The 55,673-nt window shown below is 62.8% G+C and carries 57 protein-coding genes and 1 other RNA gene (2 of these 58 only partly in view); 28 read left to right on the top strand and 30 right to left on the bottom strand.

Annotated elements, in window-relative coordinates; all coding sequences use genetic code 11:
- A protein-coding gene (gene mtgA, locus ACRANW_RS14440) for a monofunctional biosynthetic peptidoglycan transglycosylase (RefSeq protein WP_479432446.1) crosses the window boundary here: on the bottom strand, positions 1-178 show its start. 503 nt of this gene lie to the left of the window's left edge; only the first 178 of its 681 coding nucleotides appear in the window; it begins with the start codon at positions 176-178; its stop codon lies off the left edge, out of view.
- A gap of 100 nt (positions 179-278) precedes the next feature.
- Here mtgA and ACRANW_RS14435 point away from each other — a divergent pair, with 100 nt between their 5' ends.
- A complete protein-coding gene (locus ACRANW_RS14435) occupies positions 279-1,607 on the top strand; it encodes a M20 metallopeptidase family protein (protein ID WP_479432445.1) in 1,329 nt (442 codons plus the stop codon).
- Between the two features lie 72 nt (positions 1,608-1,679).
- Here the strand turns inward: ACRANW_RS14435 and rpoH are convergent, their stop codons facing one another.
- Positions 1,680-2,585 (bottom strand): RNA polymerase sigma factor RpoH, encoded by a 906-nt coding sequence (gene rpoH, locus ACRANW_RS14430; RefSeq protein WP_479432444.1) that lies wholly within the window; start codon positions 2,583-2,585, stop codon positions 1,680-1,682.
- A gap of 114 nt (positions 2,586-2,699) precedes the next feature.
- Positions 2,700-3,665: an RluA family pseudouridine synthase gene (locus tag ACRANW_RS14425; protein ID WP_479432443.1), complete on the bottom strand. Its 966-nt coding sequence runs from the start codon at positions 3,663-3,665 to the stop codon at positions 2,700-2,702.
- Between the two features lie 28 nt (positions 3,666-3,693).
- On the opposite strand from ACRANW_RS14425, the gene ACRANW_RS14420 reads away from it, so the two are divergent.
- The 5 genes from ACRANW_RS14420 (at position 3,694) to ACRANW_RS14400 (ending at position 6,958) form a co-directional block, all read left to right on the top strand.
- A complete protein-coding gene (locus ACRANW_RS14420; protein ID WP_479432442.1) occupies positions 3,694-4,077 on the top strand; it encodes a M67 family metallopeptidase in 384 nt (127 codons plus the stop codon).
- A gap of 140 nt (positions 4,078-4,217) precedes the next feature.
- A complete protein-coding gene (locus ACRANW_RS14415; protein ID WP_479432441.1) occupies positions 4,218-4,871 on the top strand; it encodes a histidine phosphotransferase family protein in 654 nt (217 codons plus the stop codon).
- 21 nt (positions 4,872-4,892) lie between these two features.
- Complete coding sequence (locus tag ACRANW_RS14410) at positions 4,893-5,624, top strand: N-acetylmuramoyl-L-alanine amidase (protein ID WP_479432440.1); 732 nt, start codon at positions 4,893-4,895, stop codon at positions 5,622-5,624.
- A 34-nt stretch (positions 5,625-5,658) separates the two neighbouring features.
- An RNA gene (gene rnpB, locus ACRANW_RS14405) (RNase P RNA component class A) lies at positions 5,659-6,091 on the top strand.
- 36 nt (positions 6,092-6,127) lie between these two features.
- Positions 6,128-6,958 carry a hypothetical protein gene (locus ACRANW_RS14400; protein WP_479432439.1) on the top strand — a complete coding sequence of 277 codons (831 nt, stop codon included), beginning with the start codon at positions 6,128-6,130 and terminating at the stop codon, positions 6,956-6,958.
- Here the strand turns inward: ACRANW_RS14400 and ACRANW_RS14395 are convergent.
- From ACRANW_RS14395 to ACRANW_RS14385, 3 genes are all read right to left on the bottom strand, one after another.
- A complete protein-coding gene (locus tag ACRANW_RS14395; RefSeq protein WP_479432438.1) occupies positions 6,934-8,244 on the bottom strand; it encodes a UDP-glucose dehydrogenase family protein in 1,311 nt (436 codons plus the stop codon). The two genes, ACRANW_RS14400 and ACRANW_RS14395, sit on opposite strands and share 25 nt — an antisense overlap.
- Before the next feature lie 55 nt (positions 8,245-8,299).
- Positions 8,300-9,106 carry a metallophosphoesterase family protein gene (locus tag ACRANW_RS14390; protein WP_479432437.1) on the bottom strand — a complete coding sequence of 269 codons (807 nt, stop codon included), beginning with the start codon at positions 9,104-9,106 and terminating at the stop codon, positions 8,300-8,302.
- 175 nt (positions 9,107-9,281) lie between these two features.
- Complete coding sequence (locus tag ACRANW_RS14385) at positions 9,282-10,034, bottom strand: SIMPL domain-containing protein (RefSeq protein ID WP_479432436.1); 753 nt, start codon at positions 10,032-10,034, stop codon at positions 9,282-9,284.
- Positions 10,035-10,111: 77 nt separating this feature from the next.
- On the opposite strand from ACRANW_RS14385, the gene ACRANW_RS14380 reads away from it, so the two are divergent.
- The 6 genes from ACRANW_RS14380 to ACRANW_RS14355 all read left to right on the top strand — a co-directional run bounded on the left by ACRANW_RS14380 (position 10,112) and on the right by ACRANW_RS14355 (position 16,829).
- Positions 10,112-10,549 carry a VOC family protein gene (locus tag ACRANW_RS14380; RefSeq protein ID WP_479432435.1) on the top strand — a complete coding sequence of 146 codons (438 nt, stop codon included), beginning with the start codon at positions 10,112-10,114 and terminating at the stop codon, positions 10,547-10,549.
- A gap of 121 nt (positions 10,550-10,670) precedes the next feature.
- Positions 10,671-12,116, top strand: a complete 1,446-nt coding sequence (locus tag ACRANW_RS14375) for a glycosyl transferase family protein (RefSeq protein ID WP_479432434.1) — start codon at positions 10,671-10,673, stop codon at positions 12,114-12,116.
- The gene (locus ACRANW_RS14370) at positions 12,113-13,243 is read left to right on the top strand and encodes a hypothetical protein (protein WP_479432433.1); all 1,131 of its coding nucleotides are present in this window, start codon (positions 12,113-12,115) and stop codon (positions 13,241-13,243) included. Before ACRANW_RS14375 ends, ACRANW_RS14370 begins: the two co-directional genes overlap by 4 nt.
- A gap of 94 nt (positions 13,244-13,337) precedes the next feature.
- Complete coding sequence (locus tag ACRANW_RS14365; RefSeq protein ID WP_479432432.1) at positions 13,338-14,255, top strand: sulfite exporter TauE/SafE family protein; 918 nt, start codon at positions 13,338-13,340, stop codon at positions 14,253-14,255.
- Between the two features lie 10 nt (positions 14,256-14,265).
- Entirely contained in the window at positions 14,266-15,030 is a 765-nt protein-coding gene (locus ACRANW_RS14360; RefSeq protein WP_479433962.1) for a TIGR02186 family protein, read from the top strand.
- Positions 15,031-15,134: 104 nt separating this feature from the next.
- Positions 15,135-16,829 carry an ATP-binding protein gene (locus ACRANW_RS14355; RefSeq protein ID WP_479432431.1) on the top strand — a complete coding sequence of 565 codons (1,695 nt, stop codon included), beginning with the start codon at positions 15,135-15,137 and terminating at the stop codon, positions 16,827-16,829.
- A gap of 105 nt (positions 16,830-16,934) precedes the next feature.
- Here the strand turns inward: ACRANW_RS14355 and ACRANW_RS14350 are convergent, their stop codons facing one another.
- The 3 genes from ACRANW_RS14350 to ACRANW_RS14340 form a co-directional block, all read right to left on the bottom strand.
- Positions 16,935-17,669 carry a 7-carboxy-7-deazaguanine synthase QueE gene (locus tag ACRANW_RS14350; protein ID WP_479432430.1) on the bottom strand — a complete coding sequence of 245 codons (735 nt, stop codon included), beginning with the start codon at positions 17,667-17,669 and terminating at the stop codon, positions 16,935-16,937.
- A gap of 57 nt (positions 17,670-17,726) precedes the next feature.
- Positions 17,727-17,981, bottom strand: coding sequence for a hypothetical protein (locus ACRANW_RS14345; RefSeq protein WP_479432429.1), 255 nt, complete (start codon positions 17,979-17,981; stop codon positions 17,727-17,729).
- 91 nt (positions 17,982-18,072) lie between these two features.
- A complete protein-coding gene (locus ACRANW_RS14340; RefSeq protein WP_479432428.1) occupies positions 18,073-20,811 on the bottom strand; it encodes a valine--tRNA ligase in 2,739 nt (912 codons plus the stop codon).
- A 116-nt stretch (positions 20,812-20,927) separates the two neighbouring features.
- On the opposite strand from ACRANW_RS14340, the gene ACRANW_RS14335 reads away from it, so the two are divergent.
- From ACRANW_RS14335 to ACRANW_RS14320, 4 genes are all read left to right on the top strand, one after another.
- Positions 20,928-22,046: an ABC transporter permease gene (locus ACRANW_RS14335; protein ID WP_479432427.1), complete on the top strand. Its 1,119-nt coding sequence runs from the start codon at positions 20,928-20,930 to the stop codon at positions 22,044-22,046.
- A 14-nt stretch (positions 22,047-22,060) separates the two neighbouring features.
- Positions 22,061-22,861 carry an ABC transporter ATP-binding protein gene (locus ACRANW_RS14330; RefSeq protein WP_479432426.1) on the top strand — a complete coding sequence of 267 codons (801 nt, stop codon included), beginning with the start codon at positions 22,061-22,063 and terminating at the stop codon, positions 22,859-22,861.
- A 62-nt stretch (positions 22,862-22,923) separates the two neighbouring features.
- On the top strand, positions 22,924-23,874 hold the full coding sequence (locus ACRANW_RS14325; RefSeq protein WP_479432425.1) for an MlaD family protein: 951 nt from the start codon (positions 22,924-22,926) through the stop codon (positions 23,872-23,874).
- A 14-nt stretch (positions 23,875-23,888) separates the two neighbouring features.
- Positions 23,889-24,485 carry an ABC-type transport auxiliary lipoprotein family protein gene (locus ACRANW_RS14320; protein ID WP_479432424.1) on the top strand — a complete coding sequence of 199 codons (597 nt, stop codon included), beginning with the start codon at positions 23,889-23,891 and terminating at the stop codon, positions 24,483-24,485.
- Here ACRANW_RS14320 and ACRANW_RS14315 read toward each other — a convergent pair.
- The 6 genes from ACRANW_RS14315 to crcB are packed head-to-tail and all read right to left on the bottom strand — an operon-like array spanning position 24,482 to position 28,337.
- On the bottom strand, positions 24,482-25,186 hold the full coding sequence (locus ACRANW_RS14315; protein WP_479433961.1) for an ATP12 family chaperone protein: 705 nt from the start codon (positions 25,184-25,186) through the stop codon (positions 24,482-24,484). The genes ACRANW_RS14320 and ACRANW_RS14315 overlap by 4 nt on opposite strands.
- On the bottom strand, positions 25,186-25,437 hold the full coding sequence (locus ACRANW_RS14310; RefSeq protein WP_479432423.1) for a hypothetical protein: 252 nt from the start codon (positions 25,435-25,437) through the stop codon (positions 25,186-25,188). The genes ACRANW_RS14315 and ACRANW_RS14310 overlap by 1 nt, the downstream gene beginning before the upstream one ends.
- Positions 25,434-26,093, bottom strand: a complete 660-nt coding sequence (locus tag ACRANW_RS14305) for an HAD-IA family hydrolase (protein ID WP_479432422.1) — start codon at positions 26,091-26,093, stop codon at positions 25,434-25,436. Before ACRANW_RS14305 ends, ACRANW_RS14310 begins: the two co-directional genes overlap by 4 nt.
- Complete coding sequence (locus ACRANW_RS14300; RefSeq protein ID WP_479432421.1) at positions 26,090-26,689, bottom strand: FMN-binding negative transcriptional regulator; 600 nt, start codon at positions 26,687-26,689, stop codon at positions 26,090-26,092. The genes ACRANW_RS14305 and ACRANW_RS14300 overlap by 4 nt, the downstream gene beginning before the upstream one ends.
- Positions 26,689-27,951 carry an RluA family pseudouridine synthase gene (locus ACRANW_RS14295; RefSeq protein ID WP_479432420.1) on the bottom strand — a complete coding sequence of 421 codons (1,263 nt, stop codon included), beginning with the start codon at positions 27,949-27,951 and terminating at the stop codon, positions 26,689-26,691. The genes ACRANW_RS14300 and ACRANW_RS14295 overlap by 1 nt, the downstream gene beginning before the upstream one ends.
- The gene (gene crcB, locus ACRANW_RS14290; RefSeq protein ID WP_479432419.1) at positions 27,948-28,337 is read right to left on the bottom strand and encodes a fluoride efflux transporter CrcB; all 390 of its coding nucleotides are present in this window, start codon (positions 28,335-28,337) and stop codon (positions 27,948-27,950) included. The genes ACRANW_RS14295 and crcB overlap by 4 nt, the downstream gene beginning before the upstream one ends.
- Before the next feature lie 253 nt (positions 28,338-28,590).
- On the opposite strand from crcB, the gene rpsU reads away from it, so the two are divergent.
- The 7 genes from rpsU (at position 28,591) to ACRANW_RS14255 (ending at position 33,467) form a co-directional block, all read left to right on the top strand.
- Positions 28,591-28,797, top strand: coding sequence for a 30S ribosomal protein S21 (rpsU, locus tag ACRANW_RS14285; protein WP_479432418.1), 207 nt, complete (start codon positions 28,591-28,593; stop codon positions 28,795-28,797).
- A 138-nt stretch (positions 28,798-28,935) separates the two neighbouring features.
- Entirely contained in the window at positions 28,936-29,547 is a 612-nt protein-coding gene (locus ACRANW_RS14280; protein ID WP_479432417.1) for an FKBP-type peptidyl-prolyl cis-trans isomerase, read from the top strand.
- 14 nt (positions 29,548-29,561) lie between these two features.
- A complete protein-coding gene (gatC, locus tag ACRANW_RS14275; RefSeq protein WP_479432416.1) occupies positions 29,562-29,864 on the top strand; it encodes an Asp-tRNA(Asn)/Glu-tRNA(Gln) amidotransferase subunit GatC in 303 nt (100 codons plus the stop codon).
- Position 29,865: 1 nt separating this feature from the next.
- Positions 29,866-31,347, top strand: coding sequence for an Asp-tRNA(Asn)/Glu-tRNA(Gln) amidotransferase subunit GatA (gene gatA, locus ACRANW_RS14270; protein ID WP_479432415.1), 1,482 nt, complete (start codon positions 29,866-29,868; stop codon positions 31,345-31,347).
- Positions 31,344-31,502, top strand: coding sequence for a glutamyl-tRNA amidotransferase (locus ACRANW_RS14265; protein WP_479432414.1), 159 nt, complete (start codon positions 31,344-31,346; stop codon positions 31,500-31,502). Before gatA ends, ACRANW_RS14265 begins: the two co-directional genes overlap by 4 nt.
- Positions 31,499-32,995 (top strand): Asp-tRNA(Asn)/Glu-tRNA(Gln) amidotransferase subunit GatB, encoded by a 1,497-nt coding sequence (gatB, locus tag ACRANW_RS14260; RefSeq protein ID WP_479432413.1) that lies wholly within the window; start codon positions 31,499-31,501, stop codon positions 32,993-32,995. The genes ACRANW_RS14265 and gatB overlap by 4 nt, the downstream gene beginning before the upstream one ends.
- Before the next feature lie 13 nt (positions 32,996-33,008).
- Positions 33,009-33,467 (top strand): tRNA (cytidine(34)-2'-O)-methyltransferase, encoded by a 459-nt coding sequence (locus ACRANW_RS14255; RefSeq protein ID WP_479432412.1) that lies wholly within the window; start codon positions 33,009-33,011, stop codon positions 33,465-33,467.
- A gap of 1 nt (position 33,468) precedes the next feature.
- On the opposite strand, the gene ACRANW_RS14250 is transcribed toward ACRANW_RS14255, so the two are convergent.
- From ACRANW_RS14250 to ACRANW_RS14240, 3 genes are read right to left on the bottom strand one after another with little or no spacing between them, the layout of a single operon-like run.
- A complete protein-coding gene (locus ACRANW_RS14250; RefSeq protein WP_479432411.1) occupies positions 33,469-34,962 on the bottom strand; it encodes a TolC family protein in 1,494 nt (497 codons plus the stop codon).
- Positions 34,963-34,967: 5 nt separating this feature from the next.
- Entirely contained in the window at positions 34,968-36,005 is a 1,038-nt protein-coding gene (locus ACRANW_RS14245) for an HlyD family secretion protein (RefSeq protein WP_479432410.1), read from the bottom strand.
- 2 nt (positions 36,006-36,007) lie between these two features.
- Positions 36,008-37,753 carry an ABC transporter transmembrane domain-containing protein gene (locus ACRANW_RS14240; protein ID WP_479432409.1) on the bottom strand — a complete coding sequence of 582 codons (1,746 nt, stop codon included), beginning with the start codon at positions 37,751-37,753 and terminating at the stop codon, positions 36,008-36,010.
- Positions 37,754-38,020: 267 nt separating this feature from the next.
- On the opposite strand from ACRANW_RS14240, the gene ACRANW_RS14235 reads away from it, so the two are divergent.
- Genes ACRANW_RS14235 through ACRANW_RS14220 form a run of 4 tightly spaced genes read left to right on the top strand, consistent with a single transcriptional unit; the run spans position 38,021 to position 43,251 of the window.
- A complete protein-coding gene (locus ACRANW_RS14235) occupies positions 38,021-39,175 on the top strand; it encodes an FAD-dependent oxidoreductase (protein ID WP_479432408.1) in 1,155 nt (384 codons plus the stop codon).
- A gap of 42 nt (positions 39,176-39,217) precedes the next feature.
- Positions 39,218-41,356: an FAD-dependent oxidoreductase gene (locus ACRANW_RS14230; protein WP_479432407.1), complete on the top strand. Its 2,139-nt coding sequence runs from the start codon at positions 39,218-39,220 to the stop codon at positions 41,354-41,356.
- 4 nt (positions 41,357-41,360) lie between these two features.
- Positions 41,361-42,641 carry a NupC/NupG family nucleoside CNT transporter gene (locus tag ACRANW_RS14225; RefSeq protein ID WP_479432406.1) on the top strand — a complete coding sequence of 427 codons (1,281 nt, stop codon included), beginning with the start codon at positions 41,361-41,363 and terminating at the stop codon, positions 42,639-42,641.
- A 4-nt stretch (positions 42,642-42,645) separates the two neighbouring features.
- Positions 42,646-43,251 (top strand): CDP-alcohol phosphatidyltransferase family protein, encoded by a 606-nt coding sequence (locus ACRANW_RS14220; protein ID WP_479432405.1) that lies wholly within the window; start codon positions 42,646-42,648, stop codon positions 43,249-43,251.
- Positions 43,252-43,266: 15 nt separating this feature from the next.
- On the opposite strand, the gene ACRANW_RS14215 is transcribed toward ACRANW_RS14220, so the two are convergent.
- The gene (locus ACRANW_RS14215) at positions 43,267-44,073 is read right to left on the bottom strand and encodes a DUF1499 domain-containing protein (protein WP_479432404.1); all 807 of its coding nucleotides are present in this window, start codon (positions 44,071-44,073) and stop codon (positions 43,267-43,269) included.
- A 202-nt stretch (positions 44,074-44,275) separates the two neighbouring features.
- On the opposite strand from ACRANW_RS14215, the gene ACRANW_RS14210 reads away from it, so the two are divergent.
- Entirely contained in the window at positions 44,276-44,776 is a 501-nt protein-coding gene (locus ACRANW_RS14210) for a c-type cytochrome (RefSeq protein ID WP_479432403.1), read from the top strand.
- 390 nt (positions 44,777-45,166) lie between these two features.
- On the opposite strand, the gene hemA is transcribed toward ACRANW_RS14210, so the two are convergent.
- The 11 genes from hemA to ACRANW_RS14155 form a co-directional block, all read right to left on the bottom strand.
- Positions 45,167-46,387, bottom strand: a complete 1,221-nt coding sequence (gene hemA, locus ACRANW_RS14205; RefSeq protein WP_479433960.1) for a 5-aminolevulinate synthase — start codon at positions 46,385-46,387, stop codon at positions 45,167-45,169.
- 31 nt (positions 46,388-46,418) lie between these two features.
- Entirely contained in the window at positions 46,419-47,213 is a 795-nt protein-coding gene (puhE, locus tag ACRANW_RS14200; RefSeq protein ID WP_479432402.1) for a putative photosynthetic complex assembly protein PuhE, read from the bottom strand.
- Complete coding sequence (gene acsF / locus ACRANW_RS14195) at positions 47,207-48,268, bottom strand: magnesium-protoporphyrin IX monomethyl ester (oxidative) cyclase (protein WP_479432401.1); 1,062 nt, start codon at positions 48,266-48,268, stop codon at positions 47,207-47,209. The genes puhE and acsF overlap by 7 nt, the downstream gene beginning before the upstream one ends.
- Entirely contained in the window at positions 48,265-48,567 is a 303-nt protein-coding gene (locus tag ACRANW_RS14190) for a hypothetical protein (RefSeq protein WP_479432400.1), read from the bottom strand. Before ACRANW_RS14190 ends, acsF begins: the two co-directional genes overlap by 4 nt.
- Positions 48,567-49,055: a photosynthetic complex assembly protein PuhC gene (gene puhC / locus ACRANW_RS14185; protein WP_479432399.1), complete on the bottom strand. Its 489-nt coding sequence runs from the start codon at positions 49,053-49,055 to the stop codon at positions 48,567-48,569. The genes ACRANW_RS14190 and puhC overlap by 1 nt, the downstream gene beginning before the upstream one ends.
- Positions 49,052-49,813: a photosynthetic complex putative assembly protein PuhB gene (puhB, locus tag ACRANW_RS14180; RefSeq protein ID WP_479432398.1), complete on the bottom strand. Its 762-nt coding sequence runs from the start codon at positions 49,811-49,813 to the stop codon at positions 49,052-49,054. Before puhB ends, puhC begins: the two co-directional genes overlap by 4 nt.
- Complete coding sequence (puhA, locus tag ACRANW_RS14175; RefSeq protein WP_479432397.1) at positions 49,804-50,610, bottom strand: photosynthetic reaction center subunit H; 807 nt, start codon at positions 50,608-50,610, stop codon at positions 49,804-49,806. Before puhA ends, puhB begins: the two co-directional genes overlap by 10 nt.
- 73 nt (positions 50,611-50,683) lie before the next feature.
- Positions 50,684-52,123: a BCD family MFS transporter gene (locus ACRANW_RS14170; protein WP_479432396.1), complete on the bottom strand. Its 1,440-nt coding sequence runs from the start codon at positions 52,121-52,123 to the stop codon at positions 50,684-50,686.
- Positions 52,120-52,824: a magnesium protoporphyrin IX methyltransferase gene (bchM, locus tag ACRANW_RS14165; RefSeq protein ID WP_479432395.1), complete on the bottom strand. Its 705-nt coding sequence runs from the start codon at positions 52,822-52,824 to the stop codon at positions 52,120-52,122. The genes ACRANW_RS14170 and bchM overlap by 4 nt, the downstream gene beginning before the upstream one ends.
- Positions 52,824-53,720 (bottom strand): ferredoxin:protochlorophyllide reductase (ATP-dependent) iron-sulfur ATP-binding protein, encoded by an 897-nt coding sequence (gene bchL, locus ACRANW_RS14160; RefSeq protein WP_479432394.1) that lies wholly within the window; start codon positions 53,718-53,720, stop codon positions 52,824-52,826. Before bchL ends, bchM begins: the two co-directional genes overlap by 1 nt.
- Positions 53,721-53,739: 19 nt before the next feature.
- Positions 53,740-55,673 carry the 3' portion of a magnesium chelatase subunit H gene (locus tag ACRANW_RS14155; protein WP_479432393.1) on the bottom strand. 1,711 nt of this gene lie beyond the right edge of the window, so only the last 1,934 of its 3,645 coding nucleotides appear in the window; the start codon falls outside the window, past its right edge — the gene reads right to left on this strand; it ends in the stop codon at positions 53,740-53,742.

The raw sequence follows: 55,673 nt of genomic DNA, 5'->3' as shown, positions 1-55,673 counted from the left end.
TGACCAGATTGCGGTCGATGTTGCCCAGGCTTTCCCAGTCCTTGGTGATGCCGTTTTCGTCCATCAGCATGGTCGCGGTGACGGGGACGGGGAGGAACTTGTAGGCCAGCACCAGCGCCAAGGTCAGAGCGATGAAGGCGCCAAGGGCCTTGGCGATGAGGCGCAGGATCGTGAACACGTGCGCGGCTCTAGCGCAGGGTCGGGGGTGTGGGAAGTATCGGCGCTTGCCGAGGCGGCGCTTGCGTGGCTACCTTGGGCAAAACCCAGGGGAGATTTCCATGCGTCTGTTCCACACTGCCGTCAGCGCCCTCGCGCTTGTGATCGCAGCGCCGCCCGCGTGGGCCGAAGCGCCTGCGACCAAGGCCGCGATCGAGGCGGAGTATGACACTTACCTCGCCCCGCTGTTCCTTGATTTCCACCAGAACCCCGAACTTTCCTTCCTGGAAAACCGCACTGCGGCCAAAATGGCGACCGAACTGAAGGCGGCCGGGCTTGAGGTGACAACGGGCGTTGGCAAGACCGGCGTGGTCGGCATCCTGAAGAACGGTGATGGCCCGCTGATCCTGCTGCGCGCCGACATGGACGGGCTGCCGGTCGAGGAAAAGTCGGGCCTCGCTTATGCCTCCACGGCAATGCAGGTGGGCGAGGATGGCAAGGACTATCCGGTGATGCACGCCTGCGGGCATGATGTGCACATCACCTCCATGGTAGGCGCCGCGCGCCGGCTGGCGGCGATGAAGGATCAGTGGCGCGGCACGCTGATGTTCATTGTTCAGCCGGCCGAAGAAGGCGTGCGCGGGGCCAAGGCGATGATGGCGGACGGGCTGTATGACCGGTTCGGCAAGCCTGATTACGCGCTGGCGTTCCATGTGGCGGCGGAACTGGAGACGGGCAAGGTCTCGGCGTCCGAAGGCATCCAGTATTCCTCATCAGACTCGCTTGACATCATCGTGCCGGGCATCGGCACCCACGGCGCGGCGCCGCATCTGGGGCGTGACCCGGTCTATATCGCGGCGCAGATCGTCACCGCGCTGCAATCCATTGATTCCCGCGAAATCGGTCCGCTGACGCCGGTGGTGGTGACGGTCGGCTCGTTCCATGCAGGCTCCAAGCACAACATCATCTCCGATGAAGCGAAGTTGCAGGTGACCGTGCGCGCCAATGACGAGACGACCCGCGAACAGGTAATCGCCACCATCGAGCGGATGGCGGTCAACATCGGCAAGGCCCACGGCCTGCCGGAAAACCTACCGGTGAAGGTCACGCGGCTGTCGGGCACGCCGGTGACCAATAACAACCCGGAACTCGCCCGCCGCCTCAACGCGGTGATGCAGCGCGAACTGGGCACAGCCGCGTTCCAGCCGTTCGAACAGCGCAACATGGGAGCCGAGGATTTCACCTATTTCGTGTCGGAAGAAACAGGCGTCCCGGGCTATTACTTTGCGGTCGGCGGCACCACGCCGGAACGGATCGCCGCGGCCAAGGCGGGCGGCGCGCCGGTGGCCGGGCATCACTCCCCGCTGTTCCAGATCGCGCCGCGCGAAAGCGTGGTGCTGGGCACGCGGGCGATGGTGGCAGCAGTGCTGGATCTGGCGCCGGCCAAATGACCATACGACAAGGGGCGCCGCAATCGCTTGCGGCGCCCCTTGATAAATCAGGATACGTTGGAATGAGGCGGCTTACGCCATACCCGGCAGCAACCGCTCGCCCGCGATCCGCTGCATTGCCTTTTGCAGCTTTTCAAAGGCGCGCACTTCGATCTGGCGGATGCGTTCGCGGCTGACGTCGTAGGCCTGGCTCAGCTCTTCGAGCGTCTGCGGCTTTTCGGTCAGGCGCCGTTCGGTCAGGATGTGGCGTTCACGCTCGTTCAGGCTCTCCATCGCTTCGCCCAGCATTGCCATGCGCATCTGCGATTCTTCGGCATCGGCCACGGTTTCGTCCTGGAGCGGGCGATCATCGGTCAGCCAATCCTGCCATTCGCCGCCACCTTCCTCGTCCCCGCGCAAGCCGACGTTGAGCGACGCATCGCCCCCCATCATCATGCGGCGGTTCATGTTGATGACTTCCTGCTCCGGCACGCCCAGATCGGTGGCGATCTTGGTCACGTCTTCGGGCGACAGGTCGCTGTCTTCGTAAGCTTCAAGCTGCTTCTTCATCCGGCGAAGGTTGAAAAACAGCTTCTTCTGCGCAGCCGTGGTGCCCATTTTCACGAGGCTCCACGAACGCAGGATAAACTCCTGCATCGACGCCTTGATCCACCACATCGCGTAGGTCGCGAGGCGGAAACCGCGATCGGGTTCGAATTTCTTGACGCCCTGCATCAGGCCCACATTGCCTTCGGAAATCAGATCGGACACGGGCAGGCCATAGCCGCGATACCCCATCGCGATCTTTGCGACGAGGCGCAGGTGGCTGGAGACAAGCTGCGCCGCTGCTTCGGGGTCTTCGTGTTCCTGATACCGCTTGGCGAGCATATATTCCTGCTCGGCGGTCAGCAGGGGATACTTGCGGATTTCCGACAGATACCGGTTGAGGCTCTGCTCACCGCTCAGTGCCGGGACTGACGAACTCTTGGACTTGGTCACGTTTTACCTAACCTTTCTGGTGTCAGCCGCTTGCACAGGACCCCTGATGGGCATCCCGTGATCTGGGCCACGGGTTTTATATATACGCGAAATCATGCGAGACGTAGGCGCGTTTCATCGATCACTACCTCGCATTTGGTCGATTAGTTCCTGCATGTCTGCTGGCAGAGCGCTGCGAAACTGGACCATTTCGCCCGTTATCGGGTGCACAAAGCCCAATTCGGCTGCGTGCAGCGCCTGCCGCGCAAAGCCGAGTCGGTCGAGCAACTCGCGCAGGGACTTGGGCGTTCGGCCATAGGCAGGGTCTCCTAATAGCGCGTGACCAATTGACGCGCAGTGAACGCGCACCTGGTGGGTGCGCCCGGTTTCCAGCCGGCATTCGATTACGGCGGCCTCATCCAGCCGCTCAGTCACGATGTAATGGGTGATCGCGCTTTTGCCGCGAGAGGAATTGCCCGGCAGCACCGTCATTTTCTTGCGGTCGCTGTCCGATCGGCCGACGCGGGCGTTGATCGTGCCTTGCGCGGGCGAGGGGTGCCCGGCGCACACCGCAATATAGCGGCGGTGGACGGTATGCGCGGCAAACTGCACTGCCAACCCTTCATGCGCCGCATCGGATTTGGCCACGACCAGCAGGCCCGATGTGTCCTTATCGATCCGGTGGACGATTCCGGGCCGCGCCACCCCGTTGATGCCGGACAGCTTCCCTCCGCCATTCTTGGCGCAATGGTGCAGCAGCGCATTGACCAGCGTGCCGGTGATGTTGCCGACCGCCGGGTGCACAACCATGCCCGCAGGCTTGTCGACCACAATCAGATGTGCATCTTCGTAAGCGATGGTCAGCGCGATGGCTTCGGGCTGCGCCTGGGCCGGCATGGCCGCGGCAATAATGATCCGGAACGGCGTGCCTTGCGCAACCTTCATCGACGCCGCCGTGGCGGTCTTCCCTGCCACATCCACCCGGCCTTCATCAATCAATCCCTGCACCCGTGCCCGGCTGAGGATGGTGGCCTCGGCCAGCGCCTTGTCGAGGCGGGCGGGGGCAAGGATGGTTCCGGTGATGATTTCGTGTTCGGACATGGTAAGGCCATGCGCGATGCCGGTTCACGTGACAAGCCAAGCCCTGGGCCAGATGCGCGCAGCTGCGCTTGCCGCACACCCGCACGAGGCGTGCGGAATCCTGCTGGGCGAGGGCGATCGCATCACGCAGGCCAGCGCGACCCGCAACGTCCACCCCTTGCGCGCCACCCATTTCGAAATCGACCCGCAGGCTCTGATCGACGCCCACCGGGCGGCCCGCAGCGGTGGGCAACAGATCGTGGGCTATTTCCATTCGCACCCCGCCGGGCCTGCTGCCCCCTCTGCCACTGACCGCGCCTGTGCAGCCGGCGACGGGCGTGTTTGGGCGATCATCGCAGGCGGGGAGGTGCGCTTGTGGCGCGATGACCCGCAAGGCTTCGCTGCCCTTTCCTACACCTCGTACGATCCGTAAAATAATCGGATGTCGCCCGCTTTTGCCGCCTTTTTGCATCCATTTGGCCGGACAAGCGCGTGTGCCGGTTGGCAAGGCGGGTTTTTTACTCTTAGACGGTGTCTCATGTGTCTCCAACACGCCGGAAACTGAACAAATCCATGATCTCTCAGACTGATCTTGCCGCGATGCTGTGCTCGCGCTTGTGCCATGACATGCTCTCCCCGGTAGGCGCGCTCGCCAACGGGCTGGAACTGCTCGCGGATGAGCAGGATCCACAGATGCGCGCACGCTGCATGGAATTGCTCGAGCAATCCGCGAAGATCAGCACCGACAAGCTGAAGTTCTTCCGGTTAGCCTTCGGAGCCGCAGGCGGTTTTGGCGAGGCGATCCCGATTGACGAGGCGAAGACGGTGATCGATGCGCTGGCGTCCGATGCCAAGCGGGTTGAAGTGCATTGGGCGATTGCTGAACCCAGCCTGCCCAAGCCGGCGGTCAAGGTGCTGCTCAACCTTGCGCAGATTGCCTTGGATGCGCTGGTGCGCGGGGGCACGTTGGATATTGGCGCGGAGCGGCGTGACGGTGCGGTGGAAATCGTGGCGCGCGCGCGCGCTGATCGGATCGCCTTTGACGAAACCATTGGCCGTGCACTCCAGGGCGACCTTGCCGAAAGCGAGATCACCAGCCGTACGGCTGCTGCGCACATGATCGCAGTGCTGGCCGAGGAGATGGATGGCGGGCTCCAGTACAAGCTGGGCGATGGCGCGCTGGTGCTGGGCGCAGTGCTGCCCGAGCCTGACGGCATGATCGGCTAGGCGGCGCTGATGTCGGGGGGCATGGATAAAGACGACACGGGCGACGAACTGGTCCACCGTGAGGTGCCATCGCCTAACCATGGCGAACGGACATCGCCGATCTCGATGGTGGTGATCCACTACACCGAGATGAAGCCGGTCGAAGCCGCAATCGCGCGGATGTGCGATCCGGCCGCATCGGTTAGCGCGCATTACTGCATCACCGAAGAGGGCGAGGTCATCCGGCTGGTTCCTGAAGACCGCCGCGCCTGGCACGCAGGCGCATCCTTCTGGCGCGGTGTTCCCGATGTGAACTCAGCCAGCATCGGGATCGAGCTGGATCATCCCGGGCACGCGCCTGACAATGGCGGCTATCGCGGCTTTGCCGAGGCGCAGGTTGACGCGCTGGTGCCGCTGCTGGCGCGGATCGTGAAGCGGTATGATGTTCCGCGCGCCAACGTGGTCGGCCATTCCTGCGTCGCACCGATGCGCAAAGTCGATCCGGGCGAGCTGTTTCCGTGGGACCGGCTGGCGCAATACAAGCTGTGCCTGCCGCGCCCGCAAAGCCTTGCTGCGGGCAATCCGTTTCACAATGACGGGTCGTTCTTTATGGCGCTGGAACGCTTTGGCTATGACATTACCGATCAGGTAAAGGCGGTTGAGGCGTTCGAGCGGCGCTGGCGGCCTGAATACATCACGGGTGTTCCCGATGGCGAGATCGCGGCGATCCTGTGGCAATTGCTGCTCGACCGCGATCAGGGCCGCACCCGCTAGCATTTTCGCAAGCGCGTGCGTATAGCCCGCAACGTCAGGGGGTTTGAGGCAGCCGCGTGTCGCAAGACGCGAGGAAAGTCCGGGCTCCACGAAACAAGGGTGGCGGGTAACGCCCGCCGGCGCACCTTCGGGGGCGCAAGGGAAAGTGCCACAGAGAGCAAACCGCCGATGGCCCCGGACCTGTCCGGGGGACAGGCAAGGGTGAAAGGGTGCGGTAAGAGCGCACCGGGGGGCTGGCAACAGCCACCGCATGGCAAACCCCACCCGGAGCAAGGCCGAATAGGGGCCGCGCGCCCGCCAGCAATGGCAGGGTAGGGGAGTTTCGCCCCGAGCGGCCCGGGTTGGCTGCTAGAGCGCCGGAGCAATCCGGCGACCAGATGAATGGCTGCCACCGCGTGGCCGGTCCCCACCGCTAGGGGATACCGCACGCGGATACAGAACCCGGCTTATGATGGCCCCCTGACGTTCTCTCCGCCGTCTCGGCACAGAAGGAAACACTCCCAATGCAGGTGATCGGATCGACCATCACGCCGCGCGCTCACACGGGGCGCTCGCTTATCCAGCGCGTGGCCATTATCCTCGCAGTTGTGGTGCAGATCGGCGCAGGCTTCCTGCCGCGCATCGGCATCGGCGAGTTCATCGGTGACCGATCGGACGCGGTCCGAACCCTCATCACACCTTCGGGCTGGGCCTTTGCCATCTGGGGGCCGCTGTTCCTGCTCTCGATTGCCTTTGCGCTGTGGCAGGCGCTTCCGGCGCAGCGCACCAACGCCTTGCTCGCTCGCATCGGCTGGCCCGCCGCGATTGCGCTGGCGGCGCAAGGCGTGTGGTCGACCTATACCCAGTTGGCCAATCTCACCGCGATTTCGGTGGTGATCATTCTGGTGTCGCTGGCCGGACTTTTGATCGTGTTGCGGGCGCTGGTCGCTGCGCCTTCGCTGTCGCTGGGTGAGCGCCTGTTTGCCGCGCCCGCGATCAGCGCGCTGGCGGCATGGCTGACGGCGGCGAGCATTGTGAACATTTCGGCAAGCCTCAAGTATCACGGGCTGGCCGGAGCAGAGCCTGCACCTGTGGTAACGGCGGTGATGATCGCGATCGGTTCAGCCATCGCGGCCGTTTCTGTGGCCCGCGTGCGCGGCGCGCCGCTTTACGGTCTGGTGTCCACATGGGCGCTGGTGGCGATCAATGCTGCGGGTGGTCAGCGATTCCCCATCGTCGGCTGGGCCGCGCTGGGCGGCATCGTGCTGGTGCTGGCAGTGACGGTGTGGCAGCTGTCACGGCCGGATAACCGGCACCACTGGTTTGGCGGTCAGGGGCGCCCGACACTGACATAGGTGAAGCCAGCGGCGGCCATGTCGTCCGGATTGTAAATGTTGCGCAGGTCTATCAGAACCGGCGCCTTGGCGAGGTCTTTGACGCGGGCGAAGTCGAGCGCGCGGAACGCGTCCCACTCGGTCACGATTACCACTACGTCCGCGCCTTCGATTGCGGCATAGGGGCTATCGCACATGGTCACGCCGGGCAGCAGCGGGCGGGCCTGCTCCATGCCTTCGGGATCATAGGCGGCGACCGCAACCCCGGCGTCCATCAGCGTCTGCGCCACAGCGATTGCGGGGCTGTCGCGCATATCATCGGTGTTGGGCTTGAACGTCAGACCCAGCAGCGCCGCCTTCTTGCCGCGGGCATCGTCAAACCCGCCCAGCGCGTCGACGACCTTGCGGCCCATCGCGCGCTTGCGGCTGTCATTGACCTTGACCACGGCCTCCACGATCCGGACCGGGCTGTCGTAATCCTCGGCGGTCTTGAGCAGCGCCAGCGTGTCCTTGGGAAAGCACGATCCGCCATAGCCGGGGCCTGCGTGCAAGAACTTCGATCCGATGCGGCCATCCATCCCGATCCCGCGGCTGACATCCTGCACATCGGCGCCCACCTTCTCGCACAGATCGGCCATTTCGTTGATGAAGGTGATCTTGGTCGCCAAAAAGGCGTTGGCGGCATATTTGATCAGCTCGCTGGTGCGGCGCGACACGAACAAGATCGGCGATTCATTGAGAAACAGCGGGCGATAGACCTCGCGCATCACCTCGCGGCCAAATTCATCCTCGGCGCCGATGACGATGCGGTCAGGGCGCTTGAAGTCGCCGATGGCGGCGCCTTCGCGCAGGAATTCGGGGTTGGAGACCACGGCGAACCGCTGCGCGGCGCCGGTCTCGCGGATAATCCGCTCAACCTCGTCACCCGTGCCGACAGGAACTGTCGACTTGGTGACGATCACGGCGTCATTGCTGAGTTTTTCGCCGACTTCGCGGGCGACGTCGTAAACAAAGCTAAGATCGGCATGGCCATCGCCCCGGCGGCTGGGGGTGCCGACTGCGATGAAAATCGCTGCTGCGCCCGCGATCCCTTCGCCCAGATCGGTGGTGAAGCTGAGGCGCCCAGATTTAACATTGCTGTCCACCAGCGCATCCAGACCGGGCTCGTAAATCGGCATGATTCCGGCATGGAGCCGATCAATCTTGCTTTGATCCTTGTCGATGCAAACCACGTCATGTCCGAAATCGGCGAAGCAGGCCCCCGAAACGAGCCCGACATAGCCCGAACCGACCATCGCAATTTTCATGAACCCAAGCCCTTACGCGAAATTGGAAAGCCGCCCACGCCGCGATCCCGCGCGGCTAACGAGACCGATCGCCGTGGACAACCTCAACCGGGCCGCCATTGGCCGACCGGGTTTGAAGGACCCGTCTTTGGTCGCCCTCCAGCACCAGCGCTGTAAGCACACCCGAACGAAAAGCGCCAGTGTCAATCCCAATGCGGTTGCCGCAATCCATGACCTGTTCAAAGATGGTGTGGCCATGCACGACCACTTTTTCGAGCGGGCCTTCATGATTCAAAAAACGCTCCCGAATCCAGAGCAGATCGCTGCGCTTTTGGTCGGCCAGCGGGCGGGACGGATCGATCCCGGCGTGAACGAACACATAATCGCCCGCGCTGATCATCGTTTCGAACCCGGCAATGTAATCGCGCGTCGCCTGTGGCACGATCTGCGGCAGGCGTTCAAAAATGTCCTCAAGATCAAGTGTGGCAAGCTGCCTTTTGGACAGGCCATAGCTGAGCACGGTCTGGGTGCCGCCGTGCTTCAAGAAGTGACGAAGGGCCTCGGGCTTGGCGAAAGCGGCGAGGAACATTTCCTCGTGATTGCCCGCCAGCACTCTGACATTGCCAGTTTGCTGCCAGGCACGGGTCCGCTCCACCACGCCGGCGCTGTCGGGGCCCCGATCAACCAGATCGCCGAGGACGATGACGTGATGATCGCGATCAGGCGAAGCAGCGATCTCAGCTTGAATGGCCCCGATCATCGCTTCGTAAAGATCCAGCCGCCCATGGATGTCGCCGATGGCATAATAGCACGTGCCGTTCGGCACCGCCGGCAGTTTGGGCGGCGGCGGGGGAGCAAAAAAGTCGCGCAATCTCTGAAACATAGCAGATGAATGATCCGGTGGAGCGACCCTGAGGAAAGGGATTATGACAGCCACACGACCGTGTCACCGCACATTAGGAGCGGGCGCTTACGCCTCCCAACGTGGCTGCGCAATAAAGCCTCCATGCTGAACGGCAGATGGTGCAAAATTATCGCTCAATCGCTGCGAGGCGCGGTTAATTGAGGGTGAAGCTGACCGTAGTGACCACGCGGACCTTTTTGTAAGGGCTGTCTGCCATGCCCCAACCACCTGTCTCTCCGTCGCGCGCTTCGATCTCGAAATAGCCCTGCGTTGCGTCCTTGATCTTGCCGACGCCCGAGTTTGAATCCTGGGCAAATTGCTGGGCGGAAGCGCGCGCATCCTTGGTTGCTTCGGCCACCATCTGCGGCTTGATGTCGTTAAGCTTGGTGAAGGTGTAGGCCATCCCTGATCCTTCTTCCAGAAACACCCCGCGCCCGACCAGATCGAATTGCTGAGCCACCGCCTTTTGTGCACGAGCGATGTCTTCTGTCCGCAGGGCAAGGCGCTGTCGCACCGTGAAGGTGGTGATACCCTCGTTGGTGAAGCTGGTGACGTTCGCGCCGGTCGGCTGGAGCGCATCGGCAGGGAAGCCCAGTTCCTTGAAGAACGCCTCGATCGCTTGCGTATCGCGCCGGACCTTGTCCTGCGCTTCGGCAAGGCTGCCTGAACTGGCGGAATAGGAGATGGTCCAGGTGGCAAGGTCTGCGGTGACATTGCGTTCCGCCAAACCGCGCACGGTGACGGCGCGTTCGGCATCCTTGGCGCGCAGCAACCCGTCACCCAGCAAGTATCCGCCTGCGATCATGCCAACCGCAAGGATTGCCGCGGTGCCGAACCAGCGCAGGGTTGCAGGCTGCGCGAAAACGCGCGTGTTTCCAGTCTCTGGTTGCATATCATTGTCACGCATAGCATGGTCCCCCGATCAGAATTGATGCGGTGAATAGTGCATTATCGTCGATGAACCGTTTTTGAATGGAACTGCCCATGGTGAAATATCTCCACGCGATGATCCGCGTCAGCGATCCCGAAGCGACGGTCGCCTTCTTCAAATTGATCGGGCTGGAAGAGGTCCGTCGGTTTGAGGTGGCGGCGGGGCGCTTTACCCTGATCTTCCTTGCGGCGCCGGGGCAGGCGGGGCTGGCCGAGGTCGAGCTGACCTATAATTGGCCCGCCGAGGATGGCACACCGTCCGAGGTCTATGAATGCGGGCGCAATTTTGGACACCTCGCCTACCGTGTGGAGAACATCTACGAAACGTGCCAGCGGCTCGCCGACGCCGATCACATCATTCACCGCCCGCCGTGCGATGGCCACATGGCATTCGTGAAGTCGCCCGATGGTATCTCAATTGAACTGCTCCAGGATGGCCAGCTGGAACCGGCCGAACCGTGGGTGAGCATGGATAATATCGGGACCTGGTAAGCAATCGGTTCTGACCTGCGGGGTAACTGAAACCTCATGTAAACCAACAAAATAATCAGGCTGGTTGCATGGCTGGCCTGGTCAAGGTAACTTACTGTCTTCCTTGGGGGAGGGGGTCGCCTTGTCCATACCTGAACTTGGCCTGTGGCAGTGGCTGACCCTGCTACAGCATGAATTGCTGCTGTTCGCGGGCGTGTTTTTCCTGATCGGTTCGCTTGATGATCTTGCGGTCGATGGGTTGTGGGTCTGGCTGCGGCTGACCGGCCGGGGTGTAACTGAACAGCACAATCGCGCCGCGCTGCAGAACCGCTCGCTCAACGGCCCAATGGCCGTGCTGATCCCGGCCTGGCAGGAAGCCGCCGTGATCGGCCAGACCATCCGCCATTTGCTTGATACCTGGCCGCAGCCGGACTTGCGTCTTTACGTCGGATGCTACCGCAATGATCCCGCCACGCTCGGCGCGGTGATTGCGGCTGCACGGGATGATCGGCGGCTGCGGCTGGTCATTCTCGATCGTGCTGGTCCCACCACCAAGGCCGATTGTCTCAACCGGCTCTACGCTGCGCTCGTGCTCGATGAGGAACGCAGCGGGCAGCGTTACACCGCGGCGGTGTTCCATGATGCCGAAGACATGGTCGATCCGGGCGCGCTTGGGTTGTTAGACGCTTGCATCGCAGATGGTGCGGATTTCGTGCAATTGCCGGTCGAGCCGCTGGTGCCGCATCATCGCATTTGGATGGCGCGGCATATCGCCAGCCATTATTGCGAGGAATTCGCCGAGGCGCATGGCAAGGCGCTGGTGGTGCGCGATGCCTTGACGGTTGGCGTGCCGGGCGCAGGCGTCGGCTGCGCGGTTTCGCGCCGCGCGCTGGACCGGCTGGTGGCGCGTCAGGGCGCTGAGACCGGCACCGGCACTGGAGGGGACCTGCCGTTCGCCAGCGATTCGCTAACCGAGGATTACGAACTGGGCCTCGCCATTGCTGCCGCGGGCGGCCGCTGCCGCTTTGTCCGCGCAAGGGGCGATGATGGGCGCTTGATTGCTACACGCGCTTTTTTTCCGCATCGCTTCGATACGGTGATCCGTCAGAAAAGCCGCTGGGTGCTTGGCATTGCCTTGCAAGGGTGGGACCGGGTGGGCTGGGCCGGCGGGGCGGGCGAGATGTGGATGCGTGCGCGCGACCGCCGTGGGCCGCTGACGGCGCTGGTGCTGCTGGCAGGCTACGCGCTGGTGGTGCTGACAGGGGTGCTGGGCGTGTTGGTGGCGACCGGATTGGCTGAGCCTGCACCGCTCAGCCCGCTCCTCAAGACGGTGCTGGTCGCCAATGCGGGCGCGTTTATGTGGCGGATTGCGATGCGCTTTGCCTTCACCATGCGCGAATATGGGGCGCGCGAAGGGCTGTGGGCGGTGGCCCGCCTGCCGCTCGCCAATGTCATCGCGATTATCGCTGGTCGGCGGGCGGTCTTCGCTTACGTCCGGACATTGCGCGGCCGGGTGGCGGTGTGGGACAAGACCGAGCATGATGCACATCCTGCGCAGCCCGGTCTGATCCGTGCGGGCCTGATATGACGATGTCGCCCGCCAGCACCGGCTTCCGGGGCGGCCCGCTGGTGATGCTTGTGCTGTTGCTCGGAGGATGGAGCGCGGCGCGGGCTGTGTGGTGGGAAAACCCTTTCATCCCGCAGGCCGAGGCGCATGATCGGGCTGTGGTGACTGCCGCCTCGCCGCGACGTGTGGCTCGGTTCGAGATGGTCGCGCCCGTCGTACCGGAACCAGCCAGCACAGGCACGTTGCCGATGGGCTTCGCGGCGCTCGGCTGGAATCAGGATTATCCCCGCCGGAGTGAGCGCGATCAGGCTCGGTCGGCCTTTCAGGATAGGCAGCAAGACTCTCGAGGGCTTGTGTCGGCTACCCGCGAGCCTTTGGCAGACGCAGCACAGCCTGGTACCAAGACCGCCGCAACAGCTGTGCCCGCCCAAGCACCATTTTTACCAACGCCCATGGCAGCGCAGGCGTCGGGTAGCACACGGCGCTGGTCGGTGGACGCTTGGGCGTTCTGGCGACAAGGCTCGGACGCGGCGCCGGTTTCGCAGGGGCGCGTGCCGATCTATGGCGCCAGTCAGGCGGGCGCGGTGCTGCAATATCGCCTCGCGCCCGCTTCGCCGCGTGACCCCCGGCTCTACACCCGCGCCTATCGCGCATTGGTGCGCGGCGGAGAGAGCGAGCTGGCGCTGGGCGGATCACTGCGCCCGCTCCCCCGCCTCCCGCTGCGCGTGGCGGGCGAGGCGCGTTACACCGATGGCGCGTTTGGTAACACCGTCCGCCCCGCGGCCTATATGGTCAGCGAGCTTGCGCCGCTACGGCTGCCTTATGGCGCGCGGTTCGAAGCCTATGGGCAGGCGGGCTGGGTCGGCGGGCCGGACCCGACCGCCTTCGCCGACGGGCAAGCAAGCGTGACGCGCGAATGGGATCGGATCGCGCGCTTGACCGACAATGCCCTGCGCCTCAGCCTGGGCGCAGCGGCGTGGGGCGGAGCGCAAAAGGATGCGCAGCGGATCGACATCGGCCCGACCTTGCGGCTCGACATGAGAATAGGCCAGGTGCCTGCGCGCCTCTCGGTCGATTGGCGTGCGCGAGTGGGCGGGGATGCCAGCCCCGATTCCGGCGTGGCGGCGACGATCTCGACCGGGTTCTGACTCCGGGAGCCAGCGCAAGCGACGGCAGCGCATGAGAAAATATCCCGGCCTGCGTGGCTTTCATCGCCTTGCGCGCTGGTCTAGTCCTCCTTGCATGGACGTGTATCTGCCCATCGCGAATCTCTCGGTCAACGGCCTCGTCATTGTGCTGCTGGGTGCGGTGACAGGTGTGCTGTCCGGCCTGTTCGGCGTGGGCGGCGGGTTTTTGACGACGCCGCTGCTGATTTTCTACGGCATCCCGCCCACGGTTGCGGCCGCTTCGGCGGCGACGCAGGTGACCGGCGCCAGCGTTTCAGGCGTGCTGGCTCATTCGCGCCGCAAGGGTGTGGATTATCGCATGGGCGCCGTAATGGTGGGGGGCGGCATTATCGGTGCCCTGTTCGGGGCGGTGCTTTTCCGGGTGCTGCAATCGCTTGGCCAGATCGATGTCGTGATCTCGGTTCTCTATGTGCTGATGCTCGGCTCGATCGGATTGCTGATGCTGCGCGAGGCCGTAAGTTCGCTGCGCCCCGGCCTGCTGGGCAAGGCGGGCGTTCGGGCGAAAAAGCGCCGCCACCATCCGCTGGTGGCCAGCCTGCCTTATCGGTGGCGGTTCTATGCCTCGGGCCTCTACATCTCGCCGCTCGCCCCGGCGATCCTGGGGATGCTGGTGGGCATCCTGACCATGCTGATGGGCGTGGGCGGCGGGTTTCTGCTGGTGCCGGCCATGCTGTATATCCTGGGGATGAGTGGCAATGTGGTGGTGGGCACATCGCTGTTCCAGATCCTGTTCGTGACGATGGTGACCACCATGACCCACGCCTTGACGACCAAGGCGGTGGATCTGGTGCTGGCGGCGCTGCTGTTGCTGGGATCGGTACTGGGCGCGCAGTTCGGCACCCAGATCGCGCTGAAGGCCAAGCCGGAATATCTGCGCCTCGCGCTGGCCACGCTGGTGCTGCTGATCGCGCTGCGGATGCTGTACGGGCTTGGCGTGCAGCCTGATGAAATCTACACCGTGGTCCCCCTGTGAGCGTGACCTCATGACCGTCGCGGGGCGACTGCTTCTGCTGCTGGTCGCATGGACTGCACTGTCTGCGCAGCGCGAGCCGGTGCTGGTGCCCGCCGTCAGCCAGTCGCGGATCGAAGTGCGGCAGGGTTTTACCGGCGCGCGGCTGCTGCTGTATGGGGCCGTGATCGACCCGGCAGGCGCCGGGCGGGCCGGGGAGTATGACATCGTCGTGGTGCTCAAGGGCCCGACCGAACCGGTCCGCATCCGCGAAAAAGAGCGTCTTGTCGGGATGTGGATGAACGCCGGATCGAGTGATTTCCGCTCGGCTCCGGCGTTTTTTGCAGTCGCCTCCTCACGCCCCATCAGCGAGATCGTCGATGAACGCACCGCCGCAATCTACGAGCTGGGCACGGACTTCATCCAGCTATCGCCTTCTGGCCAGATTGAGCCAGAAGAACAGACACGGTTTGCGCAAGGCCTGGTCGATTTGCGGCGGCGGCAGGGGCTGTTTCAGGAAGACCCCCGCGGGGTCAGCATTTCGGAAAAGGTGTTGTATCAGGTGCGGATTGATCTGCCCTCCAACGTCACCACCGGCGCCTATACCGCTGAAACCTTTGCCATCGCGCAAGGCCGGGTGCTGACCAGCGCGACGGCGAAGATCGAAGTGGTCAAGGCCGGCCTTGAAGGACGTGTGGTCACTGCGGCGCAGCGCTGGTCCTTCCTGTACGGACTTGGTGCGATTGCGCTGTCGTTGGCAATGGGCTGGCTCGCTGGACGGATATTCGCCCGCGCCTGAGCTTGCGGATTGCCTTGGCTTGCGGCGCATGTTGACCCGATCTTAACTCCGACCGCCTTATTTCCCGCGAAGCGCCAGGAGGCGAGCTAGGGGAAAATGCGCAGATGACCGATTTCGGCAGGCAGGATTTCGAGCGCTTTACCGGTCCCAATCCGGCGGGCGCGGAAGAAGTGGCTTCGGCCCATGCCAGTGGTCAGGATAATGCGCGCCTACCGATCGGCGTCGTGCTGGAAATTTCGGGTTCCGGTTCTCAGATCGCGCTCGATCTGCAGCGCATCAATGATTGCATGAAGGACGCCGATCCTTCGGTTGCGCTGGCCGGACAGGTCGGCAGCCAGGTCAAGATCCGCGTCGGCGATGCCTGGCTGCTCGCGAACGTGCGCGACCAGCGCAAAGACCGTCGCACCGAAAATGGCATTATCGCGAATATCGACTTCCTGGGTGAAGGCGGTGAGGAAAAGCTGACCGGCCGAATCCACGGCTTCAAGCGCGGGGTCACCCGCTATCCTGTTCCCGGCGCGATGCTTTATCCCGCCACCACCCGCGATCTGGAACAGATCTACGCCAGTGATGGGCGCGCCAGCATCACCATTGGCAAGGTGTTCCCGACCAAGGATATCCGCGCCGGGCTGTATATCGACGCGATGCTGGGCAAGCACTTTGCGCTGCTCGGCTCGACCGGGACCGGCAAATCGACCAGTGCGGCGCTGATCCTGCACCGCATTTGCGAAGCCGCGCCCAAGGGTCACATTGTGATGATCGATCCACACGGCGAATATTCAGCCGCGTTTCGCACCACCGGCCAGATCCTCGACGTGTCGAACCTGCAGATGCCCTACTGGCTGATGAACTTCGAAGAGCATTGCGAAGTGCTGTTGTCGAGCGGCGGCAACGAACGCCAGGTCGATGCCGACATTCTGGCCAAGTGCCTGCTCGCCGCCCGCTCCCGCAATCGGCTGGCGCAGACGATGGGCAAGATCACGGTGGATTCGCCAATCCCCTATCTGCTGTCCGATTTCAGCAATATCTTGCAAGACGAAATGGGACGCCTTGACAAGGCGACGTCGACCGCACCGTTCATGCGGATCAAGGGCAAGTTGGACGAGCTGAAAGCCGATCCGCGTTACCAGTTCATGTTCTCCGGCATGTTGGTGGGCGACACGATGGTGGAGTTCATCAGCAAGATTTTCCGGATGCCTGGCGGTGGCAAGCCGATCTCGATCATCGACGTTTCGGGCGTGCCGTCGGACATCACCTCGACCGTGGTGGCGGTGCTGAGCCGGCTAGTATTCGATTTTGCAATCTGGGGCCGCGAGGAAAAGACCCGCCCCGTGCTGCTGGTGTGCGAGGAGGCGCACCGCTACGTCCCCAATGAAAAAAACGCCGATGGATCGTCGGTCGGCAAGATCCTCAGCCGGATCGCCAAGGAAGGGCGCAAATATGGCATCAGTCTGGGCCTCATCACCCAGCGTCCCTCCGACCTGGCTGAAGGCGTGCTGTCGCAGTGCGGCACGATCATTTCGATGCGTCTCAACAATGATCGCGACCAGGCGTTCGTGCGCGCTGCCATGCCCGAAGGCGCACGCGGGTTTCTCGATTCAATCCCGGCGCTGCGCAACCGCGAATGCATCATCTGCGGCGAAGGTGTGGCGATCCCGATCCGCGTTACCTTCGACAATCTTGAAGAACACAAGCGTCCGGCCTCCGAAGACCCAAGCTTTGCCGAATTGTGGAGCACCGATGGCGGCGAGGAAGAGCTGGTCGAGCGCGTGGTGATGCGCTGGCGATCGCAGGGTTGAAGAGGCGAAGCTAACCATCCCGCCCGCGACCTCTCGCGCAGGCGGGAGGGGGTATCAGCGCCAAACGTTCCTCCTCCCGCTTGCGGGAGAGGTCGCGGGCGGGATTTAGGTGCCGCGTGTATCGCCATAGAGGTGGATATGCAGGCGGTCGCTCATGCGGAACCCGTGTTCGAGACATAGCGGCGCCAGCCAGGCTTGCCGTTCGCGCTGGACGGCGGTGCTGGTGCCTTCGGCCATCAGGAACACCTGACCTGGCCTGAACCGGTACCGGCGTTGCAGTTCCAGCACCTCTGCCACGTCGTCCGGGCTGGCGATCACGAACTTCAGAAACGCGCGCGGGTCCGCCGCCCATGCGTCGAGCCGTTCCGGCAACAGCGCCAGATCGGCCGGATTGCCGCTATGCGCCAGCTTGGGGCTGACATTGTACTGATCGACTCGCACATCCAGCCGCACCGGCGGAGCGACCGTGCCATTGGTTTCGATCTCGACGCTGATATCGGGCAGAAAGCCGAGCATCTCGGCCAAAGCGCCCGCCTGCAACAGCGGTTCGCCCCCCGTGATGACGAGGCGCTTCTGGCTCAGAGCGGCGATCTGCGCCGCCGTGTCCGCCGGCGAAAGCGTGACCTGATTGGCGCGGCGGTCGAAGGCGATGCCATCGCGGTGGGGCCGGTTGTCGCCTTCGAAGCGCCAAGTGTAGGCCGTGTCACACCACGTGCAGGCCAGATTGCAGCGGCTCAGCCGCATGAAAGCGACCGGCAACCCCATGCTCGGCCCTTCGCCCTGCAACGAGGCGAAGATTTCCGGCCCGCCGGTGTCGTCCGTAGCAAGAACGAGGTTCATCGCCGCAGCTCCCGCTGTGCACCGGTCTCAGCGCGGCAGAATACCCCGTCGAGGCGATTAGTCGTTCTCAGGGGCGAGAGCCTTGTCGTAATCAGGGTGGCCTGGGGCGACACACTCGCCCTGCACCGTCGCACTGGAGAACAGTGGGTTGTCCGATCTGCGCACTTCGCCCGGCAGGAACCGCATCCCTTCACCCGTTGCAGCACACTGCTTGACCAGGTCAGCGCGGCCCTTGTTGGCAAGTGCGGTCGAGCAGCCGCTGATGGCAAGAGCGGCGAACATCAAGACAATGGCGGACATCTTCTGTTTCATCGGGGGTACTCTTTGTCGTGATGGGTGAATGATCCCAAGGATTTCGTGCGCTTAGGGGCAAGCTTCTATCGAAACAAGCATTGACGCAGAGTTAGCCTAGCCGCGCCAGCGCCGCTGTCAGCCGCGTGACCTCGCCTTGATGGTGGGCGAGATCGGTGCGGGCTTTTTCGACCGCTTGAGCAGCTGCCTTCTCGGCGAAGGCGGGGTTGCCTAACCTGCCTTCGAGCGATTTGGCTTCCTTGGTGCTGGCCACCAGCGCCTTTTCCAACCGCGTCTTTTCGCCCGCGATATCGATGATGCCTTCGAGCGGGATGATGAACACGTCACTGCCTGCCGTCACCTGCATCGCGGGGCCTGCGGGGGCTTCCCCGACGGTGACAGGCGTAAGCCGTGCGAGACGTTCAATCGCGGCGCTGCTGCGCTCGATGGTGCGGGTCGCCACGTCGGACGGTGCGGCCAGATAGGCCGCCAGCTTGGCTCCGGGCGGAATGCCAAGTTCGTTCTTGGCGCTGCGGGTGCTGGTGGTCAGGTCGATCACCCAGTCGATCGCGTCGGTCGCGTCTGTGCTGATTTCCGCTTCGGGCGCGGGCCATTGGGCGAGAATCAGTTCGTAGGGCCGCTCACCCAGCTTGTGCCACAGCTCTTCAGTGATGAAGGGCATGAAGGGGTGCAGCATGACAAGGATCTGATCGAGCGCCCAGCCGGCAACGGCGCGGGTTTCCACCGCCGGTGGGCTATCCGCGTCGCCTGCAAACACCGGCTTGATGAGTTCGAGATACCAGTCGCAAAACTTGCTCCAGGTGAACTGATAGATCGCATTGGCCGCCGCGTCGAAGCGCAGATCGGCCATGGCGCGCTCGATCTCGTTGACGCAAGCCGCGACTTCGCCGATGATCCACTGATTGGCGGCAAGGCGGGCTTGCGGTGCCTTCACGGTGGCTGAGGCACCGATGCCGTTCGACTGGCAGAAGCGCGCCGCGTTCCACAGCTTGGTGGCGAAGTTGCGGTATCCTTCGACCCGCTTTTCATCCATCTTGATGTCGCGGCCCTGGCTTTCCATCGCCGCCATGAAAAACCGCAGCGCGTCCGCGCCATATTGGTCGATCAGGCCGAGCGGATCGACGACGTTGCCTTTGGACTTCGACATCTTCGCGCCGTCGGATGCGCGCACGAGGCCATGGAGATAAAGTGTGTCCCAGGGCTTTTGGCCCATGAGGTGATAGCCCATCATCATCATGCGGGCGTCCCAGAAGAACAGGATGTCGAAGCCCGAGATGAGCAGGCTGTTGGGGAAGTGCTTGGCGACTAGGGGCGCGCCGTCTTCGGGCCAGCCGAGCGTGGCGAAGGGCCACAGCGCGGAGGAGAACCACGTGTCGAGCACGTCCTGATCCTGCGTCAGCGCAACGCCGTCCCCGGCAAGCGCCTGCGCCTCGTCCGCCGTGGCGGCGACGAAACAGCGGCCATCGTCGGCAAACCACGCCGGGATGCGATGCCCCCACCACAATTGGCGGCTGACGCACCACGGCTGGATGTTCTCCATCCAGTTGAAGAAGGTCTTTTCCCACGTCTTGGGCACAATGCCGATTTCGCCGGACTTCACCGCCTCGATCGGCTTCTTGGCGAGTTCCGCCGCATTCACATACCACTGATCGGTCAACCACGGTTCAATCACCACGCCGCCGCGGTCGCCGAAGGGGGTCTGGATCACGCGTGGTTCGGCGTCGTGTTCGGTGCGCTCGCCATCCTTTTCCGTGACGTGAGGCACCAGAAAGCCATCGGCCTTCATCCGTTCGACGACTGCCTTGCGCGCGTCGAACCGGTCGAGGCCCACGAACTCAGCCGGAATCAACCCGTCTGCCACCTGCGCGACCGCGGCATCACCATCGAGCATGTTGAGCATATCGCCCGCCGCAATCCCGGCGCGGCGGCCCACTTCGAAATCGTTAAAATCATGCCCCGGCGTAATCTTGACGCAGCCGGATCCCAGCGCCGGATCGGCGTGTTCATCGGCAATAATCGGGATGCGGCGCCCGGTGATCGGCAGTAGGATATGCTTGCCCACCACGCTGGCATAGCGATCGTCCGCCGGGTTCACGGCCACGGCCATGTCCGCCAGCAGGGTTTCGGGCCGCGTGGTGGCGACAATCAGGTGATCCGCGCCATCGGCCGTGCGCACGCCATCGGCCAGCGGATAACGGAACCGCCAGAAATGGCCTTTGATCTCGCGGGTCTCGACCTCAAGATCGCTGATTGCGGTCTTGAGCTTGGGGTCCCAGTTCACCAGCCGCTTGTCACGGTAGATCAGTCCGTCATTGTAGAGATCCACGAAGGTCTTGATCACCGCCTTGGTGAAGTGCGGATCCATGGTGAACTGCTCGCGACTCCAGTCCATCGAACAGCCCAGCCGGCGCAGCTGGTTGGTAATGGTGCCGCCGGATTCGGCCTTCCATTCCCATACCTTTGCGATGAAATCCTCGCGGGTGTAGTTGGTACGCTTGTCCTGCTTCGCCTCGAGCTGGCGTTCAACCACCATCTGGGTCGCAATCCCGGCGTGGTCGGTGCCGACCACCCACAGCGCATCCTTGCCGCGTAGCCGTTCATAACGGACCACCACGTCCTGCAGCGTGTTGTCGAGCGCATGGCCGATGTGCAGCGATCCGGTGACGTTCGGCGGCGGGTTGACGATGGTGAAGGCCTCAGCGTCGGGGCGCGAAGGCCGGAAGCAGTCGTTCGTTTCCCAATGGCGATACCAGCGCGCCTCGATTGCGGCGGGGTCGAAGGTGGTGGCCAAAGGAGGGTTTGTGGTGTCCGGCATAATGGTTCGCGCCATGCCAGCACCTATGTTGCGATGCAATGATAGACCGGCAAACGGAGGGGTGCGGGACGGCGCGCGCTTCACCGCGAGAGCCTTGCTTGAGGCTGAAATTCCCCCCATAGCCGGCGCAGATGCAGACGGCGGCGCAATATACCCTTGAGAATGTGGGCGAGGATGCAGGCACTGCGCGACTGGCGTTGTCGGGGCAACTGACGCTGGCGCATATCGGTCCGCTGGAACACGATCTGAAGCAGATTGCCGGCCCGATTGGCGTGATTGATCTGAGCGAGGTCGAGGAGATCGACACCGTCGGCGCTTATGTGGTGTGCCGCATCGCGCATGAGCATAGCAGCGACATCACCGGCGCCAGCCCGGCGGCCGAACGGTTGCTTACTGCCGTGCGCGGACTGGACCAGGGCGGCGATATTCGCGCGCCCCGTCCGCCGGTTTGGGAACGCGTGCCGGCAGCGGTGGGTGAGAGGATCTTTGGCGCGCGAAGCGGCATCATCGGTGTGGTCGGCTTTTTCGGCCAGATTCTGATTGGCGGGGCAAGCCTGCTGCGCCATCCCCGGCGCTTTCCGATGAAGGCGCTGGTGCACCAGATGGAGCTGGTCGGCGTATCGGCCTTGCCGATTATTGGCTTAATGAGCTTTCTTATCGGTGTCGTGATCGCTCAGCAAGGCTCAGTGCAGTTGGAGCAGTTCGGCGCCGAATCGCTGACCGTGAACCTGGTCGGGCGCATCACCTTGCGCGAATTGGGCGTGCTGATGACCGCGATCATGGTGGCGGGCCGCTCGGGCAGCGCTTTTGCCGCGCAGATCGGCACGATGAAACTGACCGAGGAAATCGACGCGATGCGCACCATCGGCATTTCGCCGATCGAGGTGCTGGTGATCCCGCGTATTCTGGCGGCGACCTTCATGATGCTGCTGCTAGGCTTCTACGCCTCGGTCTTGGCGATCATCGGCGGCGCGGTCGTAGGCGATTTGACGTTGGGTATCCCCTTCATCACCTTCCTACTGCGCATTCAGGAAGTCGTGCCGAACTATGACCTGTGGGTGGGCTTGATCAAGGCACCCGTTTTCGGACTGATCGTGGCGCTCGCGGGCTGTTATCACGGGATGCAGGTAAAGGGGAATTCCGAGGAAATCGGGCGCCGCACCACGATGGCGGTGGTATCAGCGATCTTCGCGGTGATCGTGATTGACGCGTTTTTTGCGGTGTTCTTCACCAAAATCGGGTGGGGTTAGGCTGACTGATGCGGATGAACGAACATCCCGACCACGCCGGTCCGGCGATCGAGGTTCAAGGACTGGTCAACAGCTTTGGCGATTTCGCCGTGCACGACGGGCTGGATTTGACCGTCAAGCGCGGCGAGATCTTGGGCGTGGTGGGGGGCTCTGGCACCGGCAAATCGGTGCTGATGCGCTCGATCATCGGCCTGCAGATGCCGCAGGAAGGCCGGATCGAGGTGCTGGGCGCGGATCTCAGCGATCAGGATCCCAGCGGTGAAACCGGCGTGCGCAGCCGCTGGGGCGTGCTGTTTCAGGGCGGCGCGCTGTTTTCCACGCTGACCGTGGGCGAAAATGTCGAAGTGCCGATCAAGCAGTTCTATCCGGACCTTGATCCTGCGCTGCGCGCCGAGATTGCGCGGTACAAGGTGATCCTGTCCGGCTTGCCAGAAAGTGCGGTGGCGAAATACCCGTCCGAGCTGTCGGGCGGCATGAAGAAGCGCGCAGGCCTGGCCCGCGCGCTGGCTCTTGATCCGGAATTGCTGTTCCTCGACGAGCCGACTGCAGGCCTCGATCCGATCGGTGCGGCCAAGTTTGACCGGCTGACCCGTGAACTGAAGGAAACATTGGGTCTAACCGTGTTTCTCATAACCCATGATCTCGATACGCTTTACGAAATCTGCGACCGGGTGGCGGTGATTGCAGAGAAAAAGATCATCGCCGTAGGCACCATTCCCGAACTGATCGCCACCGGCCATCCGTGGATCGAGGAATATTTCGGCGGCCCGCGTGGCCGCAGCGCCCATGATGCGCATCTGCGGGGCGAGACATGATCGGGGTCAGGGACAAGAGAATGTTGGACATCTGCGCCCGGCGGGCGGCATAGGGAACGCGCATGGAAACCAGAGCCAATCATTTGTGGGTCGGTGCGGTGACGCTGGTGCTGCTGGCGGCACTGGCCGCGTTCATTGTCTGGATCGCCCGGCTGGGCGAGGGCAAGCAGGATGAATTTGACATCTTCTACGGCCAGTCGGTCTCCGGCCTCGCCAAGGGCAGTCAGGTGAGCTTTGCCGGGGTGCCGGTGGGTCAGGTGACCGAAATCGCACTCGCCAAGGACAACCCCGAATTTGTGCGCGTGCGGATCAAGGTGGGCGAGGATGTGCCGATTTTGGTGGGCACTCAGGCGACCATCCAGGCCAGCTTCACCGGCGTGTCGACCATCCTTCTGGACGGCGCCCGCAAGGACAATCCGGCGATTACGTGCGAGACCACCGCCTGCCCCGAAGGCCGCCCGGTAATCCCGCCGGGACGAGGCGGATTTGGCGAAATCGTTGCGAATGCTCCGCTGCTGCTGGAACGGCTCGCGACGCTGACGGAACAGCTCAACACCATCCTTGGCCCGGATAACCAGCAGGAACTGGCCGGGATCTTTCGCAATACCAACCGCCTGACGGGCGGATTGGCGGATGCCGCGCCTGAACTGACCGCCAATCTCAAGGAGTTCCGCGCCACTATGCAGGAATTCAACCAGACGCTGGATGCCGCCGAGAAGCTGGTCTTGACCACGGATTCGCTGCTCAATGATGAAGGCAAGCCTTTGACACGTGATCTGCGGGCGACGCTGAAATCGGCGAACACCGCGCTAGCCTCGCTGTCTGCGACGCTTGAAGACACCCGCCCGGCCGTGCGACAGTTGCGTACCAGCACTCTGCCCAATGCCGAAGTGACCCTGCAGGATCTGCGCGCCACCAGCCGCGCCTTGCGCGCGATCACTGAAAAGCTCGAAAGCGAAGGCGCGGGCGCGTTGGTAGGCGGACAGTCGCTGCCTGATTACAAGCCGAAATGAGGATGACCGTTTCCATGACCTTCCTGACCCGGCCGATCCTGCTTGCTCCGCTATTGTTTGCGCTAACTGGTTGCATCAGCCTGGGTGGCGATCCGCCGGAAAGCCTGCTGACGCTCAGCCCAGTGTCTGCCGCGCCGGCTGGACCCGGTGTCGCCCCTGGCGAAGCGCGGCCCGTGATTGCGGTCCTGTATTTCGATACGCCGGCCAAACTTGACGTGCTGCGTGTGCCGGTCGCGGTGAGCGATACAGAGCTGGCCTACTTGCAAGAGGCGTTCTGGGTGGAAAAGCCCGCGCGCCTCTTCCGGCGGCTGGTGGGCGAAACGATCCGTGCGCGTGGCGCGGCGCTTGTGGTTGATGGTGATGATACCGCCACATTGGCGACCGTGACGTTACGCGGCACGCTGATCGACATGGGTTACGATGCGCAAAGCTCGGCCGCCGTGGTGCGGTTTGATGCGGTGCGGATCGGTGAGGATGGCACCGTTACCACGCGCCGGTTCGAAGCCCGCGAAACCGGCGTAGCGGTAGAGACCCGCGCGGTGGGCGCTGCGCTGAACGCGGCGGCCAACACCGTGGCGGCGGATATCGCCACTTGGGTCGCGGCGGGCTAGGCAGCCTTGGACATCAGCGCAAACGCGCAGGCGCGCAGGAAATCGGCTTCACGCCGGGCGCGGCGTTCCTCGGCCTCCCAGTCCCGGCCCCATAGGTCGGCCTGCCATTCCTCTTCCAGACACACCGCCTGCCACAGCGCACGCCGATCGTCCTGCGTAACGGCATCGAGCGCCGCCAGCGCGGTGACAAGCGAGGCGGCGAGCGTTGTCATGGTCTCCACGGCGGCCAGCACAAACGGATCGAGCGTCAACAGCCGTGCCTGCAGCACCGCCAGGGCAGCATCGGGCTGCGGGCGGTGGAGGACGCCGCTGACCCGCACCAGCGTGATCCCGTGCGCCGCCTCGAAAGCGGTCAGCAGCGGCTCCCATATCTTTTGCTGACGCGTATATAAGGGCTCGTCGGGATCGGCGCGGTAACACAACGTGTCGGTTTCTGCGTAGGCGATGAGGCTGCGCGCGGTCGCCGCAGGATCGGGCGCGACCACGTCGATTGCATAATCGGTCATGTCGCGAAAGGGCAGGCTGGCGGGGTCGATCTTGTCGCCCTGCCGCCGCCATTCCGCTGCCAGCGCCTCGCCCAGCGCCTCGGTAGGGGCGATCTGGGCAGCGCCTCCCACGGTCTTCACGCCGCGCCCGTCCAGCAGCACCTGCCACCCGCCCGGTTGTTCGCCGAGCGTGACATCTTTGTAGAACCGGCGAATCATTTATGCGCCCTGTCTCCGGCGTTCCAACGGCGCACGATAAAGCGCGGGAGGAAAAAGACTTCCAGAAAGCCCGCGACCACGATGATTGCTCCGACCGCGTAGGGGAGGTTGATTACCCCGCGGACGATCGCAAAGCCCAGCATGACCATCGCGACACCGCCAAAGCGCACCACGTTGATGAGGATGAAGCCATTGCGCGCCCGCGCTTCGGCCCGCGCCTCAGCGACATCGCGTTCGGACCGGCTCATGGCAGCACCTCTTCCAGCGTAGATCGCAGCGCGGCAGCGGTGTCGACCACGCGGGACGCACCGCTGGCGAGCAGTTCGTTGGTGCCGTGATAGCCCCAGCCAACGCCGATCGCGGCGACGCCGATGCTGCGCGCCATCAGCATATCGAAGCTGGTATCGCCAATCATCACTGCTTGCCCTGGCAGCGCGCCGGCTTCAGACAGGGCGGCCTCCAGCATCGCGGGGTGCGGCTTTGACGGGTGGCGGTCTGCGGTCTGGAGCGAGACGAACAGATCGGCGATGCCGTGGGTGGCGAGGCAGGCGGCGAGCCCGCGGTCGGATTTGCCGGTCGCCACCGCAAGGCTCCAGCCCGCGGTGTGCAGATCGCGAAGCATGGCGGCGATGCCATCATACAGGGGTTCGTCAAGCAGGCCTTCTTCACGCCGCGCGCGGAAGCTGGAGCGATAATACTCGGTCACGGCGCGGTTTTGATCGTCGCTGAGTTCGGGCGCGAGGCTGCGCACCGCGGCGGGTAGGCTCAGGCCGACGATACGCCGCACCGCCGCCACGCTGGGCGCAGACAGGCCGGCGCGGTTGAAGGCGCGCTCCATGGCCCAGCAGACATCCGCCTGCCCATCGACCAGCGTGCCGTCGCAATCAAAGACTGCCAGCCTCATGCCGCCACGCCCCGGACCAGATCGCCAAGCGCGTCGGTTCCTGCGTCGGTCAGCCCATCGGCAATCCGGGCGCGGGTTTCGGGCGATTTGTTCTGCGACAGCTTGATGGTCGGCCGCCGCGCTGTGACGGTCATTTCAAATCCAACGATCCCTCGAAAAAGCCCCGTCCACATCGCTTTGGATGCTTCTTCGGCCTGCCACGGATCGCCGCCCAGACGCGTTTCATGCTTGTTGATCGCGGCGTGGAGGAAGGCTTCCAGCCCCGCATCATCCATGCGCCGTACAACGCCTTCCAGCTCCAGCGCGACGTAATTCCATGTCGGCACGGTATTGCGATCATCATACCAGCGCGGCGAGACGTAGGCGTCCGGGCCATTGACCACGATCAGCACAGGCGCGCCTTCAAGGTGACGGGTGAGGGCATTGCTGCGCGCAAGGTGAAATTGCACGGTTCCGTCTCGCCCCATCAGTAGCGGCGTGTGTGCCACGCGCGGGCCAGCGGGGGTGGGGGCAAAGACCATGCCGAAGCCGATCCGATCCACTAGCGCCGCGTCGGAGGCCAGATCATCACTGTGGTAAAGCGGATCCGGGTGCATCAGCGCGCTGGTTTCCGGCCCGGCCCCTTGGGGGCAGGCTTGCTCTTGGCGATCACAGGCCGCCCGGAAGGTTTGCCAACAGGCTTAACGCCCTTGCCCTTCGGCTTTGGCTTGGCCGAGGCATCGCCGCGGGCACGGCGGGTCAAGCGGACTTCCTTGCGCGCCTGCTTGAAATGACGGCGGGCGGCCTGCTTCTTTTCCTCGCCGGTTTTCTCGGGCGTTTCTTCGCGCAGCGGCTCGGCATCGGACAGGCCCTGATCGAAGCCCAGCACCTCCATGCTCATGGCAAAGTGCGGCGGCAGTTCGGCGGTAACGTCCAGCTTGTTCGACGATTCCTTGCCTGCGCCTTCGCCCGATTTGGGCTCGGAGATAATCAGGCGGCGTGCGTGCAGATGCATCTTGCGGCTGACCGCGCCGGTCAGGAAGCTGTCCGGCCCACCATATTTGCCATCGCCCACGATCGGGTGGCCGATGGCCGCCATGTGGACGCGCAACTGGTGGGTACGCCCGGTGAGCGGCTCAAGCTCCACCCATGAGGCGCGCTGGCCCGCATGGTCGACCACGCGGTAGCGTGTCTTGGCCGCCGCGCCGTTTTCTTCGTCGATGTGCATTTTCTCGCCGCCGGTGCCCGGCTGCTTGGCTAGCGGCGCGTCAATCACGCCTTCGTTCAGTTGCGGCACGCCGACCACCAGCGCCCAATAGACTTTCCGCGCAGAACGGCTGGCGAACCGCTTGGAGAAGCTTGCCGCCGCGCCCGGCGTGCGTGCGATCAGCAGCACGCCCGAGGTGTCCTTGTCGAGCCGGTGGACCAGCCGCGGGCGCGGGGTCTTCTCGGTTTCCACAAAGGCATCGAGCAGCCCGTCAACATGCTTGGTTGTCTTGCTTCCGCCCTGCGTGGCAAGGCCGGGGGGCTTGTTCAACACGATCGCTGAGCGGGTCTCGTGGATCACCATGGCCTTGGCCTCTGCGATCTGATCGGGACTGAGGGTGCGGGTGCGCGGCGCGGCTTTCTTCGCGGTAGGAGCGTCCTCGCCGCCAGGCGGCACGCGCAGCACCTGGCCCTGTTCGAGCCGGTCTTCCGGCTTGGCGCGCTTGCCATCGACGCGGATCTGGCCGGTGCGCGCCCAGCGGGACACTGTGGCAAAGCCGATCAGCGGCAGGTTGCGTTTGAACCAGCGGTCAAGCCGGATGCCGTCGTCATCTTCACTGACAGTGAACTGGCGGACGTTTTCAGCCGGCGTATCAGTATGGGTATCGGTCATGGTGCACTCTGCGCGGCAACGAGGCCGAGGATGATCGCTGCCATGCCAGCCGCCAGTGACGCGGCGGCATAGCCAATGGCCAGCATCGCCTGTCCGCGGTGCAGCATGGTGACCAGTTCGGCGCTGAAGGCGCTGAAGGTAGTGAAGCCGCCCAGCAGACCGACCCCGATCAGTAAGCGGATGCTTTCGGCGCTCTGTTCCGCCGCAGTGCCACGGGCCAGCCAGCCGACCAGCGCGCCCATCAGCAGACTGCCAAAGATGTTGACGCCCAGCGTCCCCCAAGGAAAGGCGTTTTCGGGCCCGGCGAGGTGCGTGATGTAGCGGCCGGCGTGATAGCGCAGCACAGAGCCCACCGCGCCACCAAGGGCGACGTTGAGGCTTGCCATGAGAGGGGACATTTCATTGGCCATGGCCCGGCCATAGCGAGGGCGGGGCGCTCTGCCTAGCGCAGGCGCGCTGGCAATGTGCGAAGCTTTGCACGGACACGGCTTGCCATTTTGCGCCTGTTGGCCTAATGCAACACGGTTTGAAGGGCGGATCCCGATGGGAATCGCCTCCGTTCCATTGGAAATTCATCGCGTATCCCCGCGTGATTCGGGCGGGCTCTGGCGTTTTTGATACATGAGGTAGTCTTCGTTTATGCAAATCATGGTTCGCGATAACAATGTCGATCAGGCCCTGCGCGCGCTCAAGAAGAAGCTGCAGCGCGAAGGCGTTTATCGCGAGATGAAGCTGCGCCGCCATTTCGAAAAGCCCAGCGAAAAGCGCGCCCGTGAAAAGGCTGCTGCTGTGCGCCGCGCTCGCAAGATGGACCGCAAGCGCCTGGAGCGTGACGGGGCCAAGTAATCCCGGCGACAAGCGGCACTGCGCTTGCGCAAGCCGCTTGAATCCCCCTTTGTGATCAGTCATCAGGGCGCGGCTTATTCCCGCGCCCTTTTGCCGTAGCCAGCCGGCACAACAGCGCCGCCTATCAGGACCGTATTCATGACCGAGATTACCCGCGTTCCGATCAAGCCCGTCGCCAAGGGGTCGCTTACCAAGCTGTGGATCGGCGTGATCCTGGCCGTGCTGGTGGGCGCAGGGCTGGCCTGGGCCGCCATTCCGCGCGGTCTTAACGTAGAGACGCAAGTGGCCGGCAGTGGCCCTAATCCGCAGATCGGCGAGGTCGTGTGGGTCAAGTACAAGGGCAAGCTCGCCGCCGATGGCACGGTATTTGACGAATCGCAGGACATTCCTTTGCCGGTGCAGGGCCTCTTCCCCGAAGGTACCCCGTTCCCACTTGAGGAAGGCGCGACCGTGCCGGGCTTTTTCCAGGGCCTTCAGCAGGTGCAGAAGGGCGGCAAGTACATCTTCTTCATTCCCGCCGATCTTGCCTATGGCGCGACCCCGCCTCCGGGCAGTCCGCTTCCGGCGAACGCCGATCTGGAGTTCGAGATCGAAGTCACGGATATCATGAGCCGCGCAACGTTTGACCGCAATTTGCAGATCTTGCAGCAGACCATGCAGTCGCAGATGGGTGGGGCGCCGGGCGGTACGCCGGGTGCCGCGCCGCAGCCCCAACCTCAGCCGCAACCCCAAGTGCAACCGGGCCAGTAAGGGGCGAACGCGCTATGTCCGTTGACAAGGCAACCGTTGCCAAGATCGCCAGCCTGGCGCGCATCCAGATGGATGACGCCGCGCTTGAACAGATGGTGCCGGAACTGAATGGCATTCTCCAGTGGGTCGAGCAGCTGGGTGAAGTGGACGTGACCGGGGTCGCGCCAATGGCGGCCGTGATCCCCAACACGCTGCGCCTGCGCGATGACCTGATCGACGCCGATCCGCTGACAGGTGGAGGGCGGCAGGGCGATGTTCTCGCCAATGCCCCCGCCGCCGAGCACGGCTTCTTCGGTGTTCCGAAAGTGATCGAATAACATGACTGACCTGACCAATCTCGGCGTGAAAGACATCCGCGACGGCGTGCGCGCCGGGGACTTCACCGCGCGCGAAGTGGCCGAAAGTTTCAACGCTGCCGTGGCGGGGGCCGCCGCGCTCAATGCTTTCATCGTCACCACCCCTGACCATGCGCTCGCTGCTGCCGATGCGGTGGACGCGGCGCGTGCGGCTGGTGAAACCTTGGGCGCAATGGCGGGCGTGCCGATCGGGATGAAGGATCTGTTCGCCACCAACGGCGTGCAGACCACCGCCGCCAGCCACATCCTCGAAGGCTTCACCCCCCGTTACGAATCGACCGTCTCGCAGAAATTGTGGGATGCGGGCGCGGGGATGCTGGGCAAGCTGAACCTTGACCAGTTCGCGATGGGATCTTCGAACGAGACGTCCTATTTCGGCAATGTCACCTCGCCGTGGAAGAAGGCGGGCAGCAACGCCGCGATGTCGCCCGGCGGATCGTCGGGCGGGTCGTCCTCGGCGGTGGCGGCGCGCATTGCGCCCGCTGCCACTGGCACCGACACCGGCGGATCAATCCGGCAACCCGCCGCCTTCACCGGCATCTGCGGGATCAAGCCAACCTATGGCCGCTGCTCGCGTTGGGGCATCGTTGCCTTCGCATCGTCGCTCGATCAGGCCGGGCCGATGGCGCGCTCGGTTGAGGATTGCGCGATCATGCTCGGCGCGATGGCCGGGTTCGATCCCAAGGATTCGACCAGCCTCCAGATGGATGTGCCGGACTGGGAAGCGGCCCTCAACGCCGACCTTCGCGGCAAGCGCGTCGGCATCCCGCGCGAATACCGGATGGAGGGCACCGATCAGGCGATCCTCGATTCGTGGGAGCAGGGCAAGGCATGGCTGAAGGATGCGGGCGCCGAGATCGTCGACGTCTCGCTGCCGCACACCAAATATGCGCTGCCCGCCTATTACATTGTCGCACCCGCCGAAGCCTCGTCCAACCTCGCCCGCTATGACGGGGTGCGTTACGGGTTGCGCGATCTGCCCGATGGTTCAGGCCTGCAGGACATGTACGCCACCACCCGCGCCGCGGGCTTCGGGGACGAGGTCAAGCGCCGCATCCTGATCGGCACCTATGTGCTGTCAGCCGGCTTCTACGACGCCTATTACACGCAGGCGCAGAAGGTTCGCGCATTGGTCGCCCGTGATTTCGAACGCGCTTTCCAGGAATGCGACGTGATCCTCGCGCCCACCACGCCGACCGCCTCGTTCCCGCTGGGTTCGATGAACGAAGACCCGCTGACAATGTATCTCAACGACGTCTTCGCGGTACCCGCATCGCTCGCTGGCCTGCCCGCAATGAGCGTGCCCGCCACGATCAATGCGGATGGTTTGCCGCTGGGCCTGCAACTGGTGGGCCGCCCGTTTGACGAGCAGGGCGTGCTAAACGCGGGGTTGGCGATCCAGAGCCGCGCTGGGTTCACAGCTGTGCCGGAGAAGTGGTGGTGAACGCCGATCCCGCGCTGTGGCTTGCCGGCATCGGCGTTGCTCTCGCGGTGCCGCTGACCTTCATGGTCGCTAATTGGGTCAGGAAGAACGTCGATCACGGCGAGGCGCGGTTTGGGCCGGACGGGAAGATGATCGATGATGAGGACAGGACATGAGCAACTACCGTATTCAGGGTGCAACGGGTGAGTGGGAGGTCGTGATCGGCCTTGAAGTCCATGCGCAGGTCACGAGCGCGTCCAAGCTGTTTTCGGGCTCGGCTACGGCTTTTGGTGCGGAGCCGAACTCGCAGGTCTCTCTGGTGGATGCCGCGATGCCGGGGATGCTGCCTGTGCCCAACGCTGAATGCATCCGTCAGGCGGTGCGCACCGGCATGGCGATCGAGGCTGAGATCAACGCGTGGAGCCGGTTTGACCGCAAGAATTACTTCTATGCCGATCTGCCGCAGGGCTACCAGATCAGCCAGCTGTATCACCCGATCGTGGGCGAAGGACAGCTGCTGATCGAGGCGGATGAAAAGGCCGGGATCGACGCCGACAAGGTCATCGGGATCGAGCGTATCCACGTCGAACAGGACGCCGGCAAGCTGATGCACGATCAGCACCCGACCATGTCCTATGTCGACCTCAACCGCTCGGGCGTTGCGCTGATGGAAATCGTCAGCCACCCCGATATGGCTTCGCCCGCTGAAGCGGGGGCTTACCTGCGCAAGCTGCGGGCCATCCTTCGCTATGTCGGCTCGTGCGATGGCAATATGGAAGAAGGCTCAATGCGCGCCGACGTGAATGTCAGCGTGCGCAAGGTTGGCGACGATCTGGGCACGCGTACCGAGACCAAAAACGTCAATTCGGTGCGCTTCGTGATGCAGGCGATCGAGCATGAGGCGATGCGCCAGGTCGATGTGCTCGAAAGCGGCGGGAAAATTGTGCAGGAAACGCGTCTGTTCGATCCCGGCACTGGCACCACGCGGACGATGCGCAGCAAGGAAGACGCGCATGATTACCGTTACTTCCCCGATCCCGATCTGCTCCCGCTGGTGCTGGAAGACGATTTTCTTGCGGAATGCCGCGCCAGCTTGCCCGAACTGCCGGATGCCAAGCGCAAGCGCTATGTCGAGGAACTGGGCCTCACCCCCTACAATGCCCGCGAATTGACCGCCGAGGTCGAGACCTTTGCACGGTTCGAGACGCTGCTGGCCGAAACCGCCAAGGCCATCGGCAAGGACGAAGCACAGGTTGCGACGCAAGTCGCCAACTGGTCGCTGTCGGTGGCGCCAGGTGTGATGAAGGCGCTGGGCGAAGATGCCGACCCTGCCAACGCCACGGCGGCTGCGCAGGCGAGCATCCTCGCGATGGCCGACAAGGGCGAGATCAGCGGCGGGCAGTCGAAGGAAATCTTCGAGATCGTCCTCAAGACCGGCCGCGATCCTGCGGAAATCGCCGAAGCCGAAGGGCTCAAGCAGGTCAGCGACACCGGTGCGATCGAAGCGGCTGTGGACACCATCATCGCCGCCAACGCTGACAAGGTCGAACAATATCGCGGCGGCAAGGACGCGCTGTTCGGCTTCTTTGTGGGTCAGACGATGAAAGCGATGCAGGGCAAGGCCAATCCGGCCGTGGTCAACCAGTTGCTGAAGGCAAAGATGGGGTAATGGGGGTGGCCTGATGGGCCTCTCCATCATCCTGATTCAGCCCGAAATCCCCGGCAACACGGGCGCCATCGGGCGCACCTGCGTGGCGCTGGGGTTGGAGCTGATCCTGATCCACCCGCTTGGCTTCGATATTTCGGATGCGCGCGTGAAACGTGCCGGACTCGATTACTGGCCCCACGTGAAGCTGACGGAATATGCCAGCTGGGAGGCGTTCGTCGGCAAACGCGCCCCGCGCCAGGACCAATTGTTTCTGTTCGAGGAATTCGGCGCGCGCAGCTTTTACGAGCCGGATTACCCTGATGATTCGATGCTGGTGTTCGGTCAGGAAACCAAGGGCATCCCCCGCCCCATCATTGATGCGCATCCTGAACGCCTGTTCAAGCTACCGATGCGCTCGGACGTGATCCGGTCCTTGAACCTCGCCAATACCGTCTCGGCGGCAGCCTATCAGGCGCTCAGGGGCAAGATTTAGGCTATTCCAGCCCCAGCGCGCCAAGGTTCATCGTCGCCGCGTTGTAGCTCGCTTCTGCCAGCCGCCCGGCAAGTTCGGCGCGGATGGCGCTGACCTGGGCGTTGGCGGCGGTTTCCTCCCGCGCGTTGACGAGGAAGAACTCGCCCGCGCCCAGCCGGAAGCGGGTGCGTTCGGCCTGTACCATCTGGTTGGCCTGCTTCACTTCGGCATCGGCCAGATCGGCCAGCCTCAGCGCAGCAGTGAGGTTGGCGAGGATATTGCTCACCTCGGTCGAAATCTGGTCGGCGATGCGGCGTTGCCGTAGCTCCGTTTCGCGCAATTCGGCCTCGGCCCGCTGTACGGCGCCGCGCGCAGTGCGTCGTTGCAAGGGCACCGCGAAAGTCAGTCCCACCACGGTGTCGGTCGAATCGAACCCTTCGCCGCCGGGGCCAATCTGGCCAAAATCCCGCGACAATTCGACGCTGGCGTTAAGCGAGGGTTCGAGATCATTACGGCGCAGCGCGACCTTGTTGTTGGCTCGTTCAAGCGCAACCTTGAACGTTTGCAGTTCGGGTCGGGACTGGATCACCTCGCTCATCGGGGTGGCGACCAGCTGCTGAACCGGCGCAATCGCCGCCATGCGTGACAGATCGGGCAGCATCTCGCGGGTGGGGATCACCAATTGCCCATCCGTCCCGCGCAGATAAAAGCCCAGCGAGTTGGCCGCCGTCTGGAAATTGCGCCGGGCTTCCTCCAACAGCGAACGACGGCGCAGCAGGTTCTGTTCGTTCTCGGTCAGCGCGATCCGTGCGCGGGCGCCTTCGTTCACCTCGCGGGTGAGGCCGATCTGACGGGCTTCGGCGATTTCGAGCAGTTCCTCGAAAACGCGGATTTCCTCGCCCGCACCAACCCAGCGCCAATAGGCGCGCAGGGCTTCGTGCTGAACGTTCAATTGCGCCAGCAGCACATCGAGCCGCGCCTGACTGGCGGCGAGGCGCGTGTCCTCGATTGCGAAACGGCGGGCGTCAATGTCGCGATTGCGCAAGAGCGAGAACATCGCGCCCACTTTCGCTTCGCCCAGAGCATTGGTGTAATTATAGTTTTCATATGTCGGGAAAGTGCCGTCGGACACGCGGTAGGAACCGAATACCTCCGCGCCGTAAGGCCGCAAAGGCTGACGTGCTTCGACCTTGCCGAACCCGCCTGAATAAAAGCCCGTCAGCCGGTCGTAATACTCGCCCTTCAGCATCAGATCGAAAGCCCCATCGGCACTGAGCTGATCCGAACGCGCAGCGGCCTCGCGCTCGAAAGCTTCAAGGATCGCAGGAAAGGTCAGGGCCGAGGATCGCAGCACTTCGGATGGCAGCAGCGGTCCGGTGGTCAGCGCCACGTCAAGCGGATCGCCGACAGGTGCGACATCTTGTGCGCCCGCCGCCACTGGGGCGAGCGCCAGCAGCGCGGCGGCGGCGATGGCGCTGGGGCCGAGCAAGAGGCTCAGCCGATCAAGGGCCGGCATTCGCGTCATTGTGCGGTCGTCGTTCCAGTGGTGGCCGATGCGGGCAGTTCAGGCGGGAAGCTGTTCAGCTGACGCCAGATTTCGTAACCCACCGGAACGGTTTCCAGCAGCACCCAGGCCTGCACCGCCGCGCCGAAGCGCACGTAGCGTTCTTCGGGCCAGCGGTTGAGTTCAGTCTTGTCCTCGGCAATCAGAACGCGGAAACGTCCATTGACCTGCGCCGACTGGTCAACTGCGATGACCTTGCCACCAAAGGTGCCGACCGCGACTGACGGCCAGCCGGAAAACTGCACGGCAGGCCAGCCTTCGAACTGAATGCGGGTCTTGTCGCCAGGGCGCACCAGCGCGACATCCCGCCCGTCGATGAAGATTTCGATCACGCGCTCGGCGCCTTCAGGCACGAAGGTCGCAAGCACATCGCCGGCGTTGATGAAGGTCGCAGCGTCACCTGCGTTGAGGCTTTGGATAAAGCCGTCACGCGGTGCGCGCACAATCTGTTCGGATTGGCGCGCAATGTTGGTGTCAGCGCGATTGAGATCGGCCTGCGCGGTGGCCACGCGGCCCTGCATGTCGGCGACCTTGATCTGCGCCAATTCGTAATCGCGGCGTGCGGCAAGCCCGGCTTCGAACAGTTCTTGGCTGCGGCGTTCATCAATCTGTGCAGTGGCTAACGCCGATTGCGCGGCCTGCAATTGCAGCACCATCTGTCCACGTTCTGCCTGCAGGCGATCGAGCAACTGCGGGTCGATATCGGCGATCCGCACGATCGGATCGTTTTTCTTCACCGAACTGCCATCGCGCACATACCATTCCTCGATCCGGCCGGGGACCAGCGCGTTAATGTCCTGTTTGCGTTCGTTCGGGCTTAGCGTTGTCACTACCCCTCGGCCCGAGGTGGTCTGCACCCATGGCACGTAAATCAGGAAAGCAAGCGTGACGATAATTGACGTCAGCAGCATGAAGAAGACCGCGCGCATGACCTGTGGTGTCTTGATCGCCGCCAGCGTGGTGAAATGCGCCATGTCCTCCTTGATGGTCGCCATGATTACGCGCCTCCCTTACTCGGTGATTTAACGATGTAGGGGCCGGGACGATTTACCGCGGTCGAGAACTCTTCAAAGGTGTCGAAATAACGCTGTTGACGCGCTTCGAGATAGAGAAAGCGGTCAAAGCCTACATCGATACGGCGGTTCGAAAAGTAGATCACAGTGGAAAAGGCTTGGGCGCGCAATTCGGTGACGGCACGCTCAATCGGTTCAGGATCAATTAAGTCGAACAATCGACTGAGCACAAGGATACGGGGCCGTTCAAGCAGCGCGTTAGCGAGTTTCAACTGTTGCAATTCCACAGACGAAAGCGGGTAGCCGGTCGAGGCCAGCGGCGTATCGAGGCCCTTCTCCAACGTCGAAATCAATTCCGACAGCCCGGCGGTTTCCAGCGCACCCATCATCCGCTGCGGCGCGGTGTCAGGGCATGATAGGGCGAGATACTCACGAATGGTCATTTCGACGATGCTGGGCCGGTCGAGCACCTGGATGTTGCTGCGCAGATGGTGCGGTTCGATTGCTTTTATGTCGATGTCACCAAGCGTCGCAAAACCCGACTGCGGCAGGGTGTGCATCTTGAGCAGATCGGTAAACAATCGCTGCACGCCGTGCTGGCTTGCTGCGGCCATAATGATGGCGCCCGACGGGATCTCCAGATCGAACTGCGCTTCTTCATGCCGCGCCTTGCCGCGCACGCCCTTGAACACGATCGTGTGGTCCGGGCCTTCGATCGGGTCGACATCTTTGGGCTGTTCCTGCTCGACGTCGTAAAATTGGGAGATTTCTTCAACCGCCGCGAAGAGATCGTAAAAATATCCCAGATAGCTGCCAAGCTGCGCCACGCCCAGAAACGCCGCTGATAGCACCAGTTCGGCTGCGACCAACTGGCCAAGGGTGAGCTGGTTCTGGATCACCAGCCAACCGCCAAGACCCAGCAACACGGCGCTGGCGGCGGCATACATCACCAGGAAGGCGATCGTCTGCGAAAACAGATGGCGGAAGTGGCGTTTGCGTTGGCGGATGTAGGTGCCGGTGAAATCATCCGTCTTTTCGAGCGCATAGTCGATCCGGCGCTGCGACTTGAAGAAGCCGTTTGATCCGCCAATCGTTTCCAGCCACGCCGCTGTGGCGTGTTTGGCATGGCTGACATCAACGCCGGTGCGCAGCGCGCGGCTCCCCCAGACGAGCCATATAATCCAAATTGCCGCAATCATCACCAGCGTGAAGCCGAGGAAATAGGGGTGATAGAGCGACACCAGCACAAACCCGACCGCAATTTGCAGCAGCGTGGTGAAACCGCCGATGAACAAGATAGGGATGGCGGTCTGCACGTAAACCACGTCGAAATAGCGATTGAACAACGAGCCTTTCTGATTGTCGCTAAAAAACGGATTTTGCGCATAGACCGAAATCAAAGAAATTTCGGCCACCATGCGGGCATAGAAGCGGCGCGCAAAAATCTCCATTAAGTGGACGCGCAGAGCATAGAGCAGGCTTGAAATCAGCAGCAGGCCGAATAGCGTGAGCGAAAGCATCACCAATGGCGCGGTCAGCGCGGTGTTGGCGATGGTGTTGATGAGCATCTGCACCGAGATCGGGGTCGCCAGGCTCAGTAAGCTGATACCCACCCCGTACACGACGGCCAGCCAGTAGAAATTCGCTTCAGGCTTTAGGATATCGAAGAAAATCCTGAAAAACTTTACCAGCGATATCTGTGACCCGTAATTTTGGCCTTCACCTGCCATGGCAGCCTTTCCGTTGCGAAACCTGTGTTCAGGCAATCCCTTGCCCGGCCGGCTATTGCCAGCCCGATCGTTCGTGCATCTATTGCAACATTTTCGCGCCGCAAGCGATCAATCATTCAGGACAGTTGCGGTTCCGATGCCGGATAATACTGCAACTTCCTGTAGATATGAAGCAAAGGCAAGCTAATGCGAGGCAATGTAGTGTTGCGGACCCGTTAGCGTTCAAAGCTTGCGGATAGCTGAACCGTGCGCGATGAGATGCGGCATATGGCAGATCAGGACGCGACGAACGGGGATACGCTTCGCCTGCTGCTGGTGGGGGGCGGCCATGCCCATGTGGAGGTGCTGGCTGACTGGATCAGAGCAGGGCTTCCTGCTGGCATCGAAGCTGTTTTGCTGACGCCCGCGCCGACCTTGCGTTACTCAGGGATGGTGCCCGGCTGGATCGCGGGCCAGCATGGCGTGGACGACGGGCTCGTTGATCTGGCCGCACTGGCGACGCGCGCGGGTGTGTCGCTTGTACTGGATCGCTGCACGGGTCTTGATCCTGAAGCGCGGGTGGTGCGCACCGCATCGGGTGGTGCCATCTTTTTCGACATCGCGTCCTTCGATACCGGCGGAGTGGGGCAGGGCGCGGCGCAAATCGGCGATGATCCGCGCGTGCTGGAAGTGCGGCCGATCGGCACGTTTGTCGATGGTCTGGCTGCGCTGCCTGCGCTGCGGCGGATCGTGGTTGCAGGTGGCGGGGCGGGGGGTGTGGAACTGGCGTTTGCGCTGCGCAACCGCGCGGGTGCGGCGGTTCGGCCCGAGGTGACGCTGGTGGCGGGGACGGGCGGTCTGCTCCCCAGCTTTGCCCCTGCCGTGCAACACCGCGTCTCCAAGGCGCTGGCGCGGCAAGGTATCGTGGTGATCCCTGACCATGCCTGCATCAAGAACGGCGCGCTGATGGCAGGCGGGCAATCGCTCGAACCTGTCGATGGTATCATCGCCGCCACTGGGAGCGCGGCACCCGGCTGGGTGCAGAAAACCGGGCTGGCGACCGATGCAGCAGGCTATATCGCGGTCGACGCTCACCAGCGCTCAGTCTCGCATCCCCACATCTTTGCAGCCGGCGACGTGGCTGCGCGCATGGATCGGGCGCTGGCCCATTCGGGTGTTCACGCGGTGTTCGCCGGGCCGGTGCTTGCCGCCAACCTGCGCGCCGCCGCCGCGGGCAAGCCGCCGCCCGCAACCTATCGCCCGCGCTGGAACAACCTTTATCTGATGAACACCGGCGACGGCGCGGCGATTGCCAGTTACGGGCGATTGGCGGCGGAGGGGCGCTGGGTGCTCGCGCTCAAGCACGCCATCGACCGGCGCTGGATTGCGAAATATGCCCACCTTGCCAGGAAAGAGACCAAAAACGCGGCCAAAAACACGTAACCCTGTGTGGCCAGCGGGCAAAAGGCGGGGCAAGGAGCACTTGTGAAGAGAATCATCATCCTTGCCGCATTGGCCGCCGTGATCGCAGCCTATTTCATCTTCGACCTTGGTCAGTATCTGACGCTGGAGGGCATCAAACAGGGTGTCGCGCAGTGGGAGGCGTTCTACGCCGAAAACCCCGTGGCGGTGCTTGCCGGATTTTTCGCTGCCTATGTCGCGGTGACGGCGGCTTCGCTTCCGGGCGCGGCGCTGATGACGCTGGCGGCAGGTGCGCTTTTCGGGCTGGTCACGGGCACGATCCTTGTCTCCTTCGCATCGACACTTGGGGCGACACTGGCGTTCCTGTCATCGCGCTATGTGCTGCGCGACAGCATCGAATCTCGCTTTGGCGAGCGGTTGAAGGCAATCAATGCCGGGGTTGATCGGGACGGGGCGTTTTATCTGTTCAGCTTGCGGATGATCCCGGCCTTCCCATTCTTTGGGGTCAATCTGGTGATGGGCCTGACCCGCATCCGCACATGGACCTATGCCTGGGTAAGCCAGCTGGGGATGCTGTTGGGCACGGCGGTCTATGTGAATGCAGGGACGCAGCTGGCCCGGATTGATAGCCTTTCAGGCATCGCCTCGCCGGGTGTGCTGGGCAGCTTCGTGCTGCTGGGTATCGCCCCGTGGCTGGCCAAGCTGGTGATCGGCGTGGTGCAGCGCCGCAAGGTTTATGCCGGGTTCAAGCGCCCGGCCAAGTTTGATCGCAATCTGGTGGTGATCGGTGCAGGCTCGGCAGGGCTGGTTTCGGCCTATATCGCCGCGCAGGTGAAGGCGAGCGTCACGCTGGTCGAGGCCAAAGATATGGGCGGAGATTGCCTCAACACCGGCTGCGTGCCCTCCAAAGCCCTTATCAAGAGCGCCAAGGTGGCAGCGGCGATGCGCGGCGCAGGCACCTATGGCATGCGACCGGTCGAGCCGGACGTGGATTTCCGCGCCGTGATCGCCCGCGTGCTGGGCGCGGTCAAGACGATCGAACCGCATGATTCGGTGGAACGCTACACCGATCTCGGCGTCGATGTGGTCAAAGGCTATGCCACGATCATCGACCCTTGGACGGTTGAGGTCGCCCGTAATGACGGCGGTACGCAGCGGCTTACCACCCGCAGCATCGTGATCGCCAGTGGCGCCGAGCCGGTGGTCCCGCCGATCTCCGGCATCGAAGGCAGCGGCTATCTCACCAGCGAGACGATGTGGGACGCTTTCGCCGCGATGGGCGCGGCGCCTGCGCGGATCGCGGTGCTGGGCGGCGGGCCGATCGGGTGCGAATTGTCGCAGGCGCTCGCGCGGCTGGGATCGCAGGTGACGCAGGTCGAAATGGCGGACGCGCTGCTCGGACGCGAGGACGCTGACGTGTCGGCGCAGGCGCAGGCTGCGCTGGAGGCCGATGGCGTGCGGGTGCTGACCGGGCACAAGGCGGTACGGATCGAAGACAAGGTGCTGCTCGCGGAAACCGGGGGGCAGGAAGTGCGCGTGCCGTTCGATGTGCTGTTGGTCGCCGTGGGGCGCAAGGCGCGGCTGACCGGCTTCGGCCTGGAGAATATCGGCGTGGACACCGTCAAGACTGTCACCACCGACGCGTTCCTAGCGACCAAATTTCCCAATATCTTTGCGGCAGGCGACGTTGCTGGCCCCTACCAATTCACCCACGTCGCCAGCCACCAGGCGTGGTACGCCAGCGTCAACGCGCTGTTCGGCACCTTTCGCAAGTTCAAGGCCGACTACCGCGTGATCCCGGCGGTCACCTTCCTCGATCCCGAATTTGCCCGCGTTGGCCTTAACGAACGCGAGGCGGCGGATCAGGGCATCGCGGTGGAGGTCACTCGTTACGATCTCGACGATCTCGACCGCGCGATTGCCGAAAGCGAGACGCGGGGCTTCGTGAAGGTGCTGACCCCGCCGGGCAAGGACACCGTGCTGGGCGTCACCATCGTCGGCGCGCACGCGGGCGAGTTACTGGCTGAATATGTGCTGGCGATGAAGCACGGGATCGGCCTCAACAAGATCCTCGGTACGATCCATGCCTACCCTACCATGGCCGAAGCTAACAAGTTTGCAGCCGGGAGCTGGAAGAAGGCGCACAAGCCCGAAGCATTGCTGAAATGGGTCGAACGTTACCACGCCTGGATGCGAGGCTAGGCAATTGGAACTATTTGACCAGCTGCGCGGGATCATCGGCCTTGCGGCGCTGATCGGGATCGCATGGGCCATTAGCGAGGATCGCCGCCAGCATCCCGGCTGGCGTTGGATCGCAGGGGCGCTGGCGTTGCAAGGCCTGCTGGCGGTGCTGATCCTGCGCGTGCCGTGGGTGTGGACCGCGATCGGCTGGGCCAATTCTGCGGTCAGCGCGGTCGAGGTGGCGACGCTCAAGGGATCGGCCTACATGTTCGGTTATCTCGGCGGGGCAGACCTGCCTTTCGCGCTGCGAGACGGCGCGCAGCCGCCGTTGGTGATCGCGTTTCAGATCCTGCCGCTGGTAATTGTGTTCTCGGCGCTGGCAGCGCTGCTCTGGCACTGGGGCGTGCTGCGATGGATCGTGAACGGCCTCGGCTTCCTGCTGCGCCGCAGTCTCGGCGTCTCTGGTGTGGTCGGCCTGTCGGGTGGGGCGAGCATCTTCCTCGGCGTGGTTGAGGCACCGCTTGTCACCCGTGCGTATTTCGGCCGCATAAGCCGCGCTGAGCTGTTCCAGATCATGACGCTAACGATGGCGACCATCAGCGGCGCGATCCTGATCCTTTATGCCACCACCTTGCGCGACACCGTGCCGGACGCGGTGGGCCACATGATTTCCGCCTCGCTGATTTCGCTACCCGCCGCGTTGTTGATTGCGCGGCTGATGGTGCCCGGCACGCGGGACGACGTGCAAACCGAAGTGGACTCGCAAGAGGAACCGGGTCTGCATTACGAATCGAGCATCGACGCTATCGTCAAAGGCACGATGGACGGGATGCAACTGTTCCTCGCGGTGATTGCCGTCATCATAACTGTCTTCGCGCTGGTTACGCTGGTGGACATGGCGCTGGCGTTGCTACCCCTGATCGACGGCGATCCGCTGACGTTAAAACGCCTGCTGGGCTGGGTGCTGTCACCCTTCATGTGGGTGCTGGGCGTGCCGTGGGCAGAAGCGCAGGCGGCGGGCGCGTTGATGGGGACCAAGGCGGTGCTCAACGAATATGTCGCCTTCCTTGAACTTGCCGCGCTGCCCGAAGGCACGCTCGGCCCGCGCAGCCTTTTGATTGTCACCTATGCTCTGTGCGGCGTGGCGAACCTTGCCAGCGTCGGCCTGCTGGTGTCGACCATCGGCACGCTCTGCCCCGAACGCCGCGCCGAGGCGGCGGCGCTGGGGATGAAAAGCTGGGTTTCCGGCAATCTGGCCAGCGCGATGACGGGGGCGTGGATCGGGCTGGTGAGCTGGGGCGTCTGAGGCGATGCTCGATGCGCGCCTTCGTCCGCTGATCGATCCACCCCTCAACCGGCTGGGCGCCGCGCTGGCGAGTTGGGGGGTAACGGCCAATGCATTGACCTTCACCGGCCTCGCGATAGGCCTCGCTGGCGCGGGCGCCATTGCGCTCGGTCATGTCGGCTGGGGCCTTGCCTTCATCATTGCCAACCGCATGTGCGACGGGCTGGACGGCGCGGTGGCGCGGGCGCGTGGCCCGTCCGATCTTGGCGGCTACTTCGATATCGTCGCAGATTTCGCGTTTTATGTAAGCATCCCGCTCGGTTTCGGCATTTTGAGCACGGCCAATACGCTGCCGGCGCTGTTACTGGTGGCGAGTTTCGTGCTGACGGGGGTGAGCTTCCTCGCCTTCGCCGTAATTGCAGGCAAGCGCGGGGCAGAAACGCAGGCGCACGGGCGCAAGAGCTTCTTCTATTCCACTGGCCTTGCCGAAGGGACCGAGACCATCGCGGTGTTCATCGTCATGTGCCTGTGGCCCGCAGGGTTTGGCGTGATCGCCTATGCCTATGCAGGCTTATGCGTTCTGACTGTGTTCCAGCGCAACGCGCTGGCAATATCCACATTCCGGGAGTGACGCCCGAACGATCGGTTACCGCTGGCCGATCTGCGACGCCACCAACTCGCGCAGTTCTGCGATTCGCTTGGCATTGGCACCCAGATCGCTGCGTCCGACTCGGCTGACCGAGCGGAAGTTGATCTCGTTTTCACTTACCTGAGCAACGACGTCATCTTCAAACCCGAACCAGCGGCTTTCTGCCACGCCTTCAACCCTTCCAGCGGCGATGTCCGTCCGAATGTCGGAGAAACCCATGGTACCCATTCCGGCTGCGACGGCGGCAACGGCATCGGCCTGACTCGCACCGGCCAAAGGCAAGGGCTGGAGTGTGGCGTAGCGATCCGTAATGATCTGTGCGTGCGATTTGATCGCGAGTTCGGGCGCTGCGTCCTTGTACAATTCCAGATTGCTCAGCGGCGTTTGGTAATCACTCAGCGGATTGGCGCCTGCCGCTTCGCGTGCGGCCATGGTCTCGGCCGAAAACGCAGGCGGGTTGCTGGTGCTGGTCGCAACATCGTGGATTGGATTGTCGGCCGCGGTGCCGCGTGTGGCGGTGAACATCACGAACACCGCGCCCGGAAACAGCAGGCCGATAATGGCCGTCGCCAGCACGCTGTTACGGCGGGGTTTGGCCATCAGACCCATGATGAGCGAAATCACCGCTGTCAGCGCGACGATGCCGAGCAGAATCACCCCGCCACTGAAGGTCATTACGCCGAGCCCGAATTGCCATCCCCAGATCCCGATCTTCGTGCCGAACGCAGCGATCAGGAAATACAGCGGGAGAATCGCCAGTAGGACGAGGACGATCTTGGTGTGCCAGGGCAGGGTCTTGAACATAAAACGTCCATAGCGTCCGGCGCGGCAATGGCAATCTTTCCTGCATGGGCATGAAACCCATTGCGGACCGGTGCGTTAAGGCTCTAGTGTGGCGTGGAAGAGGGAGCTCGCCTGATGCGAAGTCCCGCTTTCCATGCCAGCAAAACTGGCTTATGTCCCGCTGGGATGCGGGAGGAACACGTTGTTCAGAGGACAAAAGACCATGAAGACCAATTTCCTGATGGGCGCCGCCGCGATGGCGGGCCTGATGACTCTTTCGGCCTGCGGTGGCGACAACAACCAGGCAGAAGCGCCGGCGGCAACAACCGCAGAAACGACGGCTGCTGTTGAAACACCGGCTCCGGCTGCTGCCCCGGCCGCCGCCGATGGCGCCAAGCTTGAATACGCCAGCTTCACCACCGATGTCGCCTCGGGCGAAAAGGTGTTCGCATCTTGCCGTACGTGCCACGTGTTCGATGAAGGCGTGAACCGCGTCGGCCCGTCGCTCCACAAGGTCGTCGGCCGCGAGTCGGGCTCGGTCCCGGGTTACAGCTATTCGGACGCCAACTTGGCGAGCGATGTGGTCTGGACGACGGATGTTCTGTTTGAATATCTCGAAGATCCCAAGGGCTTTATGCCCGGTACCAAGATGGCTTACCCGGGTGTGAAGGATGCGCAGAAGCGCGCTGACTTGGTTGCCTATCTGGAAGCCCAGTCGAAGTAATTCTCCGGCCTTACGGGCACGGTTGAAAACGGGGCGGCGCAGGTTTTCTGCGCCGCCCTTTTTTGCGGGTGATTTGGTGAGGCGCAGGCGCGGCCAGACTGCGGCTAGGCTTCGCCAGCCCTGTGATTGCCCCCGGCTTGCGCCACGCTGCCAGGCCATCAAACGGCTCAACGGTCGAGGCCCAGACCCTTGGCTTCCGTGCCATTTCCGCATCTGTGGCAGTGTGGCAAGAATAAGTTGAAGACCGTTCGCGCTCAAATACCAGCGCCGCTGGCCCAATAGCCGGTGACGTGTCGGAAGACACAGAAAGAGCGGACACCTCCCCCAAGGCGCCCGCTCTCAAGCGCTCCCGTCCAAGGGAGAACTGGTGATTCTGTCAGCCGTTAAGGCTTAAGCGGCCTGTTCCATCCGGGCAAGTTCGCAACGCGACCAGATCTCGGACAGGGCGGTGATCAGCCGATCAATGTCGCCATCGGTGTGAACGGGTGAAGGCGTGACGCGCAGCCGTTCGGTGCCGACGGGCACGGTCGGGTAGTTGATCGGCTGCACATAGATGCCGTGGTTGTCCATCAGCCAGTCGCTGATCATCTTGCACTTCTTCGCGTCGCCAACCATCACCGGGATGATATGGCTCGGATTATCGAGATGCGGGATGCCCATGATGTCGAGCGCACGGCGCACCTGGCGCACGCGCTTTTGCTGAAGCTCGCGCTCGGCGCTTGAAGCTTTGAGGTGGCGGATGCTCGCCGCAGCGCCGGCCGCGATCGCAGGCGGCAGGGCGGTCGAGAAGATGAAACCGCTGGCAAACGAGCGCACGAAGTCGACGAGATTGGCCGATCCTGCAATATAGCCACCCATGACACCAAACGCCTTGCCCAGCGTTCCTTCGATCACCGTAATCCGATCCATCAGCCCTTCGCGCTCAGCGATGCCGCCGCCGCGCGGGCCATAGAGACCAACGGCATGGACTTCGTCGATGTAGCTCATGGCGCCATGCTTATCGCAGACATCAAGGATGGCTGCGATCGGCGCGATGTCGCCATCCATCGAATAGACGCTTTCGAAGGCGACCAGTTTGGGCACGTCGGGACCATACATCGACAAGAGCTGGTCGAGGTGCTCGGCGTCGTTGTGACGCCACACCTTGTAAGGCGCACGGCTGTGGCGGATGCCTTCGATCATCGAGGCATGGTTCAACGCGTCGGAAAACACCACACAGCCGGGAATGCGGCTCGCCAGAGTGCCAAGGCCTGCCCAATTCGAAACGTAGCCCGAGGTGAACAGCAGCGCGCTCTCCTTGTTGTGGAGGTCGGCCAGTTCCTGTTCAAGCAGCACGTGATGATGATTGGTGCCCGAAATGTTGCGGGTGCCGCCAGCGCCGGCGCCGCATTCATCGAGACATTCATGCATGGCATTCAGCACATCGGGATGCTGACCCATACCGAGATAGTCGTTGGAACACCACACGGTCACCGCCTGAGTTTCGCCTTCGACGAAGCGCGTGGCGTGCGGGAAGCGGCCGCGATGGCGCTTGATGTCGGTGAACACTCTGTAGCGTCCATCGGCGCGCACGGTATCCAGCTCGCCAGCGAAATAGGCTTCGAAGTCCATCGGGGTTCCCTCAGTGGTCATCATCTTGCTCTCAATCTTGATCGGTTTGCGCCGCAGCCTTCCGCTGCGGGAAGGCCCAGCCCCACAGCATTCCATCACGGAACGGCAGGGCGAGGAAGAGGTGTTCGAGCACGCCGAGCAGGCTCAACGTGGTCAGCAGGCTTGCGCCCACCATTTCGGCGCTGCCGACAGGCGCGGCGAGCGCCATGCTCGCAAACCAGGCCGTCGCGCTTGCAATCCCCGCGACAGACAGCACCAGCAGCCATGTCATGCGGCTGGGGCCGAAATAGGTCTTGAGATAGGCAAGCTGATCGGGAAGCATCTCCGACGTCGAATTGGGCACCCCCACGAACAGATTGATCTTGGAGATCAACCGCAGCGCAAACATCAGCACGAACACGGTCGCCCCAATCTGGTTGGGGACGTTCCATGAAAGCGAGATCAGCAGCAAGGCTGTCAGCGCCAGCGCGATTTCATGGTGCATCACGGTGGCTGCGGCCTGACGGAAACGCGCAACGCCGGTGAGCGACGGATCACTGGGGCCGCGGCGCGGGCCGGCCGATGCACCGGTCAGGAAGCTCAACTCATGCCAGCCCCACACCATCAGCGCGCCGATAAAGGCCACATAGACCGCCCACACCTCGGTCGAGAGTGAAGCGACCAGGATCACCACCAGTCCGGCGATTCCCGCAATGCTGCCGATTATCAGGCTGGTCGTGAACGTCGCGCGCTCACGGTTGTCAGCCCAGGCAATCAGCCCGGTCGCGATAAACCAGATCGCCACCGTCACAATGAACGGCACAATATGGCCGCTCCAGCTTACCATGCTGGCTGCAGCCGGATCGAAGCGGGCAGTGCGTGGGATTTGGGCCGCTGGAAATACATCCGGGCAAAGGCGAAGCCGGCTCCAGCCATGCCCGACGCACGGCGCATCATGCCGCCGATACCGCCGCGTGCCTTGCCTTCTTCGATGCGTTCGGCGGCGAGGCGCAGATTTTCCATCTGCGCGCGGAACATGGGAGTGTCGATGTCGAGCTCGACCGGGAAGACCTGCCGAGCGATCTGGCTGGTGATCTCGAACACCTTGTAATCATATTCGGTGGGATCAACGCCCAGTGCGGCGTGGAACACCGGACGGTTGTGATCGCGCACATACATGGTGGCGTAGACCGACAAGAGGAAGAACCGCACCCACAGCTTGTTCGCGCCCTGCAACAGCTTGGGATCGGCGCGCAGCAGCATCGCGAAAGCTTCACCGTGGCGGAACTCGTCGTTGCACCATTCCTCGAACCAATCGAAGATCGGGTGGAACTTGTACTGCGGATTTTGCGCCAGGTGGCGGAAGATCGTGATGTAGCGTGCATAGCCGATCTTCTCGGACAGATAGACCGCGTAGAAGATGAACTTCGGCTTGAAATACGTGTATTTCTTGGTCTTCGTCAGATAGCCCAGATCAACGCCGATGCCGGCATCCTTGAGGCTTTCGTTGATGAAGCCCGCATGGCGGCTTTCATCACGTGCCAGCAGGCGGAACAGCTGTTTCACATCGGGGTTCTTGGTGCGCTTGGCGATTTCGGCATAGAGCACGCAGCCTGAAAACTCAGAGGTCATCGAACTGACGAGGAAATCGGTGAATTCCTTGCGCAAGCTTGGCTCCAGGCCCTCGATCACGCCTTTGAAGCGATCGGAGTGCTTGAAGTGCATCTTGTTGGGATCGCCCACCATGTCGGCAATGAGCTGATCCCATTCCTTGCGCACAAGGCTGACATCGATCGCGTCAAGCGCGTCGTAATCGGTGGTGTAGAAACGCGGCGTGAGCATTGTGTCCTGCGTGGCAATGGCCATCGCTTCTTCGCTCGTCATGGGTTTGTAAGCGTTCATTTGATCCTCCCAGCATTGAAGCTGACTTCGTAGAGTTCGGCCAAGTCGAAATAGGCGGCAAACCTGGTCAACTTGCGGGCGAGTGGGCTCGCACGGGTGACGGTTGCGCGGCGCTCGAACACCTGGCGCGTGCCAAACGGGATCTGGATCGGTGCACCATGCACGCGAACCTTGTCACCCGGCTGGATATCGACCTCATCGGCCAGTTCGACATGCGCGTGGAAATGCTCCGGGCTCTGCTCGACTGTAATCGTGCAGGGCGTGTCGAACGAGCTTGCTGTGAGGAATGAGAACGTCATCAAGGTGCCTTGGTTGTCGCGGGAAGCAGGCCGGCATAGACTGCGCGATTGTCGGGCCCGAAGGAGCTGACCTCCACACTGCGCCCCGTCACCGGATCGGACAAGGTCAGATTGTCATTTTCCCACCGGGTGAGCGTAAATGGCACGGCCGGTCCTTCGTCGCGGATGCGACGCTGGTGGACCAGACTGCGCACGGTGGCGCGGATGAAGCCGCCTTCGCCTGTTTCAAAACGTGCGATCACTTCGGAAGTGGCGCCGTCTTCGACCCGAACGGTGCCATCGGGTTCGTCAAAGAAGCGCAATGTACGCTCTGCCGCAGCCTCGATCCCGGCTGTTGAGCGTGCTTCGGCCGGGACAGATTGGCGTTCAAAGAGGCCGAAGCTGACCCCGGCGGTCAACGCGAGTGAGATCGCCACAATACCGCCCATCAGCATCAAGGGCACCTTGCTGACGGTGACCTCGTCTTTTTCATATTCGCGTACGATCATGCCGGCGCTCCTTCAAGAACCTGTCCGGGCCGAACCAGCGCCGGAGCGGGACGTCCGCTAACCGTTGACCCTGGACCTGCTTGCTGGACGCTGGCTGGTGCAGTTTCCTTGATTTCAGTCAAATTCCGATCAATCGCACCAAATCGTGCGCGGGCCTCGCCGATCATTTCCGCAAGCTGGGCGGCTTCCGGCACAGCACGCAGCATCGGTTGCGGCATGGCATAGTGACCGGGGCGAACATGGGGCCAAAGCAGCAGAGTGCTAAGCAGGCGCTCGCCGTTCAGCTCGAAAGCGATATCGCCACGATCCTTGTCGCGCAGGCGCAAGTTGGCGGCCTTGACCTGCTTGAGCGGAACATTGACGCGGGTCTCAATCGCCATGCCGATCCGCATGATCAGCCGTTCGTCGGTCAAGATGTAAAGCGTGCTTCGCGCGCTGGCCCAGGCGAGACCGTAAAGCAAAGCGACCAGCACCACACCCAGTCCCGCGACAACTAGCGCGGCGGTGGTGTTGCCCATCAGCAGTGCAACGACACTGAGGCCTGCCATGTAGATCCCGGCCTTGCGCGTATGAAACGCGGTGCGTGCCAGCAATCGCAATTCCGGGCGGCCCTTCCACAGGACTGTTTCTCGTGGTGCGGGTGTGCCCATCCGATCGCCGAATGCCTTGGGCCCGTCATTTTCGAGCGCGGCGTGGTCAATCCCTGCGGTCAGCGACATGTCTGTCGCTGCCGCGTCGTGGTTATAGTTCAGATCCATGCTTCAGACCTTTCTGGTGTCGCATACATGTAACCGCCACCAAAATAGGCCTGGATGCGGTCTTCTTCGTAGCGTGTGATGATTCCAGCCGTCTCGAGTGCGGGTACGGTTTCGAACTGAGCAGCGGTGATTGCGTCGATTTCGACGAATTTGGGTTTGTCTTCGATGATCGGCAAAATGGCTTCCAACAGGCCGTTGCCGTGGACTGTGGCCACCATCATTGGCGCAAGCACTTTCTTGCCCGTGACAGTCTCGATTTCGAGGTAGCGGATCAGGTGTTCTGCCTGATCGACCCAGATATCGCTGACCTTGCCGACCATCTGCTTGTCGGCGGCCATGACCGGCCAGCCGATCAATTGCGGATCATTGGGCGACACAATCAGTTCGTGGCTGTCGGCGATCGGAACGATCCGCGGACGACCGTCAAAGGTGAGGTCGGGATACTTGGCACGGTTGGCAAAGGCCGCGGGGCCCATCCCGTCGATCATCGGGTCGCCAGTCGGAACCAGCGGTGCACCGGCAGAGCGGAAGCCGGGAACTGCGGGGACGTTGACGTCATCGCGGGCGACGTCTTCAGGCACATAGGTACCGCGGCCGTTGGGCAGTTTGAAGACCTTCTTGTCGCCGTCGAACAGGCTGACAGGGTGGACCTTCCCGGTCTCTTCATCTTCGACCGGATAGCCTTCGCGGCGGCTTTCACGGTTCAGGTAGAACACCAAAGCGATGAAAAACGCAAAGAACAACAGGAAGACAAGTTCGGCAACATCGAAGGTGCCAACGATATAGGCAGCGTTCATTTTATATTCCTCTCAAGGAGTACCCCGGCCGAGGCGGAGCCGGGCAAAGGTCGATACAGGCGGGCACAATTCATCATGTCGGAAACTCTGTGAGGCCGAACGGTTGACCCATCGGGTCTTCGGCTTCGTCCCGGCGGCGGCTTTGATGGCCTACCAAAGGACCGATTGCGGCAAGTCCGATCAGCAACAACGCAATTTCGAGGATGTAGACCGCGCCGTAACCTGTGGCGCGCATCGCCATGCTGGCGGCAGGCTCACCACTTTGCAGCAGCGCCGCAATACCGTCACGCATCAGACCGCCAATGGCGATGCCAAGGCCCGCACAGGTCGCTTGCACCGCGCCCCAGGCGCCCAGCGCAAGACCGGCTGTCTGATTACGGGCGAGGCTCATCGCCTCCATCAAAGTGCCAACCGAGAACAGGCCAAGGCCGATCCCGATCGTCAGCGCACCGGTATAAAGCATCAGCGCCGAACCGAACGGGCCGGCGAACAGCACCAGCAGGAAGGCGTTCACGCCCACCACCAGGCCCGCGCCTGCGAGCCTGAGCGGATCCCAGCCACGCGCGAGCGCCCGCCCGGAAAACATGAAGCCGATCAGCGAGCCGAGCGCCCAGGCGCCGGTCAATCCGGTCGTTGCACCGACCGACAGGCCGAGAATTTCGCCGCCATAAGGTTCAAGCAGCGCATCCTGCATCGCAAAACCAGCAGCGCCGATGCCGATTGCGATCAGCAGGCGCGTGTTGCGTCCATCGGTTACAAAGGCCTTCCAGATGTCGCGGAAGGTCGCCGTTTCGCGGTCAGGCGCGGTGGCCGCAGTGTTGCGCGCCTCCTGCTTCCACAATGCCATCACGTTGAGGATGACGGTGAGCAGCGCGCAGCCCTGGATCACCTGAACCAGCTTGGTTGCGGAATAATCGGCCAGCACGCCGCCGATCACGAAGGCGGAAAACATCATGCCGACCAGCAGCATCACATAAAGAAGTGCGACAGCGCGTGGGCGCTTGTCCTCAGGCGCAAGATCGGTTGCGAGTGCAAGTCCGGCGGTTTGGGTCACATGGATGCCGACGCCCGTCAGCAGGAACGCGAAGGTTGCAGCGACCAAGCCAAGCTCGAAACGGTCCGGTATCGCAAGCAGAAGCAGAGCGAAGGGCATGATGGCCAGTCCACCGAACTGCATCAGCGTGCCGAACCAGATATAGGGCACCCGGCGCCAGCCCAGCACCGAGCGATGCGTATCGGACTTGTGCCCGATCAGCGCACGAAACGGCGCGGCAAGCATCGGCACCGCGATCAGCAGCGCGACCAGCCAGGTCGGCGTGCCAAGCTCGACGACCATCACCCGGTTCAAGGTGCCATTGAGCAGCACCATTGCCATGCCGACGCTGAATTGGAACAGCGCAAGGCGCAGCAGGCGGGAAAGCGGAAGATCCGCGCTCGCTGCGTCCGCAAACGGAAGCAGCTGGAAAACCAGCGCGGTCCAGTGCGGTTTGGGCAGGCGAGAAGGCGTCGTCATCCGTGCCTCACCAGTTCGAGCGCCTGCGAGGTGTAGAAGCCCGACTTGATGCGCTGTGTGCGGCCGATGCTCCAGCCAGACAGGTCACTCAGCCGTTCGCGCAGGTCGCTTTCGGCGGTCGGCACGATCGCGGGCGAGCGGTCAGACTTGGGGAAGAACTTGCCCACTTCATGCATCGCAGTCAGCAGCTTGGTGCGTGGGGCGAAGGTGAAAAGGATGCTTTTTGTTGTGCGCTGTGCCAGCTGGCTGAGCGCGTCAACGAGGTCTTCAGGCTGGTAGTGGATCAGCGAATCCATCGCCACAACGTGCGAAAAGGTGCCCAGTGACGGATCAAGCATATCGCCACTGCACCAGTGAATGCGTCCATGGCCGATGAAAGAGGGGGTCCGTTCGCGCGCGACCTCGACTAGACCGGCAGCCACGTCGATCCCGGTGACTTCCGCGCCGCGGCAGGCGGCGGCGACCGCCAACGAGCCGGTGCCACAACCGGCGTCCAGCAGTTTGGTACGGCGAAGGTCTGTCGGCAACCAGTCCATCAGATTGGCGCGCATGGCATCACGGCCAGCGCGCACTGTGGCGCGAATGCCGCTGACCTTGGCATCCGAGGTAAGGTCAATCCACGCCTGACGCGCAGTGCTGTCGAAATAGGTCGCCAGCGCCTCGCGGCGGTCGTCATATTCGGAGAAGTTGCGGCTCGCCATTATTCAAACCCCAGGAAATCGAAGATGTCGCGGTCCTTCATCGGCTGCGCCAGGCTGGGGTCAACACCAGCCCAAAGCATCGCGGCAAGGCGCAGGTATTCGTCCTGCGCTGCGATCACTTCGGGATCGTCGCCCATTTCGAACAAGGTGCACTTTTTCAGGCGCGAACGGCGGATCGCATCAACATCGCGGAAGTGCGCAAGGCGCGGCATGCCGACCTTGTCGCAGAAGCGGTCGATCTCGTCGGTATCCTTGCTGCGGTTGGCAACCACCCCGGCGAGGCGCACGTCATAGTTCTTCGATTTGGCCGCAATCGCCGCGACGATACGGTTCATCGCAAAGATGCTGTCAAAATCATTGGCCGCGACCACGATGGCGCGTTCGGCATGTTGAAGCGGTGCGGCAAAGCCGCCGCATACCACATCGCCCAGTACGTCGAAGATCACGACATCGGTTTCTTCGAGAAGGTGGTGCTGCTTCAGCAGCTTGACCGTTTGGCCGACGACATAACCGCCGCAGCCAGTGCCTGCCGGCGGGCCGCCCGCTTCGACACACATCACGCCATTATAGCCTTCGAACATGTAATCTTCAGGCCGGAGTTCCTCGGCGTGGAATTCGACCGTTTCGAGCACATCGATCACCGTCGGCATAAGCTTTTTGGTTAGCGTGAAGGTGCTGTCATGCTTGGGATCGCAACCAATCTGCAGCACGCGGTGACCAAGCTTGGAAAAGGCGGCCGAGAGGTTCGACGACGTGGTCGATTTGCCAATTCCGCCCTTGCCATAGACCGCGAACACCTTGGCGCCCTTGATCTTGTCGTTCGGGTCCAACTGGACCTGAACCGATCCGTCGCCGTCGGGTTGGCTGAAAGCGGATGAGGAGCTCTGCAGGTTCATAGTGTGGTATCCCTTTTCATCATTCGCCCGCGAACACGCCTTCAAGGCGGTCCTCGAGTTCGTCGCTCGCTTCGCGCAAGGCGGCGAGGGTGGCTTCGTCCGGCGACCACAGATTGCGATCACAGGCTTCAAGCAGGCGGTTGGCTACGCGCGCGGAGCTTTTCGGATTGAGGTCCGAAAGGCGGCGGCGCATGACTTCGTCAAGGACGAAGGTCTCGGAAATCTTCTGGTACACCCAGGGGGCAACCTGCCCGGTGGTGGCCGACCAGCCCAGCGTACTGGTGACATGGCCTTCGATCTGGCGCACGCCTTCGTAACCGTGCTCCAGCAGCCCTTCGAACCACTTGGGGTTCAGCGTGCGGGTGCGGGTTTCCAGATCGATCTGTTCGCCCAGCGTGCGTACCTTGGTGCTGCCGCGGGTCGCATCAAGGATGTAGACCGGCGTTTCGGCGCCCTTGGCCCGCGCGACAGAGCGGGTCACGCCGCCAAGCCCGTCGACATATTGATCGACATCATTGATGCCGAGCTCGACGCTTTCGAGGTTCTGGTAGGTGAAATCGACGGTGCTGAGCGCGCTTTGCAGCAATTCGCGCTGTTGCACCGGCTTGCCACTGACGCCGTAGGCAAAACCCTTGTTGATCTCGAACGCGTTGGCGAGTTCATCGGGATCGGCCCACACGCCGCCTTCGATCATCTGATTGACGTTAGCGCCGTAGGCACCTTCGGCATTCGAGAAGACCCGCAGAGCGGCGGTTTCCAGATCACAGCCATGCTTTTCCATCAGAGCCAGCGTGTGCTTGCGTACGAAATTGGCTTCAGGCGTTTCATCAGCCTGACTGGCAAGCAGCGCGGCTTCGGCCAGCATCCGGGTCTGCATGGGCAGCAAATCGCGAAAGATGCCTGAAAGCGTCATCACCACATCGATGCGCGGACGGCCCAGTTGTTCGAGCGCGATCAGTTCGGCGCCGCACAGACGGCCATAGCTATCGCGCCGGGGACGGGCGCCCATCAGCGTCATCGCCTGGGCAATCTGGACGCCTTCTGACTTCATGTTGTCCGTGCCCCACAACACCATGGCGATGTTTTCGGGGAAGGGTTCGCCGCCGTTGACGTGGCGGGCGATCAGCTGCTGCGCCTGCTCGCTGCCGATCCGGCAGGCATAAAGCGACGGCATCAAGAAGGGATCAAACCCGTGGATGTTGCGACCCGTGGGCAGAACATCGGAATTCACCACCACATCGCCGCCAGGCGCAGGCTGGACATAACCGCCATCAAGCGCATGGATCAGTGACCACATTTCATCCGAGGAATCGAGCTTGGCGCCCAGGGCTTCGCGGTCGCCCGGCGTATCGCCAAAGCTGGCGGCATCCATCATCGCGTCGAGCATGTCTTCCCGCTCGACACCTTCAGGGTTGCGGCCCAGCACGTGCAGGCCATGCGGGATCAGCGAGGCTTCGATTTCATAAAGCTGTGCAGGCAGATCGCCGATGTTGGCATATTTAATATCGAGCAGGCCGCACTGGTCGGCAATCAGTTCTGCGAGTTCCGCCCGCTCCATCGCATGATCGGCATCGTCAATCGTGGTGCGCCAGCGCTCGACACTCACCTTGAGTTCGACCAGACCCTTGTACAGTCCGGCCTGCGCCAGTGGCGGGGTGAGATAGCTCACCAGCGTGGCGCCCGAGCGGCGCTTGGCCAGCATGCCTTCGGACGGGTTATTGGCAGCGTAGAGATAGAAATTGGGCACATCACCGATCAGGCGGTCGGGCCAGCACTTGCCGGACATGCCAGCCTGCTTGCCTGGCATGAATTCAAGCGCGCCGTGCGTGCCGAAGTGCAGGATCGCATGGGCGCCGAAATCTTCGCGGATCCAACGGTAAAAAGCGCTGAAAGCGTGCGTCGGGCTGAATGTGCCTTCGAACAGCAAGCGCATCGGATCGCCTTCATACCCGA

It is taken from the genome of Erythrobacter sp. 'gip.4 top 5', from assembly GCF_056495765.1.
This window is presented reverse-complemented; position numbering and strand designations above follow the sequence as displayed.

Coding starts and splice junctions, on each gene's coding strand:
- ACRANW_RS14435 (WP_479432445.1), top strand. CDS start 279: ATGCGTCTGTTCCACACTGCCGTCAGCGCCCTCGCGCTTGTGATCGCA.
- ACRANW_RS14425 (WP_479432443.1), bottom strand. CDS start 3,665: ATGTCCGAACACGAAATCATCACCGGAACCATCCTTGCCCCCGCCCGC.
- ACRANW_RS14415 (WP_479432441.1), top strand. CDS start 4,218: ATGATCTCTCAGACTGATCTTGCCGCGATGCTGTGCTCGCGCTTGTGC.
- ACRANW_RS14410 (WP_479432440.1), top strand. CDS start 4,893: ATGGATAAAGACGACACGGGCGACGAACTGGTCCACCGTGAGGTGCCA.
- ACRANW_RS14400 (WP_479432439.1), top strand. CDS start 6,128: ATGCAGGTGATCGGATCGACCATCACGCCGCGCGCTCACACGGGGCGC.
- ACRANW_RS14395 (WP_479432438.1), bottom strand. CDS start 8,244: ATGAAAATTGCGATGGTCGGTTCGGGCTATGTCGGGCTCGTTTCGGGG.
- ACRANW_RS14390 (WP_479432437.1), bottom strand. CDS start 9,106: ATGTTTCAGAGATTGCGCGACTTTTTTGCTCCCCCGCCGCCGCCCAAA.
- ACRANW_RS14385 (WP_479432436.1), bottom strand. CDS start 10,034: ATGCGTGACAATGATATGCAACCAGAGACTGGAAACACGCGCGTTTTC.
- ACRANW_RS14380 (WP_479432435.1), top strand. CDS start 10,112: ATGGTGAAATATCTCCACGCGATGATCCGCGTCAGCGATCCCGAAGCG.
- ACRANW_RS14370 (WP_479432433.1), top strand. CDS start 12,113: ATGACGATGTCGCCCGCCAGCACCGGCTTCCGGGGCGGCCCGCTGGTG.
- ACRANW_RS14365 (WP_479432432.1), top strand. CDS start 13,338: ATGGACGTGTATCTGCCCATCGCGAATCTCTCGGTCAACGGCCTCGTC.
- ACRANW_RS14360 (WP_479433962.1), top strand. CDS start 14,266: ATGACCGTCGCGGGGCGACTGCTTCTGCTGCTGGTCGCATGGACTGCA.
- ACRANW_RS14355 (WP_479432431.1), top strand. CDS start 15,135: ATGACCGATTTCGGCAGGCAGGATTTCGAGCGCTTTACCGGTCCCAAT.
- ACRANW_RS14350 (WP_479432430.1), bottom strand. CDS start 17,669: ATGAACCTCGTTCTTGCTACGGACGACACCGGCGGGCCGGAAATCTTC.
- ACRANW_RS14345 (WP_479432429.1), bottom strand. CDS start 17,981: ATGAAACAGAAGATGTCCGCCATTGTCTTGATGTTCGCCGCTCTTGCC.
- ACRANW_RS14340 (WP_479432428.1), bottom strand. CDS start 20,811: ATGGCGCGAACCATTATGCCGGACACCACAAACCCTCCTTTGGCCACC.
- ACRANW_RS14335 (WP_479432427.1), top strand. CDS start 20,928: ATGCAGACGGCGGCGCAATATACCCTTGAGAATGTGGGCGAGGATGCA.
- ACRANW_RS14330 (WP_479432426.1), top strand. CDS start 22,061: ATGAACGAACATCCCGACCACGCCGGTCCGGCGATCGAGGTTCAAGGA.
- ACRANW_RS14325 (WP_479432425.1), top strand. CDS start 22,924: ATGGAAACCAGAGCCAATCATTTGTGGGTCGGTGCGGTGACGCTGGTG.
- ACRANW_RS14320 (WP_479432424.1), top strand. CDS start 23,889: ATGACCTTCCTGACCCGGCCGATCCTGCTTGCTCCGCTATTGTTTGCG.
- ACRANW_RS14310 (WP_479432423.1), bottom strand. CDS start 25,437: ATGAGCCGGTCCGAACGCGATGTCGCTGAGGCGCGGGCCGAAGCGCGG.
- ACRANW_RS14305 (WP_479432422.1), bottom strand. CDS start 26,093: ATGAGGCTGGCAGTCTTTGATTGCGACGGCACGCTGGTCGATGGGCAG.
- ACRANW_RS14300 (WP_479432421.1), bottom strand. CDS start 26,689: ATGCACCCGGATCCGCTTTACCACAGTGATGATCTGGCCTCCGACGCG.
- ACRANW_RS14295 (WP_479432420.1), bottom strand. CDS start 27,951: ATGACCGATACCCATACTGATACGCCGGCTGAAAACGTCCGCCAGTTC.
- crcB (WP_479432419.1), bottom strand. CDS start 28,337: ATGGCAAGCCTCAACGTCGCCCTTGGTGGCGCGGTGGGCTCTGTGCTG.
- rpsU (WP_479432418.1), top strand. CDS start 28,591: ATGCAAATCATGGTTCGCGATAACAATGTCGATCAGGCCCTGCGCGCG.
- ACRANW_RS14280 (WP_479432417.1), top strand. CDS start 28,936: ATGACCGAGATTACCCGCGTTCCGATCAAGCCCGTCGCCAAGGGGTCG.
- gatC (WP_479432416.1), top strand. CDS start 29,562: ATGTCCGTTGACAAGGCAACCGTTGCCAAGATCGCCAGCCTGGCGCGC.
- gatA (WP_479432415.1), top strand. CDS start 29,866: ATGACTGACCTGACCAATCTCGGCGTGAAAGACATCCGCGACGGCGTG.
- gatB (WP_479432413.1), top strand. CDS start 31,499: ATGAGCAACTACCGTATTCAGGGTGCAACGGGTGAGTGGGAGGTCGTG.
- ACRANW_RS14255 (WP_479432412.1), top strand. CDS start 33,009: ATGGGCCTCTCCATCATCCTGATTCAGCCCGAAATCCCCGGCAACACG.
- ACRANW_RS14250 (WP_479432411.1), bottom strand. CDS start 34,962: ATGCCGGCCCTTGATCGGCTGAGCCTCTTGCTCGGCCCCAGCGCCATC.
- ACRANW_RS14245 (WP_479432410.1), bottom strand. CDS start 36,005: ATGGCGACCATCAAGGAGGACATGGCGCATTTCACCACGCTGGCGGCG.
- ACRANW_RS14240 (WP_479432409.1), bottom strand. CDS start 37,753: ATGGCAGGTGAAGGCCAAAATTACGGGTCACAGATATCGCTGGTAAAG.
- ACRANW_RS14235 (WP_479432408.1), top strand. CDS start 38,021: ATGGCAGATCAGGACGCGACGAACGGGGATACGCTTCGCCTGCTGCTG.
- ACRANW_RS14220 (WP_479432405.1), top strand. CDS start 42,646: ATGCTCGATGCGCGCCTTCGTCCGCTGATCGATCCACCCCTCAACCGG.
- ACRANW_RS14215 (WP_479432404.1), bottom strand. CDS start 44,073: ATGTTCAAGACCCTGCCCTGGCACACCAAGATCGTCCTCGTCCTACTG.
- ACRANW_RS14210 (WP_479432403.1), top strand. CDS start 44,276: ATGAAGACCAATTTCCTGATGGGCGCCGCCGCGATGGCGGGCCTGATG.
- hemA (WP_479433960.1), bottom strand. CDS start 46,387: ATGGACTTCGAAGCCTATTTCGCTGGCGAGCTGGATACCGTGCGCGCC.
- puhE (WP_479432402.1), bottom strand. CDS start 47,213: ATGGTAAGCTGGAGCGGCCATATTGTGCCGTTCATTGTGACGGTGGCG.
- acsF (WP_479432401.1), bottom strand. CDS start 48,268: ATGAACGCTTACAAACCCATGACGAGCGAAGAAGCGATGGCCATTGCC.
- ACRANW_RS14190 (WP_479432400.1), bottom strand. CDS start 48,567: ATGACGTTCTCATTCCTCACAGCAAGCTCGTTCGACACGCCCTGCACG.
- puhC (WP_479432399.1), bottom strand. CDS start 49,055: ATGATCGTACGCGAATATGAAAAAGACGAGGTCACCGTCAGCAAGGTG.
- puhB (WP_479432398.1), bottom strand. CDS start 49,813: ATGGATCTGAACTATAACCACGACGCGGCAGCGACAGACATGTCGCTG.
- puhA (WP_479432397.1), bottom strand. CDS start 50,610: ATGAACGCTGCCTATATCGTTGGCACCTTCGATGTTGCCGAACTTGTC.
- ACRANW_RS14170 (WP_479432396.1), bottom strand. CDS start 52,123: ATGACGACGCCTTCTCGCCTGCCCAAACCGCACTGGACCGCGCTGGTT.
- bchM (WP_479432395.1), bottom strand. CDS start 52,824: ATGGCGAGCCGCAACTTCTCCGAATATGACGACCGCCGCGAGGCGCTG.
- bchL (WP_479432394.1), bottom strand. CDS start 53,720: ATGAACCTGCAGAGCTCCTCATCCGCTTTCAGCCAACCCGACGGCGAC.